The 55,705-nt window shown below is 73.2% G+C and carries 47 protein-coding genes; 24 read left to right on the top strand and 23 right to left on the bottom strand.

Annotated features, from left to right (window positions below; translation table 11 throughout):
- The coding region (locus tag ABID81_RS13985) for a glycosyltransferase (protein ID WP_354595392.1) at positions 1 to 920 on the top strand (920 nt) is incomplete at its 5' end.
- 177 nt (positions 921 to 1,097) lie between these two features.
- Here the strand turns inward: ABID81_RS13985 and ABID81_RS13980 are convergent.
- Positions 1,098 to 1,754, bottom strand: coding sequence for a hypothetical protein (locus tag ABID81_RS13980; protein WP_354595391.1), 657 nt, complete (start codon positions 1,752 to 1,754; stop codon positions 1,098 to 1,100).
- Positions 1,755 to 1,996: 242 nt separating this feature from the next.
- Positions 1,997 to 2,383, bottom strand: coding sequence for a PLDc N-terminal domain-containing protein (locus tag ABID81_RS13975; protein ID WP_354595390.1), 387 nt, complete (start codon positions 2,381 to 2,383; stop codon positions 1,997 to 1,999).
- Between the two features lie 296 nt (positions 2,384 to 2,679).
- Between ABID81_RS13975 and ABID81_RS13970 the strand changes: the two genes are divergently transcribed.
- Positions 2,680 to 4,059, top strand: coding sequence for a M23 family metallopeptidase (locus tag ABID81_RS13970; RefSeq protein ID WP_354595389.1), 1,380 nt, complete (start codon positions 2,680 to 2,682; stop codon positions 4,057 to 4,059).
- Between the two features lie 335 nt (positions 4,060 to 4,394).
- Here the strand turns inward: ABID81_RS13970 and ABID81_RS13965 are convergent, their stop codons facing one another.
- Positions 4,395 to 5,420, bottom strand: coding sequence for an adenosine deaminase (locus tag ABID81_RS13965; RefSeq protein WP_354595394.1), 1,026 nt, complete (start codon positions 5,418 to 5,420; stop codon positions 4,395 to 4,397).
- Between the two features lie 259 nt (positions 5,421 to 5,679).
- Positions 5,680 to 6,360, bottom strand: coding sequence for a CG0192-related protein (locus tag ABID81_RS13960; protein WP_354595388.1), 681 nt, complete (start codon positions 6,358 to 6,360; stop codon positions 5,680 to 5,682).
- 177 nt (positions 6,361 to 6,537) lie between these two features.
- On the opposite strand from ABID81_RS13960, the gene ABID81_RS13955 reads away from it, so the two are divergent.
- The 7 genes from ABID81_RS13955 (at position 6,538) to iolD (ending at position 16,106) form a co-directional block, all read left to right on the top strand.
- Positions 6,538 to 7,581, top strand: coding sequence for an NAD(P)-dependent alcohol dehydrogenase (locus ABID81_RS13955; protein WP_354595387.1), 1,044 nt, complete (start codon positions 6,538 to 6,540; stop codon positions 7,579 to 7,581).
- 127 nt (positions 7,582 to 7,708) lie between these two features.
- The gene (locus ABID81_RS13950; RefSeq protein ID WP_354595386.1) at positions 7,709 to 9,610 is read left to right on the top strand and encodes an ABC transporter ATP-binding protein; all 1,902 of its coding nucleotides are present in this window, start codon (positions 7,709 to 7,711) and stop codon (positions 9,608 to 9,610) included.
- Positions 9,611 to 9,733: 123 nt separating this feature from the next.
- Positions 9,734 to 10,717: a 5-dehydro-2-deoxygluconokinase gene (gene iolC, locus ABID81_RS13945; RefSeq protein ID WP_354595385.1), complete on the top strand. Its 984-nt coding sequence runs from the start codon at positions 9,734 to 9,736 to the stop codon at positions 10,715 to 10,717.
- Between the two features lie 79 nt (positions 10,718 to 10,796).
- Positions 10,797 to 11,651 (top strand): Cgl0159 family (beta/alpha)8-fold protein, encoded by an 855-nt coding sequence (locus ABID81_RS13940; RefSeq protein ID WP_354595393.1) that lies wholly within the window; start codon positions 10,797 to 10,799, stop codon positions 11,649 to 11,651.
- Complete coding sequence (locus ABID81_RS13935; RefSeq protein WP_354595384.1) at positions 11,644 to 13,167, top strand: CoA-acylating methylmalonate-semialdehyde dehydrogenase; 1,524 nt, start codon at positions 11,644 to 11,646, stop codon at positions 13,165 to 13,167. Before ABID81_RS13940 ends, ABID81_RS13935 begins: the two co-directional genes overlap by 8 nt.
- A 41-nt stretch (positions 13,168 to 13,208) precedes the next feature.
- Positions 13,209 to 14,111: a 5-deoxy-glucuronate isomerase gene (gene iolB, locus ABID81_RS13930; RefSeq protein ID WP_354595383.1), complete on the top strand. Its 903-nt coding sequence runs from the start codon at positions 13,209 to 13,211 to the stop codon at positions 14,109 to 14,111.
- A 117-nt stretch (positions 14,112 to 14,228) separates the two neighbouring features.
- Positions 14,229 to 16,106: a 3D-(3,5/4)-trihydroxycyclohexane-1,2-dione acylhydrolase (decyclizing) gene (gene iolD / locus ABID81_RS13925; RefSeq protein WP_354595382.1), complete on the top strand. Its 1,878-nt coding sequence runs from the start codon at positions 14,229 to 14,231 to the stop codon at positions 16,104 to 16,106.
- Between the two features lie 84 nt (positions 16,107 to 16,190).
- On the opposite strand, the gene ABID81_RS13920 is transcribed toward iolD, so the two are convergent.
- The 4 genes from ABID81_RS13920 to ABID81_RS13905 all read right to left on the bottom strand — a co-directional run bounded on the left by ABID81_RS13920 (position 16,191) and on the right by ABID81_RS13905 (position 20,007).
- Complete coding sequence (locus ABID81_RS13920) at positions 16,191 to 16,952, bottom strand: GntR family transcriptional regulator (RefSeq protein WP_354595381.1); 762 nt, start codon at positions 16,950 to 16,952, stop codon at positions 16,191 to 16,193.
- A gap of 64 nt (positions 16,953 to 17,016) precedes the next feature.
- Positions 17,017 to 17,934 carry an ATP-binding cassette domain-containing protein gene (locus tag ABID81_RS13915; RefSeq protein ID WP_354595380.1) on the bottom strand — a complete coding sequence of 306 codons (918 nt, stop codon included), beginning with the start codon at positions 17,932 to 17,934 and terminating at the stop codon, positions 17,017 to 17,019.
- The gene (locus ABID81_RS13910) at positions 17,931 to 18,974 is read right to left on the bottom strand and encodes an ABC transporter permease (protein WP_354595379.1); all 1,044 of its coding nucleotides are present in this window, start codon (positions 18,972 to 18,974) and stop codon (positions 17,931 to 17,933) included. Before ABID81_RS13910 ends, ABID81_RS13915 begins: the two co-directional genes overlap by 4 nt.
- Positions 18,975 to 19,038: 64 nt before the next feature.
- Entirely contained in the window at positions 19,039 to 20,007 is a 969-nt protein-coding gene (locus ABID81_RS13905) for a sugar ABC transporter substrate-binding protein (protein ID WP_354595378.1), read from the bottom strand.
- Between the two features lie 167 nt (positions 20,008 to 20,174).
- Between ABID81_RS13905 and ABID81_RS13900 the strand changes: the two genes are divergently transcribed.
- The gene (locus ABID81_RS13900) at positions 20,175 to 21,359 is read left to right on the top strand and encodes a Gfo/Idh/MocA family protein (RefSeq protein WP_354595377.1); all 1,185 of its coding nucleotides are present in this window, start codon (positions 20,175 to 20,177) and stop codon (positions 21,357 to 21,359) included.
- 105 nt (positions 21,360 to 21,464) lie between these two features.
- On the opposite strand, the gene ABID81_RS13895 is transcribed toward ABID81_RS13900, so the two are convergent.
- The 7 genes from ABID81_RS13895 to ABID81_RS13865 form a co-directional block, all read right to left on the bottom strand.
- Positions 21,465 to 22,238 carry a TIM barrel protein gene (locus tag ABID81_RS13895; protein ID WP_354595376.1) on the bottom strand — a complete coding sequence of 258 codons (774 nt, stop codon included), beginning with the start codon at positions 22,236 to 22,238 and terminating at the stop codon, positions 21,465 to 21,467.
- Positions 22,239 to 22,245: 7 nt separating this feature from the next.
- On the bottom strand, positions 22,246 to 23,250 hold the full coding sequence (gene iolG, locus ABID81_RS13890) for an inositol 2-dehydrogenase (protein WP_354595375.1): 1,005 nt from the start codon (positions 23,248 to 23,250) through the stop codon (positions 22,246 to 22,248).
- A 64-nt stretch (positions 23,251 to 23,314) separates the two neighbouring features.
- Positions 23,315 to 24,232, bottom strand: coding sequence for a sugar phosphate isomerase/epimerase family protein (locus ABID81_RS13885; protein WP_354595374.1), 918 nt, complete (start codon positions 24,230 to 24,232; stop codon positions 23,315 to 23,317).
- Positions 24,233 to 24,393: 161 nt separating this feature from the next.
- Positions 24,394 to 25,317 carry an SDR family oxidoreductase gene (locus ABID81_RS13880; protein WP_354595373.1) on the bottom strand — a complete coding sequence of 308 codons (924 nt, stop codon included), beginning with the start codon at positions 25,315 to 25,317 and terminating at the stop codon, positions 24,394 to 24,396.
- An 80-nt stretch (positions 25,318 to 25,397) separates the two neighbouring features.
- Positions 25,398 to 26,231 carry a helix-turn-helix transcriptional regulator gene (locus tag ABID81_RS13875; RefSeq protein ID WP_354595372.1) on the bottom strand — a complete coding sequence of 278 codons (834 nt, stop codon included), beginning with the start codon at positions 26,229 to 26,231 and terminating at the stop codon, positions 25,398 to 25,400.
- A 61-nt stretch (positions 26,232 to 26,292) separates the two neighbouring features.
- Positions 26,293 to 26,565 (bottom strand): hypothetical protein, encoded by a 273-nt coding sequence (locus ABID81_RS13870; RefSeq protein ID WP_354595371.1) that lies wholly within the window; start codon positions 26,563 to 26,565, stop codon positions 26,293 to 26,295.
- 75 nt (positions 26,566 to 26,640) lie between these two features.
- Entirely contained in the window at positions 26,641 to 27,438 is a 798-nt protein-coding gene (locus ABID81_RS13865; protein WP_354595370.1) for a GDSL-type esterase/lipase family protein, read from the bottom strand.
- A 346-nt stretch (positions 27,439 to 27,784) separates the two neighbouring features.
- On the opposite strand from ABID81_RS13865, the gene ABID81_RS13860 reads away from it, so the two are divergent.
- Complete coding sequence (locus ABID81_RS13860) at positions 27,785 to 27,955, top strand: hypothetical protein (RefSeq protein ID WP_354595369.1); 171 nt, start codon at positions 27,785 to 27,787, stop codon at positions 27,953 to 27,955.
- A 175-nt stretch (positions 27,956 to 28,130) separates the two neighbouring features.
- Positions 28,131 to 28,556, top strand: coding sequence for a DUF4307 domain-containing protein (locus tag ABID81_RS13855; RefSeq protein WP_354595368.1), 426 nt, complete (start codon positions 28,131 to 28,133; stop codon positions 28,554 to 28,556).
- An 88-nt stretch (positions 28,557 to 28,644) separates the two neighbouring features.
- Here the strand turns inward: ABID81_RS13855 and ABID81_RS13850 are convergent, their stop codons facing one another.
- Positions 28,645 to 29,358 (bottom strand): NADPH-dependent F420 reductase, encoded by a 714-nt coding sequence (locus ABID81_RS13850; RefSeq protein ID WP_502915232.1) that lies wholly within the window; start codon positions 29,356 to 29,358, stop codon positions 28,645 to 28,647.
- Between the two features lie 127 nt (positions 29,359 to 29,485).
- Here ABID81_RS13850 and ABID81_RS13845 point away from each other — a divergent pair, with 127 nt between their 5' ends.
- The 3 genes from ABID81_RS13845 to ABID81_RS13835 are packed head-to-tail and all read left to right on the top strand — an operon-like array spanning position 29,486 to position 32,937.
- The gene (locus ABID81_RS13845; RefSeq protein ID WP_354595366.1) at positions 29,486 to 30,937 is read left to right on the top strand and encodes a protein kinase domain-containing protein; all 1,452 of its coding nucleotides are present in this window, start codon (positions 29,486 to 29,488) and stop codon (positions 30,935 to 30,937) included.
- A 42-nt stretch (positions 30,938 to 30,979) separates the two neighbouring features.
- The gene (locus ABID81_RS13840) at positions 30,980 to 32,095 is read left to right on the top strand and encodes a DNA adenine methylase (RefSeq protein WP_354595365.1); all 1,116 of its coding nucleotides are present in this window, start codon (positions 30,980 to 30,982) and stop codon (positions 32,093 to 32,095) included.
- A 2-nt stretch (positions 32,096 to 32,097) separates the two neighbouring features.
- A complete protein-coding gene (locus ABID81_RS13835) occupies positions 32,098 to 32,937 on the top strand; it encodes a hypothetical protein (protein ID WP_354595364.1) in 840 nt (279 codons plus the stop codon).
- A gap of 115 nt (positions 32,938 to 33,052) precedes the next feature.
- Here the strand turns inward: ABID81_RS13835 and ABID81_RS13830 are convergent, their stop codons facing one another.
- Positions 33,053 to 33,550, bottom strand: a complete 498-nt coding sequence (locus ABID81_RS13830; protein ID WP_354595363.1) for a MarR family winged helix-turn-helix transcriptional regulator — start codon at positions 33,548 to 33,550, stop codon at positions 33,053 to 33,055.
- 287 nt (positions 33,551 to 33,837) lie between these two features.
- Here ABID81_RS13830 and ABID81_RS13825 point away from each other — a divergent pair, with 287 nt between their 5' ends.
- Together ABID81_RS13825 and ABID81_RS13820 are read left to right on the top strand one after the other, a co-directional pair.
- Positions 33,838 to 34,437, top strand: coding sequence for a hypothetical protein (locus ABID81_RS13825; protein ID WP_354595362.1), 600 nt, complete (start codon positions 33,838 to 33,840; stop codon positions 34,435 to 34,437).
- A 135-nt stretch (positions 34,438 to 34,572) separates the two neighbouring features.
- Complete coding sequence (locus tag ABID81_RS13820) at positions 34,573 to 36,051, top strand: signal peptidase I (RefSeq protein WP_354595361.1); 1,479 nt, start codon at positions 34,573 to 34,575, stop codon at positions 36,049 to 36,051.
- An 18-nt stretch (positions 36,052 to 36,069) separates the two neighbouring features.
- Here the strand turns inward: ABID81_RS13820 and ABID81_RS13815 are convergent, their stop codons facing one another.
- Positions 36,070 to 36,552, bottom strand: coding sequence for a glutathione peroxidase (locus ABID81_RS13815; protein WP_354595360.1), 483 nt, complete (start codon positions 36,550 to 36,552; stop codon positions 36,070 to 36,072).
- Positions 36,553 to 36,669: 117 nt separating this feature from the next.
- On the opposite strand from ABID81_RS13815, the gene ABID81_RS13810 reads away from it, so the two are divergent.
- Positions 36,670 to 37,629: an AraC family transcriptional regulator gene (locus ABID81_RS13810; RefSeq protein WP_354595359.1), complete on the top strand. Its 960-nt coding sequence runs from the start codon at positions 36,670 to 36,672 to the stop codon at positions 37,627 to 37,629.
- Between the two features lie 89 nt (positions 37,630 to 37,718).
- Here ABID81_RS13810 and ABID81_RS13805 read toward each other — a convergent pair whose 3' ends face one another.
- Positions 37,719 to 38,639, bottom strand: a complete 921-nt coding sequence (locus tag ABID81_RS13805) for a diacylglycerol kinase family protein (RefSeq protein WP_354595358.1) — start codon at positions 38,637 to 38,639, stop codon at positions 37,719 to 37,721.
- Positions 38,640 to 38,821: 182 nt separating this feature from the next.
- Between ABID81_RS13805 and ABID81_RS13800 the strand changes: the two genes are divergently transcribed.
- Complete coding sequence (locus ABID81_RS13800; RefSeq protein WP_354595357.1) at positions 38,822 to 39,274, top strand: DUF4383 domain-containing protein; 453 nt, start codon at positions 38,822 to 38,824, stop codon at positions 39,272 to 39,274.
- A gap of 527 nt (positions 39,275 to 39,801) precedes the next feature.
- Positions 39,802 to 40,446 carry a biliverdin-producing heme oxygenase gene (locus tag ABID81_RS13795; protein ID WP_354595356.1) on the top strand — a complete coding sequence of 215 codons (645 nt, stop codon included), beginning with the start codon at positions 39,802 to 39,804 and terminating at the stop codon, positions 40,444 to 40,446.
- A gap of 85 nt (positions 40,447 to 40,531) precedes the next feature.
- Here ABID81_RS13795 and ABID81_RS13790 read toward each other — a convergent pair whose 3' ends face one another.
- Positions 40,532 to 41,902, bottom strand: a complete 1,371-nt coding sequence (locus tag ABID81_RS13790; RefSeq protein WP_354595355.1) for an ATP-dependent DNA helicase — start codon at positions 41,900 to 41,902, stop codon at positions 40,532 to 40,534.
- A gap of 102 nt (positions 41,903 to 42,004) precedes the next feature.
- Here ABID81_RS13790 and ABID81_RS13785 point away from each other — a divergent pair, with 102 nt between their 5' ends.
- The gene (locus ABID81_RS13785; RefSeq protein WP_354595354.1) at positions 42,005 to 43,018 is read left to right on the top strand and encodes a hypothetical protein; all 1,014 of its coding nucleotides are present in this window, start codon (positions 42,005 to 42,007) and stop codon (positions 43,016 to 43,018) included.
- Between the two features lie 34 nt (positions 43,019 to 43,052).
- Here the strand turns inward: ABID81_RS13785 and ABID81_RS13780 are convergent, their stop codons facing one another.
- The gene (locus tag ABID81_RS13780; RefSeq protein ID WP_354595353.1) at positions 43,053 to 44,057 is read right to left on the bottom strand and encodes a GlxA family transcriptional regulator; all 1,005 of its coding nucleotides are present in this window, start codon (positions 44,055 to 44,057) and stop codon (positions 43,053 to 43,055) included.
- A 240-nt stretch (positions 44,058 to 44,297) separates the two neighbouring features.
- Here ABID81_RS13780 and ABID81_RS13775 point away from each other — a divergent pair, with 240 nt between their 5' ends.
- On the top strand, positions 44,298 to 44,924 hold the full coding sequence (locus ABID81_RS13775; protein WP_354595352.1) for an HD domain-containing protein: 627 nt from the start codon (positions 44,298 to 44,300) through the stop codon (positions 44,922 to 44,924).
- Between the two features lie 182 nt (positions 44,925 to 45,106).
- A complete protein-coding gene (locus ABID81_RS13770; protein WP_354595351.1) occupies positions 45,107 to 46,147 on the top strand; it encodes a LacI family DNA-binding transcriptional regulator in 1,041 nt (346 codons plus the stop codon).
- Between the two features lie 172 nt (positions 46,148 to 46,319).
- Here ABID81_RS13770 and ABID81_RS13765 read toward each other — a convergent pair whose 3' ends face one another.
- Positions 46,320 to 52,082, bottom strand: coding sequence for a GH92 family glycosyl hydrolase (locus ABID81_RS13765; RefSeq protein ID WP_354595350.1), 5,763 nt, complete (start codon positions 52,080 to 52,082; stop codon positions 46,320 to 46,322).
- A gap of 235 nt (positions 52,083 to 52,317) precedes the next feature.
- Between ABID81_RS13765 and ABID81_RS13760 the strand changes: the two genes are divergently transcribed.
- Positions 52,318 to 53,352 (top strand): LLM class flavin-dependent oxidoreductase, encoded by a 1,035-nt coding sequence (locus ABID81_RS13760; RefSeq protein ID WP_354595349.1) that lies wholly within the window; start codon positions 52,318 to 52,320, stop codon positions 53,350 to 53,352.
- A gap of 155 nt (positions 53,353 to 53,507) precedes the next feature.
- Here the strand turns inward: ABID81_RS13760 and ABID81_RS13755 are convergent, their stop codons facing one another.
- Positions 53,508 to 55,493 carry a bifunctional copper resistance protein CopD/cytochrome c oxidase assembly protein gene (locus ABID81_RS13755; RefSeq protein WP_354595348.1) on the bottom strand — a complete coding sequence of 662 codons (1,986 nt, stop codon included), beginning with the start codon at positions 55,491 to 55,493 and terminating at the stop codon, positions 53,508 to 53,510.
- Positions 55,494 to 55,705 lie beyond the last annotated feature (212 nt).

Below are 55,705 nucleotides of genomic sequence, written 5' to 3'. Positions count from 1 at the left end.
GGGGCCCCCCCCCCGGGGGGGCCCCCCCCCCGGCCGGGGCCCCCCCCCCCCGGCGGGGGGGGCCCCCCCCCGCCACGGGGGGCCCCCCTGCCGCCGGGTCTGCGCCCGGGCCCGGGCCCGCGTCCGGGCCGGCCCCGTCGGGCATCGCGGGCCTGCGCGAGCTCTGCGAGCAGGTCGACGCGTCGTTCACCGCCGAGTGGAACGCCGCGCTGGCCGAGCTCGCTCCGCACCTGCCCGCGTCGACGAGTGCGTTCGGCGAGCACGGCGACCTGCTCCTCTACAACTACCCCGGTGAGCTCGCCGACCCCGACCGCGAGGCCCTGCTGCCGCCGCGCGTCTGGCTCGGGTCGGCCGTCCGCGCCGAGCCGGTCGACGCCGAGGTCGCCGCCTGGCTGGCCGCACCCCACCCCGCCCCGTTCGTCTACGTCAGCTTCGGCAGCTTCCTGTCGGTGCGGTCCGACGTGCTCGGGCGCGTGGCCGAGGCGCTGCGGCGGGTCGGGGTGCGGGCGGCGATCGCGCTCGGTTCCGGGGCCCGCGCCGACCTGGGCGAGGTGCCGGCCGACTGGCTCGTCCGGGAGTTCCTGCCGCAGGTGACCCTGCTCGACGTGGCGGCCGCGGCCGTCACGCACGGAGGAAACAACAGCGTCACCGAAGCGATGACCGCGGGCGTGCCCGTCGTCGTCCTGCCGTTCTCGACGGATCAGTTCGCCGGGGCCGCGGCCCTCGAGCGCACCGGCGTCGGCGTGGCGCTCGCCCCGAACACGGCGACCGTGGACGAGCTGGTCGAGGCGCTGCGGCACGTGCTCGACCTGCCGACGCGCGACCCCGGTGCGGCCGCACGCCTGGCCGGGCTGGCGTCGTCGCTGCGCGAGACGCCCGGGAGGGCACGGGCCCACGCGGCACTCACCGGACGCGACTGACCTGACCGGCCCGCGCCTCCTCGGCTGCGGCTGCGGCTGCGGCTGCGGCGACCGGGGCGCCCGACGTCGGCCACCCGGACCGTCGAGTGGGCGGGAGGTGCGGGTCGGTGGCCGCCCGGCAGCACGTCCTGCCCACTCAGGCGCGGCGACCACCCGGCGGCGGTGCGGAGGACCGCCCTAGACCCCGAAGACGAACTCGCGCATGCTCTCGGCGCTGACCGACGCGTCGCGGTAGCGCTGCATCAGCGCGGCGTTGGCGTCGTACTGCGGCCCCTCGCGCACCTCGGCCTGGTGGTGCAGGGCGAAGACCATGCCCTCGTGGCGTCGCGGGGCCTCACCGAGCAGGGTGGTGTGGGCGAGGTACCAGGCGGCGTCCTCGAAGCCCCAGCCGCGGAAGCGCTCGTCCTGCCCGCCGTGGGCCCGCCACGAGGAGGCGCGGGTCACGTAGACCCCCGAGCAGGCCCCGCGGACGAGCTCGAAGTCGCACCGCTCGAGGGGCGTGCCCGCGGCCGCCTGCGCGGTGCCGTCGCGTCCCAGCCAGTGGTACTCGGTGTAGGGCAGGTGCACCCGGCCGCTCGTGCGGGCCGCCTCGATCGCCGCGAGCAGCGGTTCGCGTTGCGGCAGGGTGTCGGCGTCTCCGATGACGGCGACCTCGTCGTCGGCCAGGGCGGCGACCCCCAGGTTGCGGCACTGCGCCAGGTTGAACACCGGGTCGGGCGAGTCGATCGTGCGGACGTCGGCCTCGGGCAGCGCCTCGGCGTACCAGTCGCGGACGACCTCGAACGCGGCGATCCGACTCGGCTGCGGACGCCAGGGGAGCACGACGGTGACCATCCCGCGAGCCTAGCGGCGCGTGCCCGGCCGCCCCGCGCCTCCCGCCCTGACCTGTCCTGTCCGTCCCGTCCCGTCCCGTCCCGCCCGTCCCGACCCGAAGCGCGATGAACCCGCCTTCGAAAGGAGAACCCACGAGCGATCGGGTTCGTCGCTCGAAACCGGGTTCACGGCCGATGGCGCGCCTCACGCCGGACGCCCGCCGGTCGCGGTGCGGGACGCCGGCCGGGGAGGCGCGGTGCCGGTCAGGCGGGGACGTCGTCGCCGGTCGTCGCCCGGCGCTGCTCGACCTCGGCCTCGAGCCTCGCGAGGCGGGCGAGTCTCTCGTAGTGCTCGGCCTCGCGGTCGAGGTCGGCGAGCTGCTGCTCGGTCGTGCGCACGCGGTGGTCGAGCGTGCGGGCCGCGGCCTCGTGGTAGCGGCTCTGGTCGCGCGGACCGATCTGTTCGACCCGCCGACCGTACTCGCGGCCGGCGGCGAACCAGACGATGCTGCCGATCAGCGGCAGGAACAGCACGATCATGATCCACAACGCCTTGGGCAGGTGGCGCACGTCGCCCTCGGGGCGGGTGACGATGTCGACGAGCGCCCCCACGATCAGCAGGAGGGGCAGGGCAGCCAGCACGAAGGTCACGGCCCGAGGGTAGGGGGTGCCCCGCGACCGGCGGAACCCCCGCGAGGAGGGGTCGCGACCCTCCTGCCTGTGCCGCGTTCTGGGTGTGACCGCCGTGCCGATCGGTGCGTAGCGTCGCCCGCATCACGGCGAGCGGCCCCGGTCAGGAGGCGCGGTGCCGGACGACCACGAAGGGTGCAGTCCGTGAAAGATCACCTCCACCCCTGGTCAGCGGGCGGCTCGGATCGTAGACTCGCTCGGTCCGCCCCGTCGAGGAGAACCGTGAGTCGAAGCGCCATCCGCCCCTGGAAGCGCTCATGACCGACCCCTCGACCCCGCCCGGAGGCGCGACGCCCGCCGACGCGACGCCCGCCGACGCGACGCCCTCGGCTGCCGGGCCGTCGGCCCTGACGCCCCTGGCGACGACGTCCGAGGCGGCGATGCCTCCGGCGTCCGACCCGCCGCTCACCCGCCGCGAGGCCCTGGCCCGCGAGCGCGCCGCCGCCGCAGCGGCTCCCTCGCCGGCACCTGCTGCCGAGGCCGCGAAGAACCCGGCTCCGCACGACGAACCCACGAGCACCCGGGTCCGAGAGTCGTCGGCGACGGCGACGGCGACGGCTGCGCCCACGCCCACGTCCGCGACGCCGGGCGGTGAGGCGACCGTCGTGCGACGTCCTCGGACGGCCGTGCCGGCCCTGCTGCGCCGGGCCCGCGTCGCCGTCGACACTCGCCCGAGCCCGAGCCCGAGCCCGAGCCCGAGCCCGAGCCCGAGCCCGAGCAAGAGCGCGAGCGCGAGCGCGAGCGCGAGCGCGAGCAAGAGCCCGAGCAAGAGCCCGAGCAAGAGCCCGCGCGAGAGCAAGAGCCCGAGCACGAGCTCCCGCCCGAAGCCGCGTGGCGGGTCGAGCGGCACCCCGCGTCGATCGGGTCTGCGCACCGTCGCGTCCCGCGTGCGGGCGGCGACGCTGCCCGTGCTCGGAGCCTGCGCCGTGATGCTCTTCTTCACGTCCAACCTCACCCCCGCCTCGGCCAGCGATCTGGGCGGGTCGAACATCCCGACCGCCGGTGCCGCGCCGATGCCGACCCAGACGCTCGCGGCGTCGCTCGTCGTGCTGACCGTGTCCGAGCGCGACGCCTTCGGGGTGACCGACGCGCCCCCGCCGCCTCCGCCGCCCGAGCCCGAGCCCGTCGTCACCTCGCAGGCCCTCGCGGGAGGGTCGAACTCGCCCCGCGCCTCCTCGGGTGCCGGCACCATCGTGAACTCGGGCACCGGCGACATCCGGTGGCCCTTCGCGGGCACCGTCGTGCTGAGCTCGGGCTTCGGCCCCCGGACGGCTCCGTGCGCGGCCTGCTCGAGCATGCACATGGGCCTCGACATGACCCCGGGCGGAGGCACCCCGATCGGAGCCGTCGCCGCCGGCGTCGTGCGCACCTCGGGCATGCACGGCCAGTTCGGTCAGTACGCGGTCATCGACCACGTGATCGACGGGCAGCGCGTCAGCACCCTGTACGCGCACATGCAGGTCGGCTCGAGCCCGCTCGTCGCGGGCCAGACGGTCGCGGTCGGCGAACTGGTCGGCAAGGTCGGCCGCAGCGGGGTCGCGACCGGCGAACACCTGCACTTCGAGGTGCTGCTCGGCGGCTCGACCCAGGTCGACCCCAAGGCCTGGCTCGACGCGAACGCCGGCCGCACGCTCTAGTCGAGCCCGGACCCTCGCATCCGGCGCTGGGCGCCTTGCCTAGGCAGGGGTCGAGCGCCGCTTGGCGGGGTGGTGGGTGCCGCACGGGCGGTGGCCGGGCCGGGACCCTCGCGTTCGGCGCTGAGCGCCTTGCCTAGGCAGGGGTTGAGCGCCGCTTGGCGGGGTGGTGGGTGCCGCACGGGCGATGGCCGGGCCGGGACCCTCGCGTTCGGCGCTGAGCGATGTGCCTAGGCAGGGTTTCAGTGTCGCTTGGTGGGGTGCCCCGAACCGGCACGCGCGCGTCAGCCGGAGCCGGAGCCCGAGCCCGCACCCGCACCCGAGCCCGCACCCGCACCTCAGGCCGCGCGCCGCGCCTCGCGCCAGGCCCGCACCTCGGCGACGAGCTCGGCCTTGCGACCCGCGTCGGCGAACGACGCCTCGACCGAGTTCTCGGCCAGCAGGGCGAGCGCGTCGTCGTCGAGCCCGAGCACGTCGCGCAGCGCCTGGTAGTTGTCGCCGACGTAGCCGCCGAAGTACGCGGGGTCGTCGCTGTTGACCGTCACGAGCAGCCCGGCCTCGAGCATGCGGGGCAGCGGGTGCTCGGCCAGGTCGGACACCACCGCGAGCCGCAGGTTCGACAGCGGGCACACGGTCAGCGGCACCCGCTCGGCAACCAGGCGGGCGACGAGGGCGTCGTCCTCGAGGCTGCGCACGCCGTGGTCGACGCGTTCGACGTGCAGCAGGTCGAGGGCGTCGGTCACGTACGCGGGCGGCCCCTCTTCGCCGGCGTGGGCGACGACGTGCAGGCCGAGTGCCCGGGCGCGGTCGAAGACGCGGGCGAACGCCGCGGGCGGGAACCCCACCTCGGACGAGTCGAGCCCGACCCCGACCAGGTCGGAGGCGCGGTGCGCGACGGACTCGAGGGTCGCGGCCGCGTCGCCCACCGGCAGGTGCCGCAAGAAGCACAGGATCAGCCCGCCGGTGATGCCGAACCGCTCACGGGCCTCACCGAGCGCGCGCGTGAGGCCGTCGACCACCTCGTCGACGTCGACGTCGCGAGAGGTGTGCGCCTGCGGGTCGAAGAACATCTCGACGTGTCGCAACCCCTGCGCGTGGGCCCGCTCGAGGTAGGCCCAGGCGAGGTCGTGGAAGTCCTGCTCGGTCTGCAGCACGGCCGTGCAGGCGTAGTACAGGTCGAGGAACTCCTGCAGCGAGCCGAACGAGTACGCGGCACGCAGCTCGTCGACCGAGGCGAACGGCAGGTCGACGTCGTTGCGCTCGGCGAGGGCGAAGACCAGTTCGGGCTCGAGCGTGCCCTCGACGTGCAGGTGCAGCTCGGCGGTCGGCGGCGTCGCGAGCACGGAGCCCGTCGCGCTCGTCATCGGCGCCCGGACGGCCGGCGAGGCCGTGCCCGGGAGGGGCGTGCCGGGGGCGGTGGTCGCGGTCGTCGGGGTGGTGTCGGTCGCCGTCATCGGGCCACCGTAGCGGCACCGTGCCGCCGGGCGGGGCTCCGTGCACGATCGTTCACCGTCCCGTCACCCGGCGACCGCCTGGGGACGAGACGAGGAGGCGCGGGTCGCGTCCCGGCGCCCCTCACCACCCGGCCCTCCCGCACGCCGGCACCGCGCCCCAGCCGGGTCGTCAGGCCGTGAGGACGACCGCGAGGGTCTCGGGCTGGTCGTGACCCGTCCAGGTGCCGGTCAGCACCTCGACGCCGTGGTCGCCGGTGTGGCCACCGGTCGAGGCGAGGGCGCCGGCGCCGTGGCGGCCGAGCACGCGGGCGACGACGATGCGCAGCGCCGCGCCGGTGACGACCGTGCGGCCCTCGACCTGGTCGACCGTCACGCGGTCGACGTCGGGCACGGGGGCACCGGGGCTGCCGCTGCCGACGACGGTCGAGTTCGGCTCGCGCACCTCTCGGACGCCGTCGACCTCGAACCAGGCCTCGGCCTGCGTGCCGCCGGTCAGGACCGCCGTCGCGAGGGCCGCGGCCCAGACCGGGTCGGCCGTGCCGTCGTACACCCACCGCTCGCCGAGCACCGCGTGCTGCGTCGTGCCGACCAGGTGGGCGTCGGCGCCGGCCAGCGGGGCCGCGCGGTAGGTCAGGGGCACCTGCAGCTGCACGCCGTCGGGCGTGGCCACGATGATCGTCTCGACGCCGACCTCGCCCGCCGGGTCGTCGAACCGGAAGGCGGCGACGTTGCGCAGCCCCCCGTCGCCCGGGGACGGCGCCGGGCCCTCGAACCACGGCTGGGTCGGCACCCAGGCGTCGAGCAGTGCGATCTTGCTGGGGTCCATGCCGGCCCGGTGCAGGTGTGCCATGCCGACGATCGTAGGGCCGACCACCGTCGTCCCCGACGACGTCGATCGGTCCTCGTGGGCGCGCCGCGCCGTCCTCGTCGTCGCGCCGCCCCGTGCACGTCCGTCCGCCGCCCCGTCCGCGTCGGCTGGACGACACCTGTCGATCGCCTTCCAGCCGCCCGGCGTAGCCTGCGCGGCATGAAGGCACTCCAGTACACCACCGTCGGTCAGCACCCCGAAGTCGTCGAGATCGAGAAGCCGTCGCCCGGCCCCGGGCAGGTGCTGCTGAAGGTCACGGCGGCCGGCGTCTGCCACTCCGACGAGTACGTCATGGGCCTCAGCGAAGAGGACTACACAGCGCAGGGCTACCCGCTGCCGCTCACGCTCGGTCACGAGGGCGCCGGCGTCGTCGCCGAGCTCGGCGAGGGCGTCGAGCACCTGCAGGTCGGCGACGCGGTCGCCGTCTACGGCCCGTGGGGCTGCGGTCGGTGCCACCAGTGCGCCCAGGGCAAGGAGAACTACTGCGTCAACGCCGCCGCCGAGGGCATCAAGCCCCCCGGGCTCGGCGCGCCCGGCTCGATGGCCGAGTACATGATCGTCGACGACCCCCGCCACCTCGTGCCGCTCGGCGACCTCGACCCGGTCGAGAACGTCTCGCTCACCGACGCCGGCCTGACGCCGTACCACGCGATCAAGACGTCGCTGCCGAAGCTCGGGGCCGGCACGTACGCCGTCGTCATCGGCACCGGCGGCCTCGGGCACGTGGGCATCCAGATCCTGCGGGCGCTGTCGGGCGCGCAGATCATCGCCCTCGACGTGTCGGACGAGAAGCTCGAGCTGGCGAAGCACGTCGGCGCGCACCACACCGTGATCAGCGACGAGCACGCCGCCGACGCGATCCGCGAGATCACCGGCGGCCTCGGCGTCCAGGCCGTCTTCGACTTCGTCGGGGCGCAGCCGACGATGGCCACGGCCGTCGCGGTCGCGGCGCCGGACGCCGACGTGACGATCGTCGGCATCGGCGGCGGCACCGTCGAGGTCGGCTTCGGCACGGTGGCCTTCGACGTCGCCGTGCGCATCCCCTACTGGGGCAGCCGCAGCGAGCTGATCGAGGTCCTCGACCTCGCCCGGGCCGGCCAGGTCGAGGTCGCCACGCAGCGCTACTCGCTCGACGACGGCCCGAAGGCGTACGAGGCGCTCGCCGCCGGCACCGTCCGCGGCCGGGCCGTCATCGTCCCCTGACCGACCACCCGAGGAGGCGCGGTGTCGGACGTCCCGGCACCGCGCCTCCTGCGGTTCCTGCGGAGAACGGCGGGCCCGGGTCGTCCAGCCGTCTAGGTTGGGCCTGGTACCGACGGAAGGAACCGCCATGAGCATGGAAGGCGCGGCCTGGAGCTCGCTGTACAAGATCTCGTCCGCGAGGGACGGGAAGCACGGCATCTCGCGCGAGTCCGTGCGGCGGATCATGACGTTCGCCGTGCCCTACCGGTCGAAGCTGGTCGTCTTCATCGGCCTCTCGGTCGTGGGGGCGTTCCTCGCCGTCGCGACGCCGGTGCTCGCCGGTCGGGTCGTCGACGTCATCGTCGCGCGGGGCGAGGTCGGCGCGATCGTCCGGCTCGCCCTGCTCATCGCCGTCGTGGCCGTGGCCGACGCCGGCGTCTCGCTCGCCACGCGCTGGTACTCGGCGCGCATCGGCGAGGGCGTCATCCTCGACCTCCGCACGGCCGTGTTCGACCACGTGCAGAAGATGCCGATCGCGTTCTTCACGCGCACCCGGACGGGCGCCCTCGTGAGCCGCCTCAACAACGACGTGATCGGCGCCCAGCAGGCCTTCAGCGGCACGCTGTCGGGCGTGGTCACCAACGTCGTGGCCCTCGTCCTCACGCTGGTCGTCATGCTCAGCACGTCGTGGCTCGTGACGGTGCTCGCCGTGGTCATGCTGCCCGTCTTCCTGGTTCCGGCGCGGCGCATGGGCAGTCGTCTCGCCGCGTTGCGGCGCGAGGCCGCCGACCACAACTCGGCGATGAGCACGCAGATGACCGAGCGCTTCTCGGCACCCGGCGCCACCCTCGTCAAGCTGTTCGGCCGTCCCGACGAGGAGGCCGAGGAGTTCCGCGTCCGCGCCGCCCGCGTCCGCGACATCGGCGTCCGCAGCGCGCTCCTGCAGTTCGTCTTCGTCACCGCCCTGACGCTCGTCTCCGCCCTCGCCCTCGCGCTCGTCTACGGGCTCGGCGGTGCCCTCGCGCTCGCCGGCCAGCTCGACACCGGCGAGGTCGTCACGCTGGCCCTGCTCCTCACCCGCCTCTACGTGCCGCTGACCGGTCTCGCGAGCGCCCGCGTCGAGATCATGAGCGCGGTGGTCAGCTTCGAGCGCGTCTTCGAGGTGCTCGACCTCGAACCCCTCATCCAGGAGAAGCCCGACGCCACCCTCGTCCCCGGCGGCCCGGTGAGCGTCGAGTTCGACGACGTCCGCTTCGCCTACCCGTCCGCCGACAAGGTGTCCCTCGCCTCGCTCGAGGAGGTCTCCACCCTCGACACCCGCGGCGGCGAGGAGGTCCTGCACGGCGTGTCGTTCCGGATCGAGCCGGGGCAGACCGTCGCCCTGGTGGGCACGTCCGGTGCGGGCAAGTCCACCATCGCGCAGCTGCTCTCGCGCCTGTACGACGTCGACGGCGGCGCCGTCCGCCTCGCCGGGGCGGACGTCCGTGACGTGACCTTCGCGTCGATGCGCGACACCCTGGGCATGGTGACGCAGGACGGCCACCTGTTCCACGAGACCATCCTGAGCAACCTCCGCCTCGCCCGGCCGGAGGCGTCGGAGGACGAGGTGTGGGACGCCGTCCGCCGCGCGCGGCTCGAGCCGTTGATCCGGTCGCTGCCGGACCAGCTCGACACGATGGTGGGCGAACGCGGCTACCGGCTCTCGGGAGGCGAGCGCCAGCGGATGACCATCGCGCGCCTCCTGCTCGCCCAGCCGCGCGTCGTGATCCTCGACGAGGCGACGGCGGCGCTGGACTCGACCTCCGAGGCCGCCGTGCAGGCGGCGCTCAGCGAGGCGCTCGACGGGCGGACGGCGATGGTGATCGCCCACCGCCTCTCGACCATCCGCAGCGCGGACCTGATCCTGGTCGTCGAGGACGGCTCGATCGTCGAGCGGGGCACGCACGACGAGCTGCTGGCCGCGGCCGGCCGGTACGAAGAGCTGCACCGGACGCAGTTCGCCGTGCAGAAGGACGTCGCGGCCGACGAGGAGGCGCCGGTCGCGCCCTGACGCCGGTCGTCCGACCACCGGCCGTGACTTCTCGTCACCCGTGCGCTATGTTCATATGTAAGCACATGGGCGTCGCGACAGGGCGGGCCCGATCGACACGACCAGAGAGTTGTACAGCGACGTATGACCGACACCACTGCCTCCGCGACGGCGGCTCCCCTCGACCTCGTCACCATCGGGCGTTCGGGCGTCGACCTCTACCCGCTGCAGGACGGCGTCGGCCTCGAGGCCGTCGAGACGTTCGGCAAGTACCTCGGCGGCAGCGCGGCGAACGTCACCGTCGCCGCCGCACGCCACGGCCTCCGCACCGCGATCGTCACCCGCACCGGCGACGACCCCTTCGGCCGCTTCGTGACGGGCGAGCTCGAGCGCCTCGGCGTCTCGACCCGGTTCGTCCGCACGGTGCCCGACCTGAACACCCCGGTCACGTTCTGCGAGATCTTCCCGCCCGACGACTTCCCCCTCTACTTCTACCGGGCGCCCAAGGCCCCCGACATGGTCGTCCACGCCGACGAGCTCGACCTCGACGCGATCACCGACGCCCGCATCTTCTGGGCCACCGTCACGGGCCTGTCCGAGGACCCGAGCCGGACGGCCCACCACGCGGCGTGGCAGGCGCGGGGGCGGAGGCCGCTCACCGTGCTCGACCTCGACTACCGACCGATGTTCTGGTCGTCGCCCGACGACGCCCGGCGCGAGGTGTCGCTCGCGCTCGAGCACGTCAGCGTGGCCGTCGGCAACCGCGAGGAGTGCGAGGTCGCCGTCGGCGAGACCGACCCCCACCGCGCCGCCGACGCCCTGCTCGACCGCGGTCTCGACCTGGCGGTCGTGAAGCAGGGACCGCGCGGCGTGCTCGCCAAGACCCGCGACGAGACCGTCGAGGTGCCGCCCCACGCCGTCGAGGTCGTCAACGGCCTCGGTGCGGGCGACGGCTTCGGCGGCGCCCTCTGCCACGGCCTGCTGCAGGACTGGTCGCTCCGGGACGTCCTCCGCTTCGCCAACGTCGCCGGGGCGATCGTCGCCGGCCGACGCGAGTGCTCGACCGCCATGCCCACGACCGACGAGGTCGACCAGATCGTGAGGAGCATCGCCCGTGTCGACGCCTGACGTCCCCGTGGTCGCCACGGCACCCCGCCCGCTCGACTTCGAGACGCTGCGGCACGTGCGCACCTTCGCCCCGCAGACCGTGCTGCCCCGCGTGCGCGACCGGGCGCGTCGGCCGCTCCTCGCCGACGACGGCCGCCTCTTCGTCGTCGCGGCCGACCACCCGGCCCGCGGGGCGCTCGGCGTCCGCGGCGACCCCGCGGCGATGGCCGACCGCTACGAGATGCTCACCCGCCTCGTCACCGCCCTCTCGCGACCGGGGGTGGACGGCGTGCTCGGCACGCCCGACGTCATCGAGGACCTCGCCCTGCTGGGCGCCCTCGAGGGCAAGGTCGTGGTGGGGTCGATGAACCGCGGCGGCCTCAAGGGCGCCTCGTTCGAGATGGACGACCGGTTCACCGGCTACGACGTGCCGAGCATCGTGGCGTCGGGCATCGACTTCGCCAAGCTGTTGATCCGGGTCAACCTCGGCGACGCCGCGACCGCGGCCACCCTCGAGGCGACGGCCCGGGCGGTCGACGCCGCCGCGGCGGCCCGGGTGCCGATCATGCTCGAGCCGTTCCTCAGCCGCTGGGTCGACGGCGTCGTCGAGAACGACCTCACCCCGGAGGCGGTGGTCACCTCGGTCGCCATCGCCGCGGGCCTCGGCGCCACGTCCGCCTGGTCGTGGCTGAAGCTCCCCGTCGTGCCCGAGATGGAGCGGGTGATGGCGTCGACGACGCTGCCGACCCTCCTGCTCGGCGGCGATCCGTCGGGCCGTCCCGACGAGACGTACGCGTCGTGGGAGGCCGCGCTCGCGCTCCCGGGCGTCCGCGGCCTGGTCGTGGGCCGCACGCTGCTCTACCCGCCCGACGGCGACGTGGTCGCCGCGGTCGACACCGCCGCCGCGCTCGTGCACGGCCGATCCCTCGAAGGAGAGAAGCAGGACCATGTCTGACACCTCGACGAAACCCCCCGCCGCCGACCTGCCCGTCGTGCCGCACTGGATCGACGGTCGCGAGTCGCCCTCGAGCTCGGGCCGCACGGCCCCCGTCTACGACCCGGCGCTCGGGGTCGTGACGAAGCACGTCGCCCTCGCCGACGACGCCGAGATCGAGGCGGCGATCGCCTCGGCCCAGGCCGCCTTCCCCGCCTGGCGCGACCTCTCGCTGGCGAAGCGCCAGCAGATCCTCTTCAAGTTCCGCGAGCTGCTCGAGGCGAAGAAGGACGAACTCGCCGAGATCATCACTTCCGAGCACGGCAAGGTCGTCTCCGACGCACTCGGCGAGATCACCCGCGGCCAAGAGGTGGTCGAGTTCGCGACCGGCCTCGCGCACCACCTCAAGGGCGAGTACTCCGAGCAGGTGTCGACGGGCGTCGACGTCTACTCGACCAAGCAGCCGCTCGGCGTCGTCGGCATCGTCTCGCCGTTCAACTTCCCCGCGATGGTGCCGATGTGGTTCTTCCCCATCGCCATCGCGGCCGGCAACACGGTCGTCCTCAAGCCGTCGGAGAAAGACCCCTCCGCCGCGCTCTGGCTCGCCGCCCTCTGGGCCGAGGCCGGGCTGCCCGACGGCGTCTTCACGGTGCTCAACGGTGACAAGCAGGCCGTCGACGGGCTGCTCACGCACCCGGCCGTCCGCGCCGTCTCGTTCGTCGGCTCCACCCCGATCGCCCGGTACGTCTCCGAGACGGGCACCGCGAACCACAAGCGCGTGCAGGCCCTCGGCGGCGCCAAGAACCACATGCTCGTGCTGCCCGACGCCGACCTCGACCTCGTCGCCGACTCCGCGATCAACGCCGGGTTCGGCTCGGCGGGCGAACGCTGCATGGCGATCTCCGTCGTCGTCGCCGTCGAACCCGTGGCGGACGCGCTGATCGGCAAGATCCAGGACCGCGCGTCGACGCTGCGCATCGGCGACGGCCGTCGCGGCTGCGACATGGGCCCGCTCGTCACCGAGCAGCACCGCGACAAGGTCGCCTCGTACATCGCGATCGCCGAGGAGGACGGCGCCGAGGTCGTCATCGACGGCCGCGGCATCGAGGTCGACGGCGACGCCGCGGGCTTCTGGCTCGGGCCGACCCTGCTCGACAGGGTGCCGACCACCTCGCGGGCCTACACGGACGAGATCTTCGGGCCCGTCCTCTCGATCGTCCGCGTCGCCTCGTACGACGAGGGCGTCGCCCTGATCAACGACGGCGCGTTCGGCAACGGCACGGCGATCTTCACGAACGACGGAGGCGCGGCGCGGCGGTTCCAGAACGAGGTCCAGGTCGGGATGATCGGCATCAACGTGCCGATCCCGGTGCCGGTCGCCACGTTCTCGTTCGGCGGCTGGAAGGACTCGCTGTTCGGCGACACCAAGGCCCACGGGGCCGAGGGCGTCCGCTTCTTCACCCAGCAGAAGGCGATCACCTCACGGTGGCTCGACCCGTCGCACGGCGGCGTCGACCTCGGGTTCCCGCAGAACTGAGGCCGCCGGAGCCCACCGGTCCCACGACGAGCAGGAGAGACATGACCACGCACGACGAGCGGGTGTTCCCGAAGGGCACGCTGACGCGCGGCGACTGGGAGACCGTCGTCGACGACGAGCTCGAGGGCTGGCGGCACACCGGGCTGCGGGTCGCCGAGCTCGGGCCGGGGGACGAGCTCTCGCTGCCCGCGGCCGGCGTCGAACGCCTCGTCGTCCCGTTGTCGGGGTCGTTCACGGTCGCGCACCGGGTCTCGGGTCCCCTCGAGACCACGCACCTGGCCGGACGGGCCTCGGTCTTCGACGGCCCCAGCGACGTCCTCTACCTGTCGACCGGCGCCTCCGCGACGATCGAGGGCGGGGGGCGGGTGGCGGTGGCCGAGGCGCCCACCGACGAGGTGCACCCCAGCCGCCACGTGCGGCGCGACGAGGTGCCCGTCGAGCTGCGCGGGGCGGGTCGCTCCAGCCGCCAGGTGCACAACTTCGGCACGCCCCAGGCGCTCGACGCCGGCCGGTTCATCGTCTGCGAGGTCGTGACCCCGGCCGAGAACTGGTCGAGCTGGCCGCCGCACAAGCACGACGAACGGCACGAGGGGCAGGAGTCGCGACTCGAGGAGGTCTACTACTTCGAGACGGCGGTCACGAGGGGCGTCGACGCCCCACCGCAGGCGGACCCGTTCGGCCTCGTCCGTGCCTACTCGTCGCCGGCGGGCGAGATCGACGTGCTCGCCGAGGTGCGCACCGGCGACGTCGTGCTGCTGCCCCACGGCTGGCACGGCCCGTGCGTCGCGGCCCCCGGCTACGACCTGTACTACCTCAACGTCATGGCCGGGCCCGACCCCGAGCGGGTCTGGCACATCTCGGACGACCCGGCCCACGGGTGGATCCGCGCGACGTGGGAGGCGCAGGACGTCGACCCGCGCCTCCCCTACGAGCGCCGATCCTGACGACCACCGCACGACGACCACCGCACGACGAGCTCCGAGCGACGACCACCGCACGACGAGCCCCCCACGACGACCACCCGCGGCGACGGAGCCGCACCGACGACAGGACACGACGACATGGGCACCACCAGGCGGATGACGGTCGCGCAGGCGCTGATCGAGTTCCTCGCGAACCAGTGGACGGTCGACGGCGACCACCGCGAGCGGACCGTCGCCGGCACGTTCGGCATCTTCGGCCACGGCAACGTGGCCGGGATCGGCCAGGCGCTGCAGCAGCTCGAGGTCGAGCAGCCGGGCCTCATGCCGTACCACCAGGCCCGGAACGAGCAGGCGATGGTGCACCAGGCCGTCGGCTACGCGCGCACGAGGCGACGCCGCGGCACCTTCGCGAGCACCGCCTCCGTGGGTCCCGGGGCGGCCAACATGCTCACCGGTGCCGCGCTGGCGACCGCGAACCGCCTGCCCGCCCTGCTGCTGCCGAGCGACACCTTCGCGACCCGCGTCGCCGACCCGGTGCTGCAGCAGATCGAGCTGCCGCACGACCCGAGCGTGCAGGTCACCGACGCGTTCCGGCCCCTGTCGCGGTTCTTCGACCGGGTCGACCGCCCCGAGAAGCTGTTCTCGATCGCACTCGCCGCGATGCGCGTGCTGACCGACCCCGCCGAGACGGGCGCCGTGACGATCGCCCTGCCCGAGGACGTGCAGGCCGAGGCGCTCGACGTGCCCGCCGAGTTCCTCGCGCCGCGTGAGTGGCACGTGCGCCGACCCGTGCCCGAGCGCGGTCCGCTCGAGCGCGCGGTCGCCGCGATCCGGGCGGCGAAGGCGCCGATCGTCGTGGCCGGAGGCGGCGTCCTGTACTCGGGGGCCGAGGAGTCGTTGCGCGCGCTCGTCGAGCTGACCGGCATCCCGGTCGGCACCACGCAGGCCGGCGGCGGCTCGCTGGTCTGGGACCAGCCCGGCTACCTCGGTGCCGTCGGCGCGACCGGCAGCACCGCGGCGAACCGCCTCGCGGCCGAGGCCGACGTGGTCGTCGGCGTCGGCACGCGCTGGTCGGACTTCACCACGGCGAGCCGGACCGCCTTCCAGGCCGAGGGCGTGCAGTTCGTGAACGTCAACGTCGCCTCGGTCGACGCGTACAAGCACGGCACGCAGCTGCCCCTCGTCGCGGACGCCCGCGAGGCCCTCGACGCCCTGCGCGCCGAGCTCGCCGACTGGCGTGCACCGGCCGCGTGGGTCGAGCGGGCCTCGGCCGAGAAGGCCGGATGGGACGCCGTCGTCGACCGCGCCTTCGAGCCCTCGGGGCTCGCCCTGCCGGGTCAGGCCGAGATCATCGGCGCCGTGCAGGCCGCCTCCGACCCCCGCGACGTCGTCGTCCAGGCCGCGGGTTCGCTGCCGGGCGACCTGCACAAGCTCTGGCGTGTGCGCGACGCCCTCGGCTACCACGTCGAGTACGCCTTCTCGTGCATGGGCTACGAGATCGCCGGCGGCCTCGGCGTCCGGCGCGCGGCCCCCGACCGCGACGTCATCGTCATGGTCGGCGACGGCTCGTACCTCATGCTGCACACCGAGCTCGTGACCGCGGTCGCAGAGGGCCTCAAGATCGTCGTCGTGCTGATCCAGAACCACGGCTACGCGTCGATCGGGCACCTCTCCGAGACGGTCGGCTCCGAGCGCTTCGGCACGCGGTACCGCGATGCCGGCGGGGCGACCCTGCCCGTCGACCTGGCCGCCAACGCCCGCAGCTACGGCGTCGAGACCATCGAGGTCGCCGCGGGTCCGGAGGCGGTGGCCGACCTGCGCAGGGCCGTGGCGGCCGCGAAGGCGTCCGAGACCACCACGCTCATCCACGTGCAGAGCGACCCGTTGCTCTACGCGCCCGACGGCGAGGGCTGGTGGGACGTGCCGGTCGCCGAGGTGTCGACGCTGCCCGGAACGCGTCAGGCTCGCGACGGCTACGTCGCGCGGTCGGCCTCGCGCCGCCCGCTGCTGGGCTGACGCGCCGGGGCCGCCGGGGCCGCGCCGGCGGCACGGCCCGCGGCCCGCGGCCCGCGCCCGTGCCCGCGCCCGCGAGTCAGCGCGTCAGCGCTCGACGAGCGTGATCTCGAACGAGTACAGGTCGGGCCGGTAGCAGTGCTGCCCGTGCTCGACGGCACGCCCGGAGTTGTCGAAGGCCGTGCGGCCCATGGTGAGGACGGCCGCGCTCTTGGGCAGGTCGAGCAGGCGGGCCTCGGAGGCCGTGGCCGAACGCGCCCCGATGCGTTGCTTCGCGACCCTCATCGTCACCCCGCGCCCACGCAGCAGCTGGTACAGCCCGTGCGTGTCGAGCGACGCCATGTCGAGGTCGACGAACGGCTCGGGCAGCACGTTGTCGAGGATGGCCAGGGGCACGCCGTCGGCCGAGCGCAGGCGCACGAGGTGCAGCGTGGGGCTGTCGACCTCGACGCCGAGGGCCTCGGCCGTCTTGTCGTCGGCACCCTCGACCGACGACGAGAGCAGCAACGTCTCGGGCTTCTGCCCGGTGCGTTCGAGGTCTTCGTAGAGGCTCGTCAGCTCGACGTTGCGGGTGACGCGACCGTGGACGACCTGGGTGCCGATGCCCCGTCGACGCACGAGCAGGCCCTTGTCGACGAGCTCCTGGATGGCCCGCCGGATGGTCGGGCGAGAGAGCCCGAGCCGGGCGCTGAGGGCCACCTCGTTCTCGAGGCGCGCCCCGGCGGGGAGCGTCTCGTCGTGGATGGCCTCCTCGAGCAGGTTGGACACCTGGTAGTAGAGCGGCACCGGGCCGGAGCGATCGAGCCCGAGGAAGAAGTCCGGGGGCAGCAGCTGCTCGTCCTGAGGCATCGTGTCCGCTCTCGATCGGTGGTCCTCCATCCTTCCACAGCGGGGGATCGGCAGGCGTCGGGCCTCACCCCTCGCGGGGCCGCACGGCCTCGGGCACGGTCTCGGAGGCCTCGGCCGCCATCTCGCGAGCCACGGGCGAACCGGGCATCTCGCGTTCGAGCTCGTGGGCGAGGGAGTCCAGCTCGGCGCCGCCGGCCATCAGCGCGGTCAGCTCGGGCAGGGTGATCTCGCTCTTCTCGAAGTTGCCGAGGCTCGTGCCGCGGTTCAGCAGCAGGAACCGGTCGCCCACCGGGTACGCGTGGTGGGGGTTGTGCGTGATGAAGACGACGCCGAGGCCCTCGTCTCGCGAGCGCGCGATGTACTTGAGCACGACGCCGGACTGCTTCACGCCGAGGGCGGCCGTCGGCTCGTCGAGGATGAGCACGCGGGCCCCGAAGTAGACGGCGCGGGCGATGGCGACGCACTGGCGCTCGCCTCCCGACAGGGTGCCGATCGGTTGGTCGACGTCGCGGAGGTCGATGCCCATGCGGGCGAGCTCCTCGAAGGTGATCTGCTTCATCGCCTTGACGTCGAGGCGACGGAACGGACCGGCCCCGGTCGTCATCTCGGAGCCGAGGAAGAAGTTGCGCCAGACGGGCATGAGCGGCACGACGGCCAGGTCCTGGTAGACCGTCGCGATCCCGGCGCTCAGGGCGGCCCTCGGCGAGGCGAAGGTGACGGGCTCGCCGTCGAGCAGCAGCTCGCCCTCGCTCGGGGTGTGGGCACCGGCGAGCATCTTGATGAAGGTGGACTTGCCGGCGCCGTTGTCGCCGAGCACGCAGGTGACCTGGCCGGCGGCGACCGTCGTCGAGACCCCGGAGAGGGCGTTGACGGCCCCGTAGCTCTTGCCGATGTCGCGGACCTCGACGATCGTCGTGCCGATGGCGGCACGCGGCGGCACGGGACGCGCGTCCGTGCGGTCGGTGGTGGTCTCGGTGCTCATCGCGCGCCTCCTGCTCGTGTCCTGACGAAGTTGTTCAGCAGCACCGCGGCGAGCAGCATGGCGCCGAGGACCGTCCGCAGCCAGTTGGTGTCCCACTGGGCGAAGGTGATGCCCTGGAAGACCATGCCGTAGATCAGCGCGCCGAGGGCGGCGCCGATCGCCGAGCCGTACCCGCCCGTCATGAGGCAACCGCCGACGACGGCGCAGATGATGTAGATGAACTCCTGGCCCACCCCGGTGTTGGCCTGCACCGTCGAGGTGCGGAAGAGCGAGATCATGCCGACCAGCCAGGCGGCGCCGGCCGTGCCCATGAAGAGGCCGACCTTGGTCTTGAAGACGGGGACGCCGACCTGGCGGGACGAGTTCAGGGCCCCGCCGACGGCGAAGATCCAGTTGCCGGCACGGGTGCGCAGCAGGATCCAGGTGGCCACCGCGGCGACGACGAACCACCAGAGGACCGAGACGTAGAAGGTGCCTCCGCCGATCTGCACCGACGCGCCGAACAGCGGCTGGATCGAGTCGTAGGACGGGACCTTCGTCATGCCCTGGATGGCGACCTGGCCGGTGATGATCTTGGTGACGGCGAGGTCGATGCCCGCGAGGGCGAAGAACGTGCCGAGGGTCACGATGAAGCTCGGCAGGCCCGTCTTCATGACGAGGACCCCGTTGACGGCGCCGACGCCGAGGCAGACCACGAGCGACACGACGACCGCGACCCAGATGTTGAGGCCGTAGTGCGTCGTGAGGATGCCCACGATCAACGCCGAGAAGCCGGTCATGACGCCGGCGGAGAGGTCGAACTCGCCGCCGATCATGAGCACGGCCACCGCGACGGCCATGATGCCGAACGTCGAGGCCGACTCGAGCCAGACGCCGGCCCCGGCGAAGCTCAGGAACTGCGGGGTGTACAGCGAGAAGAAGAGGAGCACCGCGAGCGCGGCGACGAAGGCGCCCGTCTCGGGGCGGGCGAGGATCTTGCGGAGGGGACGCCGCTCGAGGCGTGGCCTCGTCGCGATCGTCACGATGTCTGTGGTCGTCAACGGTGACTCCTGGGTCGGGGGAGGAAGGGGGCCGGCTGCGCGTCGCGCCGGCCCCCGGGGATGCCTAGCGCGTGCCGTTGGCGGCGAACTCGGCGACCTGGGCCGCGTTGTCCTTGGTGACGAAGGCCGGGCCGGAGTAGACCGGCTGGCCGCCGCCGATGACGTTGCCGTTGGTGACGTACAGCTCGAGCGCCGTGACGCCCAGGAACCCCTGGACGTAGGGCTGCTGGTCGACGGCGAAGAGGATGGAGCCGTTCTCGACGTCGGACACGACGTCCTCGGACAGGTCGAAGGTGCCGACCTTCGCCGAGCTGCCGGACTCCTCGACCGCCCCGACCGCGTCGATGGCGTACTGGCCGCCGAGGGTCAGGACGCCGTCGATGGACGGGTCGGCCTGCAGCTTCGACTTGATGGTCGCCTTCACGTCGGCGTCGTTCGTGCCGTCGACCTGGAGGTTCGTCATCGTCCCCCCGAACGTCTTGGCGGCGGCGGAGCAGCGGTCCTCGAGCCCGACGTTGCCGGCCTCCTGGATGACGCAGAGCGCGTTGGTCAGGCCGGCGTCGGCGAGCTCGGTGCCGACGGCCTCGCCGGCGACGGTCTCGCTCTGGCCGATGTGGGTCAGCGCACCGAACTCGGCGGAGCGCTCGATGCCCGAGTTGATGGTGACGACGGGGATGCCCGCGGCGACGGCCTTCTTGACGCTGTCCTCGACGCCGTCGGGGTTGGCCATCGAGACGACGATGCCGTCGACCTTCTGCGCCACCGCGTTGTCGATGAGCTGCGACTGCTTCGCGGGGTCGGCGTCGGAGTTGTAGGTGACGGTGGCGTCGTAGTCCGACCCGGCCGTCTCGGCCCCCGACTTCACGCGGTCCCAGAAGGCGTCGCCGGGGCCGGAGTGGGTGACGACGGCGAACGTGAGGTCGCCGCCTCCGGTGTCCGGGCTGGCCGTCTCCTGGCCCGTTCCCGAGCAGCCGGCGAGGAGGAACCCGGTCGCCGCAGCGAGGCCGAGGCCGGCGAGGAATCGCTTCTTCATTGAAAGTCCCTTCGATGCGGATCTCGTCGCGGAGGACGGTCCGGGGTGACGTCGATGTCGGCTCCGAGTATGTGCGAGGGGTGCATGATTGTCAATACATTCTGTCATTGGGCTAGGCTCGTTCCGACCCCGCTCGACCGGGGCCCGCCGACGACGTCAGGAGAACCATGTCGACACCGGATCGCGTAGGAGTGGGTCTCGTCTCGCTCGGATGGATGGGGCGGCTCCACTCGCGGGCGTACCGCGCGGTCGCGGAGCACTATCCCGAGCTGCCGGTCCGCGTGGACCTGGTGTCCGCCGCCGACACGGATGCCGATGCGCGACGGAGCGCCGAGACGGTGCTCGGCTACCGCCGCACCACCGGAGATTACCGCGAGGTGGTCGCCGACCCCGAGGTCGACGTCGTGTCGATCTGCGCGCCGAACTTCCTGCACCACGAGGTGGCCCTCGCCGCGGCCGCCGCGGGCAAGCCCTTCTGGATCGAGAAACCGATGGGCCGGTCGGCCGCCGAGTCGTCCGAGATCGCCCGCGCCGCCGCCGACGCCGGCGTCGTCACCTCGGTCGGCTTCAACTACCGCCACGCGCCCGCCGTCGCCCGGGCCCGGGAGCTCGTCCGCTCGGGCGCCCTCGGCACCGTGACCAACGTGCGGGTGAGCCTGCTGGCCGACTACTCGGCCGATCCGCTCGGAGCCCTGACCTGGCGGTTCCGTCGTGACCGGGCCGGGTCGGGCGTGCTGGGCGACCTGCTGTCGCACGGGGCGGACCTGGCCCAGTTCGTGGTCGGGCGCATCGAGTCCGTGACCGGCCTCACCGAGACGTTCATCCGCGAGCGTCCGCTGCCGGGCTCGGGCTCGGCGGGCCACTTCAGCAAGGGCGCCGAGGGCGGGGCGACCGGAGAGGTCGAGAACGAGGACTACGCCGCCGTGCTCGGCCGGTTCGACACGGGCGCGGTCGTCGTGCTCGAGTCGAGCCGTGTCGCGATCGGGCCGCGCGCGGAGTACGCGCTCGAGGTCTACGGGACGAAGGGTTCGCTGCGCTGGGACTTCCAGCGGCTGAACGAGCTGCAGGTCGCCGACGACACGAGCGGCTACCGCACCGTCATGGCCCAGCCCGGCTTCGGCGACTTCGCCCGGTTCCAGCCGGGCGCCGGCACGAGCATGGGCTTCGACGACCTCAAGACGATCGAGGCACAGCTGTTCCTCCGGTCCGTGCTCGAGGGTCGGCAGCTCGCGCCCTCCGCCGCCGACGCCTGGTCGGCGGCCGAGATCGTCGAGGCGGCCGTCCGCAGCGACCGGGCCCGCGCATGGGAGGCCGTCGGCCGCGTCGAAGGGCCCACCACGTACGACCTCTGACCCGGACGACCTCGGACCCGGGGTGCCTGCCCTGCTGGGCCGGGGGCGGGCCGGCCCGCACGGCCGGACCCGCGCCTCCCGGGTCCGGTCCGCCGCGGGGCGGCGTCAGGCGAAGGAGGCGCGGAAGCGTTCGAGCGCCGTGTCGGAGTCGACGGAGGGCCAGGCCTCGAGGCCCACGACGCCCTCGTACCCGAGCGTCCGCAGCTCGGCCGCGATCGCGGGGTACCGGATCTCGCCCGTGCCCGGCTCGAAGCGCCCCGGCACGTCCGCGACCTGGATCTCGCCGACCCAGGGCAGCGCCCGCCGCAGCAGCTCGACGAGGTTCCCCTCGCCGATCTGTGCGTGGTACAGGTCGAGGTTGAGGCGCAGGCCCGGGCTGTCGACGGCGCTCACGAGCGCGAGGGTGTCGTCGGCCCGGGCGAAGGGCGTGCCCGGGTGGTCGACCGCCGTGTTCAGGTTCTCGAGCGTGAAGACGCGGCCGTGGCGCTCGCCGAGCCGTGCCAGGTGGGCGAGGGTCTCGAGCGCCCGCTCGCGGTCGTCCGGCGTCACGGCCTCGCCCGGTCGCACCGGGAGCCCGTCCGGGTCGAGGCCGGTGCCGTGCAGGTTGAGCCGCGGCGAGTCGACGACCTCGGCCGCGGCGAGGGAGAGCTCGGCCGTGCGGAGCAGGTCGGCGATGCCGTCGGTCGTCGTCAGGTCGCCCGCGAGGTAGCCGGTCATCGACGAGAACGTCGCGCCGGTGGCCGCGAGCGCGGGGAGGTCCTTCGTGGACCAGTCCCAGATCTCGACCTCGAAGCCGAGCTCGTGCAGGCGCCGGACGCGGTCGACGACGGGCAGCTCGCGGAACAGCATCTCGGCGCAGGCCGCCAGCCGGTAGGTCATGGCCTGCTCAGAGTTCGACGGCGACGGAGACGCGCTCGACCGCCGAGCGGGCGGCGGCGTCGGCGAGGACGAGCGCCGCCCGACCGTCGGCGAAGGTCGGGCTCGCGGACTCCTCGCCCCGGGCCAGCCGGACGAACGCGCGCAGCTCGGCGACGTAGGCCGCGGCGTACCGCTCGAGGAAGAAGTCCTGGTACGGCGGCTTGGCCTCGACCTGGGAGGCCGTGGAGACGCTCACGAGGCTGGTGAGCGCGTTCGACACCTGCAGGGAGCCCTCGGCGCCGAAGGCCTCGAGCCGCTGGTCGTAGCCCACGGCGCTGTGCCGCGAGTTCGTGATCGAGACCAGGGCCCCCGAGGCCGAGCGGAGCGTCACCATCGCGGTGTCGTGGTCGCCGTGTTCGCGGGCGCCCGGGTCGAAGAGGGTCGTGCCGGTGGCCGTCACCTCGACGATGTCCGGCAGGAAGAACCGGGCCATGTCGAAGTCGTGGATGGTCATGTCGCGGAAAATGCCGCCCGAGACCCCCACGTACGCGGCCGGCGGGGCCGCCGGGTCACGACTGACGATCGACAGCTGCTCGAGCGCGCCGATCTCGCCGGCCGCCACGCGGGCCTGCGCGGCGGCGAACGCGGGGTCGAAGCGGCGGTTGAAGCCCAGGGCGACGGGGACGCCCGACGACTCGACGCGCGGCAGCAGGGCGTCGACCCGCGCGATGTCGAGGTCGATCGGCTTCTCGCACAGCGCGGGGACGCCGGCGTCGAGTGCCGCCCCGAGCAGGTCCACGTGGGTCGCGGTGGGCGAGGCGATGAGGACGGCGTCGATCTCGCCCGACGAGAACATCGCGGCGGCGTCGGTCGTCACGGTGCCGCCGTGGCGTGCCGAGACGGCCTCGGCGCCCTCGACGAACGGGTCGCAGACCCAGGCGAGGGTGGCCTCGGGGTCGGCCGCGATGTTCGCGGCGTGCACCTGGCCGATGCGGCCGGTGCCGATGAGTCCGAAGCGGAGCGGAGTGGTCACGTCGTCGTCCTTGCTGCCCGTGGGCGTCGTGGGGCCCCGAGGGGCAGGAGGGTGGGGAGGCGCGTCAGGCCCACTCGCGGAGGGCGTCGCGGTTGACGAGCTGGTCGGCGCCCCGTTCGGTGCGGAACGCCGAGAGGTCGGCGTCCGGGGCGTTCAGGACGTCCTGCTCGACGACGATCCAGCCGTCGTAGCCCAGGCGGTCGAGGGCGGTCATGACCGCGTCGAGGTCGACGTCGCCGTGCCCGAAGGCGACGAACGACCCGGAGGACCAGACCTCGCGCATCCCGCCTCCGGCGGCCAGCACCCGTCGGAGTCCGGCGACGTCGACGTCCTTCAGGTGCAGGTGGTTGATCCGGTCGCCCCAGCGCTCGATCGCGAGCACGGGGTCGCCGCCCCCGATGACGAGGTGCCCGGTGTCGAGGGTCAGGCCGACGTCGACCGCGGCGAGGAACCGGTCGATCTCGTCCGGCGACTCGACGAACGTGCCCGCGTGGTGGTGGAAGGTCGGTTCGAAGCCTGCTGCCCGCGTCCTGTCGACGGCGCGCTCGACGTTGGCGGCGAGGGTGGACCACCGTCGGTCGTCGAGCGGGTCGGTGGCGGCGCCGCGACCCGGTCCGGCGCGACGGGCGTCGGAGCCGTCGTCGGCGAGGGTCGGCAGCGGCAGGCGTGCCGGGCCGCCGTCCGACGCCTCGGCGAAGAGGCGCAGGGTCGCGTCCAGCTGCGGGAGAGCGGCCGCGAAGGCGTCGTCGTCGGAGAAGGGCAGCTGGATCCACCCCCCGGCGAGTTCGAGGCCCGAGCGGGCGAGTCGGGCGCGGAGCTCGTCGCCGCGGCCGAGGTAGCCGACGGGTCCGAGGTCGACGCCGGCGTAGCCGCTCTCGGCCAGGACGTCGACGAACTCGTCGGGAGCGACGACGTCCGCGCCCTCGGGGGTCAGCTCGAAGACGCCGAAGCTCACCGGGGCGCCGGCGACAGACGCCTTCATCGGAGCGCCGGACGCAGGGTGCGGGCGAAGGACTGGTTCATACGTCTCTGTACTACTTCCAGGTGGTGGGCAATTGTCCTAACAATGGCACAAACCCGGAGGTGCGGCAACGGCGGGTGGGACGGCGACGGCTCGAGGGGGCGCGCCGCCGGACCGGCTCGTCAGGCCTGCACGAGGGTGAGGCGTGCCGACAGGTCCCAGAGCGCCCGCGCCGTGTCGAGGTCGGTCAGGGGCCGCCAGAGCGGGCGAGGGGCGGGCGGGCCGCCGACGGTCCGGCGCGGTCCGAAGAACTCGTCGCCCGGCGACCCGGCCCGGGTGGCCGCCATCAGCGCGGGGAGGGCGGCGCTCTCGACGGTGCCCAGCACCCCGACGCGGGACAGCGCGCCGATGACCCGTCGTTCCGCGCCGGCCCGTTCGCGCCCCATGCCGGGCTGGGCGGCGAGGAGGTTCGTCGGCGAGACGCCGGGGTGGGCCAGGTTGCTGGTGATGCCCCACCCGGCGGCGCGGCTCCTGGCGTCGAGCTCGCGCGAGAACAGGCCCACGGCCGTCTTGGACGCGCCGTACGCGCGCATCACGTCGTAGCGTCGCTGCTCGGCGAAGTCGTCGAGGTCGAGGGTGGCGCTGCGGGCGGCCACGCTCGTCTGGTTCGTCACGCGCGCGTGCCCCGCCTGCAACAGCGGGAGCAGCCCGAGGGTGAGGGCGAAGTGCCCGAGGTGGTTGGTGCCGACCTGCAGCTCGAACCCGTCGGCGGTCTCCTGCCGGGTCGGCGGTCGCATCACCCCGGCGTTGTTCACCAGCAGGTGGACGGGTCGCCCCTCGTCCCGCAGCCGGGCGGCCAGCGCGGCGACGGACTCGAGGCGGGACAGGTCGAGCGAGGCGACGGTGACCTTCGCGCCGGGCACCCGCGAGCGGATGTCGGCGGCGACCCGTTCGCCCTTGGCGGCCGAACGGACCGGCATGACGACCTCGGCGCCGGCCGCGGCCAGGCGACGGGCGATGACGGCGCCGAGGCCGTCGCTCGCGCCCGTGACGAGGGCGAGCTTGCCGGTCTGGTCGGGGATGTCGAGGTGCGGGGTGGTGGGCATGGAGGTCCTCCGGGGTTCTCGGTGGCGGGTGCGTCCCCCCATGCTCGGGTCTGGTCACCGGTGCATCCAGGGCCCGCCGATCAGTGGCTGAGCGATCCGACGACGGCCAGGAGCCGGAGGCGCTCCTGGCTGGGGCTGCCGGGTTCCGCCGTGTAGACCAGCAGCCGGTGCGACTGGTCGGGGTCGACGAGCGTCTGGCAGGCGAGTTCGAGCGCCCCGACCTCCGGGTGGACGAACCGCTTCACCTCGGGAGGCGCGAGGCCGACCTCGTGACGGTCCCACGCCGCACGGAACCCGGCGTCGTCCCACAGCTCGTGCACCAGCTCGGCGGCCCGCGACCCGGGTCCGCGCAGCGCGACGAGTTCGCGAAGGCCCGCGGCGTACACGCGCGACAGCACGTCGCGCTCGTCCGGCGGGTAGGCGGCCTGCGCCTCTGGGTCCGTGAACCAGCGGTAGCCGAGGCTCCGGCGGCTGCCCGAGCGCTCGGTGGCGTCACCGGTGAGCGCACGGGCGAGCGGCGTCTGGCGGAGCGTCTCGCCGAGCTCGGTGACGATCTCGGCGGGGGTGTCCTCGAGTCGGTCGAGGATGCGCAGCACGCCCGGTGCGACGTGCCCGCCCACGAGCCCCGGCACGGGTGGGTGGTGGCCCGCCAGTCGGAACAGGTGGTCGCGTTCGGCGACCGTGAGGTGCAGGCCCTGGGCGATCGCGGCCACCATCTGCTCGGAGGGGTGCGGCCCCGTCCCGCGTTCGAGCCGGGCGTAGTAGTCGGTCGACATGGCACAGAGCACCGCGACCTCCTCGCGTCGCAGACCCTCGGTCCGTCGCCGCGGACCTCGCGGCAGGCCGACGTCCTCGGGCTGCAGGGCCGTCCGTCGACGGCGGAGGAAGTCGGCGAGGGCCGGGCGATCGATCACGGACCGTTCTTACCGCATCGGCCGCCCGGCATCCACGACCCGGCGGTCCACCCCTCGGGGGTCAGTCGTAGACGCGGCCCAGCACCCAGCCGCCGTCCGCGCCGAGGACGACCTCGAACATGTGGGTCGTGCCGTCGTCGTCGGTGGCCTGGAACCGCCAGCCGACGAACCGGCGCGGCGGGTGGGTGATGAAGTCGGGCGTGACCGCCGGCTCGACCCGCAGCTCGGTCGGGCTGTCGGTCACGCGCCACCGCCGGCACGACCACACCAGCCGCGCGGGCAGGTCGCGCTCGAACCAGAGCGCCACGGGCTCATGGGTGGTCTGCGTGCTCATGTCGTCCTCCTGCTCGTTCGAACGTGTGTTCGAACGGATCGAGTGTAGGTCAGGCCGACGGGACGGGCAACCGGATCACGAGCGTCTGCCCGGACGCGGGTCGATCGTGGCGGCGTCGGCCTGCTCGACGGGATCGAGCGACGACACGACCGCCGGCGCGATCGCCTGGCCCCAGCGTCGGTGCATGGTCGCCCACGAGAGCAGCTCCTGGTGGTAGAGCCCTTCGGAGCGCCACTCGGGGAACGGCACCCAGGACGCCCCGGGCAGGGTGAGCGCGACCCGGGCCGTCAAGGCGTTGAGCCGCTCGATCTGCTTCGTCAGCAGCCGCTTCGCGACGGGTGGGATCGGCCGGAACTCGGCCATCGGCGGGATGCCGACGTAGACGATCCGGCAGTCGGGGCCGGCGGTCTCGCGCACGCGGTCGGCGAGGCGGAGCAGGTCGGCCTCCCACGAGGCGCCCTCGGTCGCCAACAACACGTCGCAGATGCCGAGCAGCACCACGGCGACGTCCGCCGGCTCGTCGGGCAGGTCGATCCGGGCGGCCTCGGCGGCCGTCAGCACGGGCGCCGAGACCTCGCGCCAGGTGACGCCGCGACCTCGGGTCGAGCCGACCAGGCGGGCGGTCTGGCTGGCGCAGGTGAGGTCGTGGTCGAGCACGCCGAAGCCCTCGACGGCGATGCTGCCGACGAAGAGCAGCCGGTCGGGGTCGGGGCCCTCGATGAGCGTGCGTCGGGTGTCGCGGGGGAAGGGGGCCCGCGCCAGCTCTCGCTCGTAGAGCGCGAGGTGGAGGCGGAAGAGGGGCTTCGTGACCCGCACGAGCGCCGCGACCAGGCGGCCGTGTCGGCGGGGGGTCGGGGGTTCGACCAGGGGCATGTTCGTTCGCAATCCGTGCGGTGCAGGAGGCGCGGCCTCCGACGGTCTCGTCCTGAGACCGTAGCCAGTCTGGTGGTCCCCCGAAAAGAGGACAGGCCCCCATCCTGGGGCATGCGTCGGAAATCGGCTAACCGGCGGCCCTCCGGCGCCCTCGACGCCGGTCGGCACGCGCACGTTGTCCGCAATGCGAACTGCGTCACGAGGTAGCTAGATGGCCTAGCTACCTCGTGATTTCATTCGTGGGTACCGACTTCACGGGCGGTGCGGACCGCGGCTCCCGAGCCGCGGTCCCCTGAGACCAGCATCACCGGCAGACAGCCCAGGGCTGCCGAGAAACGGACCGACCATGACCCTCCTCACCCCGTCGCGTCGCCGCGCCGACGACACCCGCAGCCCGTTCTCCGAGGTCCGCGAGACCGAGCGCCAGGCGACGCTGTTCGTCATCGCCACGGCGGCCGTGGGAGCGAGCGCCAGCCTCGTCGCCGCCCTCTTCCTCAGCAACGGCCTCTTCCTGTGAACGACGACCTGCTCCACGTCGAGCTGGCTCCGACCGAACCCCTCGACCTGTCCGTGCTGTTCGAGGCCGACGCCGCCTAGGCGCGCTCGTCCCGCCCGGGCATCGGGGCGGTGCCGGGTGCGCCGGGAGTCCGCGTCCATGCGGTTCCGAGCTCGCGCCTCCTACCCTTGACGCCATGCAGACCACCGACCCGGCCCGCGTCGGCCCGGCCGCCCGACTCGACGACCGGTACGGCCGACGGCCCGGCCGGGCCCGGTGGTCACGACTGGTCGCCCTCGTCGCGGGCTCGGCCGTCGCCCTCGTGGTCACGGCCTGGGTCGTGCTCGTCGCGTTCGACGGCGACTCGGCCGAGCTCGAGGTGAGCCACTACGGGTTCACCGTCGCCGGCGACGACTCGGTCGACGTGCAGTACACGGTCAACGTGGCGGGCGGCACCGAGGTCGGGTGCGCGGTGCAGGCGCTCAACGAGAACCGGGCCGTCGTCGGTTGGAAGGTCGTCGAGCTGCCCGCCGTCGACTCCCACACCCAGACCTACACGACCTCGCTCGTCACGAGCGAGCGGGCCGTGACCGGATCGGCCTACCGCTGCTGGGTGCTCTGACCACGACGCCGGACGGACGACGCGACCCGCGCCTCCTGAGCAGGAGGCGCGGGTCGCGTCCGTCGGTGGGCGTCGCCGCCCGGCCGGGTCACGAGGCCTGCGGCACCCGGTTCGCCTTCGCGAGGTTGGCGACGAGCTCGTCCTTCGTCTGGCGCACGACGTAGGCCGGGCGGTCGCGCTCGACGCGCCAGCTCTCGGACAGCGGGCTGACGTCGACGGTGTCGAAGCCCAGGTCGTCGTAGAGGTCGGTCACCAGGGCGACGGCCTCGGGGGAGTCGCTCGACGTGGCGAGGGCGCGGCGGTCGGGGGTGCCGGCGGGGGCGACGTCGGTCGTGATGTCCTTCGCCTCGATGTGGTTGAAGCCCTTGACCACGCGGCTGGTGGGCAGGTGGCGCTGCAGCATCTCGGCGGTCGTGTCGGTGCCCGCGTCGAGCGCCGGGATGTGCCCGTCGCGCTCGAAGTAGTAGTTGTTCGTGTCGATCACGGTCTTGCCCGCGAGCGGCTCGACCGGCACCTGGTCGAGGTTCTTGAGGGGGACGGTGACGACGACCACGTCGCCTGCCTCACCGGCCTCGGCGGCGGTGGCCGCCCGGGCCTTCGGGCCGAGGTCGGCCACGAGGTCGGCGAGGGTCTCGGGCCCGCGCGAGTTGCTGATCACGACGTCGTGGCCGTGGGCGATGACCGCCCGGGCGACCTGGCTGCCGATGTTGCCTGCTCCGATGATTCCGTACGTTGTCATGTGCAACCCAACCGACGGGCGGGCGGCTCCCTTCCCGACGGCGGCGTTCTCCCAGGGCTTCACAAGGTGCGGGTCGGCCGTCGCGGCCTCGGCGGGCGCCGGTCGTGATCCGATCGTCACCGGTCCGATCGTCACGCGGACGCCCCGCATGCGACAGGATGGACCCCACACCAGTCACGAGGGGGAGGCGATGGCCGCGCCACAGCAGGACGACGCGCTCGATCGCGTGCTCGCCGAGCGCTACCGGCTGCAGTCCGTCGTGGGTCGAGGTGGCATGGCCACCGTCTACAAGGCCGTCGACGAGAGCCTCAACCGAACGGTCGCGATCAAGGTCTTCCACAGCGCGATGGTCGATCCGGCGCGGCAGGAGGCCGAGCTCGGCGTCCTCTCGAGCCTCGAGCACCACGGCCTGGTCGGCCTGTTCGACGCCGGCGTCGAGCACGGGCCGAACGGCCCGCAGCGCTTCCTGGTGATGCCGCTGATCGCCGGTCTCAACCTCGAGGACCGCCTGAACCACGGCGCCCTCGCCGCCCGCCACATCGCCGAGATCGGCTACGACATGGCCGAGGCGCTCGACTACATCCACGGCCACTCCGTGGTGCACCGCGACATCAAGCCGTCGAACATCCTGCTCGTCGACTACGGCGACCACGGTGCCGCGCGGGCCAGGGCCAAGCTGGCCGACTTCGGCATCGCCCTCACCGACGACGTCGAACGCCTGACCGCCGAGGGCGTCACGACCGGCACCGCCGCCTACCTCAGCCCCGAGCAGGCGGTCGGCGGCGAGGTCGGTCCGGCGAGCGACGTCTACAGCCTCGGCCTCGTGCTGCTGCAGTGCTTCACCCGCCGCCGTGAGTTCCCGGGGTCGCTCGTCGAGTCCGCCGTCGCGCGCCTGTCGCGCGACCCGGTGCTGCCCGAGCCGCTGCCCGACCACTGGCGTCAGGCCCTGCGGGCGATGACCCGGCGCGACCCGGCCGAGCGCCCGACGCGGGCCGAGCTGGTCGCGTTGATGCGCGACGTCGTGATCACCGAGACCACCGACCACCGCGACGGCGGGGGCGACTTCCCTGCCGGCGACGGCGCGACGCGGGGTGGCGACACCGAGCCGTTCGACCACAGCGAGGTGCTCGACACCCTGCCAAACGAGGCGCTGGACCGGGTGACCGCCATGGCGGCGCGCCTCTTCTCGGCCCCGATCGCCCTCGCGACCGTGATCGACGACGACCGCACCTGGTTCACCACGCACTACGACCCGGCCGTGGGCGACGTCGCCCGTCAGATCGACCTGTCGCAGGGGGCGGTGCACTCGTCCGAACCCCTGGTCATCGAGGACGCCGCGACCGACCGACGCGTCGCCTCCAGCCCCCTCGTCACCGGGCCGCTCGGCATGCGGTTCTACGTCAGCGTCCCGCTCACCCGACGCGACGGCCACACCATCGGCACCCTCTCGGTCATCGACCGCCAGCCGGGCACCGCGAGCGACGAGCAGGTCGCGAACCTGACCGACCTCGCGGCCCTCGTGGTCGCCCAGCTCGAGCTGCGCCAGGAGAGCCTGCGCATCGCCGGCACCACGACCGGCAACGTGCCGCACGCGTCGCGGGCCGACCTCGACACCCAGGCCTGGAGCCCGACCGACGACTGACGCGGGCGCCTGCCCGGTTCCGGAGTGCGGCAGACTTGCCCGGTGACCGTCGAACTCGTTCCCCCCGAGGTCGGCGGTGCCGTCACGGATGTGCCCGCCCGCGTCGCGGCCTTCCCCCGCCTGCGGTACATGGGCTCGAAGTACGCGCTGCTGCCCGTGCTGCACGACGTCTTCTCGAGCGTCGCGCCCGTGCCGGCGGACGACCGAGGGGGCCGAGGAGGCGCGGCCCGGCCCTCGAGCGCGATCGACGCCTTCAGCGGGTCGGGCGTCGTCTCGTACCTCATGAAGGCGCAGGGTCGCCGGGTCGTGAGCAACGACTTCCTGGCGTTCCCCGCGGTCATCGCCCGCGCCTCCGTCGTCAACGGGTCGACCACGCTGTCGGACGAGCTCGTCGACGAGATCTGCGGGCCGGCCGCCGACGACCGCGACCTCGTCCGACGCACCTTCGACGGGGTCTTCTTCTCGGCCGACGACCGGGCGTTCCTCGACTCGGCCTGGTCGCACGTCGACCGCCTGGTCGGCGCCGAGCGCGACCTGGCGATCGCCGGCCTCGTGCTCGCCGCGGCCCGCAAGCAGCCGCGCGGCGTCTTCAGCTTCACGGGCGCGCGCTACGACGACGGTCGTCGCGACCTGCGGCTGACCATGGCCGAGCAGTTCCGGGCGGCCGTCCGGGCCTACGGCGGGGCCGTCTTCGACGACGGCCGGGACCACGAGGCCGTCGAGGGCGACGTGGCCGCACTGAGGCGACCGCCCGCCGACCTGGTGTACCTCGACCCGCCCTACGCGCCTCCTCGGGACGACGCGGACTACATGAAGCGCTACCACTTCCTGCAGGGGTTGGCCGTCTACTGGCGGGGCCAGACGATCATGACCGAGACCAGGACGAAGAAGATCGCCAAGCTGTTCACGCCGTTCGCCTACCCGCGAACGGTCGACGACGCGCTCGTGCGCACCTTCGAGCAGTTCGCCGACGCGGGCGCGCTCGTGCTGTCGTACTCGTCGAACGCCGTGCCGGACCGCGGGCGCATCGAGCAGCTGCTGCGCACGGTGAAGCCGCACGTCGAGGTGCACGTCGTCGACCACACCTACAGCTTCGGAACCCACCGGGCGGCGACCCGCACGGCGGCCACCGAGTACGTCTTCGTCGGGAGGGACTGACCGTGGCGATCCCCACCTTCGACGAGTACGTCGCCTCGCTCGGCCGCATGACCGCCCACGTCGACCCGACCGCGCCCTCGGCCGCGGCGAGCGACCTCGCCCGCGCCGCGGCCAGCCTCGGCGAGCTGCCCGTCGTCGACCGCGACCACCTCGCCGAGTGGGCCCGTCAGCACCCGGCGTGGGTGCCGGCGCTCGGCCTCGCCGTGGGGTTGTCGCAGGAGAAGCTGCGCAACTCGCTCCGGCACGCCTTCGACACCCCGAGCTGGCTGACGCTCGCCCGCGGACGGGCCGACGACCTGGTGGCCCACCTCGACGACGAGTTCGAGCTCGTGCGCCTCGTCGCGGCGCAGCGGCACCGCACGTACGACTTCGGCGACGTGCTGGCGGCCCGGGCCGGCACGCGGGCCTCGGCGATCAGGGCGGGCGTGTCGGGCCGACGGCTCGAGGACGAGATCGAGGCGATCGCCCGCGACCTCGGGCTCGCCTGCGGCACGCGCACGCGGTTCACCGGGCGGGCGAACCGCACGGCGCCGTGCGACCTGGTGATCCCGTCGGCCGACGAGCCCGCGATCGTGGTCGCGGCGAAGGGCTTCGACTCGACCGGGTCGAAGCTGACCGACGCCGTCCGCGAGATCGAGGAGATGGCCGACGTCCGCCTGCCCCGCCAGACCGTCATGGCCGTCATCGACGGCATCGGGTGGAAGAGCCGTCAGGCCGACCTCAAGCGCATCCACCAGCTCTGGGTCGACCAGCAGATCGACGGGCTCTACACGCTGTCGACGCTCGACCGGTTCCGGGCCGACCTGGCCGACGCCGCACGCCTGCGCCGCCTGATCCCGTAGGTCGCGGGCCGCGACGCGCGGCCTGCGCGGGCCAGTTCGTCGTCGACGGGCCGTCGCACTCGCCCGTCCGCCACGGACTCGCCCGTCCCGGCGCCCGGTCCGCGGCCGAGGCCGGTCAGGCGGCGGCGGGGGCGGCCGGGCAGGAGCCGACCCCGTGGCGGTCGAACGCCCGGCCGAGGTCGAGCAGCGTGTCGGCGAGGACGCGGTGCTGCGAGGCGGGGACGACCTCGGCGAACGCCGCGCCGTAGACGGAGGCGATGGCGCCGGTGACCTCGACGCCGCGCGGGGTGCGGCTGACGATGACGCTGCGACGGTCGTAGGGGTTGCGCCGACGGTCGAGGTAGCCGGCGTCGACGAGGTTCGTCATGGCGCCCGACGAGAGGTCGAGGTGGTCGGCGGCGCGCTTCGGGGTGACGGAGTCACCGGTCGCCGACACGTAGAAGAGGAACCGGATGTCGGTGTCGCCCAGCCCGAACAGGTCGCCCTGGTGGTCGAGCACGCGCGAGTGGTTGAGCATCAGCAACCGGAACGAGTCGAGCAGGCGGGTGAGGTCGTCGAGGTCGAGTCCGCCGTCGGCGACGGCGGGGTCGAGCAGGGGTGGGGCGATCGGCAAGGGGTCCTCCATGACGCGTGGGCGTGCCGTCCGTGGCACCACCTCAGTCAACAAGAATCTCGATCGTCGTGACACCCCCACCACTGGGGACATGGTTCGGCTTGCAAGCCTCTTGCAGCGCAAGTAATTTGATTGTCGTACCACTTGAGAACAACGATCACTCGAAACCAGAACGGCTCGGGTGGCGAGCTTCTCACCGGCGAAGCCCCTGAACCTCGTCGCCGGAGTGGCCCCCGACATCCCGCACGACACCCCCTCTTCCACCCCTTCGCCCCCTGGAGCACGCCATGTCCCGTCCCACCCCCCGCATCGCCCGCATCGCCGCCTGGATCGCCATCCCCGCCGCCCTCGTGGCCTCGGGCATCGTCGTCTCGACCGCGTCGTACTCGGCCTTCTCGTCCACCACGGTCAACCCGACCAGCAACTGGACCGCCGGCACCGTCGCCCTGACCGACGACGACAGCAACACCGCGCTCTTCACGGCCACCAACCTCAAGCCCGGCTCGACCGGCACCAACTGCATCGCCGTCACCAGCACCGGCTCGCTCGCCTCGGCCGTCAAGCTCTACGGCACGAACGCCGCCACGACCAACAACCTGGCCTCGAACATCACGCTGAGCGTCGTGCAGGGCACCGGCGGCGGCTTCGGCTCGTGCACCGGCTTCACCCCCCTGGCCTCGGGCTCGAGCCTCTACAGCGGCACCCTGGCCGCCTTCGGGACGAGCTACACCAACTACTCGAACGGCGTCGGCACCTGGGCCCCCACCGGCACCGCGTCCGAGACCCGCACCTACCAGGTGACCTACACCGTCTCGAACTCGGCTCCCAACACGACCCAGGGCGGCACCGCCAGCCTCGGCCTCACCTGGGAGGCCCAGAACAGCTGAGCCCGGACGGCCGCCTGACGCCGCCGCACGCCGGCGACGCCGCACCACAGCGACACAGCACCACAGCACCACAGCACCACAGCACCAGGCGGCCCGACACCGCACCACCCGCACCACACCCGAGCAGAGGCACCCATGAGCACGATCGACCTGAAGCTGCGGCCCGCCCCCGCGGCCACGGCCTCGATCACGCTGCCCGTGGGTGCCTCTCGTGCGTGGCTCGACTGGACGCGCCTGGCACTCGGCACCGCGTCGCGGGTCGTGCTGTACTCGCTGCTCGGCCTCATGGTCTACGCCGCCGCCCCGGCCGCGCTCGGCTGGAGCCCCACCACCGTGATGACCGGCTCGATGGAGCCCCGCATCCACCCCGGCGACGTCGTCGTCGCCAAGCCCGTCGCGGCGTCCGAGGTCCACCGCGGACAGGTGCTGCTCTTCGACGACCCCGACCAGGCCGGACACCTGCGCCTGCACCGCTACCACGACAACGGTCGGGCCGGGCAGATCGTCACCAAGGGCGACGCCAACCCGAGTGCCGACTCGACGCCCATCGACCGCAGCGCCGTGATCGGCGTGGGCTTCCTCCGCGTGCCCTACGTCGGGACCCCCTTCGTCTGGGCGGCCGACCACCGGTACGGCCACCTGCTCGTCACCGGGGGCCTGCTCGTCCTCGTCGTCCTGCTCAGCCGGGGCGACCGCTACCTGCTGCGCGACGAGCGCACCGCGTCGCCGGCGGCGACCGTCTCGGCCGGCCGCCGCGTGCAGCGTCGACGCGAGCGGCGCCTCCGTCGCCTCCGGACCGCAGGAGGCGCGCTCGGCCTGGCAGCGATCGGCGGCGGTCTCGCGCTCACCCTCGTCGTCTCGGGCGGCTCGCACGCCGCGTTCGCCGCGAACGTCACGAACCCCACGTCCAAGCTGACCGCCGGCAGCTACGACTGCCTGACCGAGACCTACGCAGACGCCCCGAGCTTCGCGTTCGCCTACAACGAGACGTCCGGCACGACGGCCGCCGACAGTTCGGGCAACGCTCGACCGGGCACCCTGGTCGGCGGGGCCGCCTTCACGGCCGGCTCGTGTGCCGCCGACGACAGCCCGTACCTGACGCTCGACGGCGCCAGCGGGCAGGTCACCACCCCCACGTCGTTCACCGGCTCCAACAACGTCACGATCGAGACCTGGGTCAGGACGAAGACCACCTCCGGCGGCGAGCTCGTCGGCTTCTCGAACTCGCAGGCGGGTGCCCCCGGCAACTACGACCGGCACCTCTACATGACGAACGCGGGCAAGCTCGTCTTCGGCGTCTACCCCAACTCGGTCAAGACGATCGCGTCGCCGCTGTCGTACAACGACGGTGCCTGGCACCACGTCGTCGCGACGCTGTCGAGCACGAACGGCATGGCGCTGTACGTCGACGGCAAGAGCGTCGCCACCGACACGGCCACCAAGAGTGCGCAGGCCTACAACGGCTGGTGGCGCGTCGGCCAGCTGCCGCTCTCGGGCTGGACCTCGGCCCCCACCAGCAACTACCTCGCCGGTTCGCTCGACAGCACCCAGGTCTGGAACACCGTCGCCCTCTCCGCCACCCAGGTGGCCGCCCACTACCGCGCGGGCCGGTGACCGGGGTGGCCGGTCCGCTCAGCCGACCAGCGCCTCCTCGATGACCGCGACGACCTCCGGGGCGTCGGGCTCGGTCGTGGGACGGAAGCGGTGCACGGCGCCGCCGGGCGTGACGACGAACTTCTCGAAGTTCCACTTGACGCGGCCGGCCTTGCCGTCGGCGTCGGACGCCTTCTTCAGCTCGGTGTACAGCGGGTGCTCGCCGCGGCCGTTGACCTTGACCTTCTCCATCATCGGGAAGGTCACGCCCCAGGTGGCCGAGCAGTACTCCTCGATGGCCTCGCCGCTCGAGAGCTCCTGGAAGAACTGGTTGCTGGGGAAGCCCAGCACCGTGAAGCCCTGGTCGGCGTACCGCTTCTGCAGCGCCTCGAGCTTCTCGTACTGCGGCGCGAGGCCGCAGCGCGACGCCACGTTGACGACCATCACGACCTTGTCGGCGTAGGCGCCGAACGTGGTGGACTCGCCGCGGATCGTTGTCAGGGTGATGTCGTCGAGGCTCATGCGCCCGACGGTAGGCCGATCCGCTGCGAGCCCGCTCGTAGACATGTCATCGAGATGCTGTCAACCCCCGCCGGCCGAGTGGTGCCGGGTTTGGAGTGCGTGCAACAATTCGTCGAGATGGCTTCCCGGGACGACAAGATGCGCTTCGACGCGCGCGGACGCGACCTCGACGAAGCCGTCGAGATCCTCTCGGCCGGCTACAACGGGCGCGGCTTCCAGGTCGCCCCGACCGAGGCGCCCTTCTCGTTCCGGCACACGATCGTCGGTGACGGCGCGATGACGTTGCGCTCGACCATGTTCATGGGTCGCGTCGACGGTCAGGCCTCGGCCGGCGACGAGCACGTGGTGCACTGGCTGCTCGCCGGCCGGTCCACCGTCGACAACGGCCGCGACGAGGTCGCGGGCGCCGTCGGCCGACCGGTGCTCTTCCCGCAGGGGCGGGAGTTCGAGTTCACCACCGAGGACGTCAACCAGAGCCTGCTGCACCTGTCCAAGGCCGTCGTCGACGAGGTCGCGGCCGAGCGGCACGGCATCATGCCCGGCACGATCCGCTTCGACCACGCCGCCCCCGTCTCGTCGGTGGCCGTGCAGGCCTGGCACGCCACCGTCCGCCTGATCGGACGCGCGTACCTCGGCTCGGGCGAACCGAGCGACCTCATGCGCACCGAGATGGCGCGCCTCGCGGCCGGGGCGATGCTCGACACCTTCGCCCACACCTCGACCCGCATGCCCGACGCCCTGCTCGCGCCCCGCAACGCGAGCCTCCGCCTCGCCGTCGAGTACATGCACGCGGCCGCGCACCTGCCGATCACGGCCGCCGACATCGCCCAGGAGGCGGGACTCACCCCGCGGGGCCTGCAACAGGCCTTCAGTCGCCACCTCGACACCACGCCCACGGCCTACCTGCGCGAGATCCGGCTCGAACGCGTGCACGAGGCCCTCCGCGCGGCAACCCCGGACTCCACGACGGTCGCCGACGTGGCCCGGCACTGGGCCTTCGCCCACCTGGGCCGGTTCTCGGCCGCGTACCAGCAACGGTTCGGCGAGTACCCGCGCGAGACGCTGCACCGCGGCTGAGGTCGGTCGTGCCGGCGGCGTGAGGCGCGCGTGCCGCCCGACGCGCCTCCCCGGCTCGGGTCTCCCGCCGGTCGGGCGTCGACGGCCGGTCAGGCGTCGAGCGCGGCGTAGACGCGCAGGGCGCCGGGCACGACCTCGACCGTGACCGGCAGGGGGCCCACGCGCTCGCCGTCGGCGTAGGCCGCGACGCCGTCGGCCTCGATGACGGCGCGGCGCACCCGGTGCACCGTGACGGCCGGGTGGCTCAGGTGCGTGCCGCGGAAGACGCTCGGGAACAGCCGGACGAACTGCCACCTCGTCAGGCGCTCGACCACGAGCACGTCGAGCAGGCCGTCGTCGAGCACGGCGTCGGGCGTGACCTTCATGCCGCCCCCGAGCGACTGGCCGTTGCCGACGGAGATCAGGGTGCCCTCGACGGTCGAGGCGACGCCGTCGAGCTCGAGTCGGTACGAGATCCTCGGCAGGCGCACCAGCTCGATCGCGAGTGCGACGTCGTAGCGACGACGTCCCTTCGGCCAGCTCAGGCGGTTGGCCCGCTCGTTGACGACCGCGTCGAAACCGGCCGAGACCATGCAGGCGAACCAGGTCGCCCGACCGTCGGCCTGCAGCACGCGCCCGGCGTCGATGGTCGTCGGCTCGCCCTCGAGCAGGCGGAGCAGGAGGCGCGTGGCCGCCTCGGAGTCGTCGTGGGGCAGCCCGAAGGACCGGGCCGTGTCGTTGCCGGTGCCCGTCGGCACGAGCCCCAGCGGCACGTCCGTCCCGGCGACGAGGTTCGCCCCGAGGTTGACCATGCCGTCGCCGCCGACCACGACGAGTGCGTCGGGCCGTTCGCGGTCGAGCTCGCGACGGGCGGCCGCGACCAGGTCGTCGTAGGTCGTCTCGGTGAGCGGGACCACCGTGTGGCCGGCGGCCCTCAGGTCGTCGAGCACCTTGCCCCCTCGGCCGGATCGGCCACCGGCGGAGGCACCGGGGTTGACCGCCACGACCAGGCGGAGGGGCGTCGGGGTCATGGGGACGATCATGCCAGCCGGGCGGTCGCGGGGCGCGGGCGGCGGGCCGGGCGCGGGCGGCTGGACGGGTGCGGGTGCGGGTGCCTGGCCGGGTGCGGGCGCCGGTGGGCGGCGGGCCGGGCGGGCCGCCGGGCGCGGCGGGCATACTGGATGCCGACGACCTGACGAGAGGCACCCTCACCATGAGCAGCACCCACGGCACCACGACCACCGCGACCCCGGCCCCCTACGAGCCGACGATCCGCGAGTCGCCCAACCGCGGGGTCGGACTCTTCGTCGGCACGGTCTTCCTGCTGCTCGGTGCCATCGGGTTCCTGGTCGAGGACATGGGCACGTTCTTCTCGACGCGGGGCGCGTCGCTCTGGTTCGTCTGGAACCTCAACCCGGCGCTGGTCGTCGTCTGGGTGCTGGCGGGTGCCGCCCTGATCATCGCGGGGGCGTCGTCGCGGGCGAGCGCCCGCTACATCAACACGTGGGTCGGCCTGATCTTCGTCGTGTTCGGCGTCGCGGGGTTCTTCCTCGAGGGCACCGACGTGAACTTCCTGGCCTTCAACCTCGGCGACAACGTCACGCACCTCGTCGGTGGCCTGCTGCTGCTCGCGACGGCCGCGGGCGCCGAGCGCCGCCGCCGCTGAGGCCGCACCCCGCACCCCGCACCCCGCGCCCCGCACCCCGCGCCCCGCACCCCGCACCCCGCGCCCCGCACCCCGCGCCCCGCACCCCGCACCCCGCGCCCCGCACCCCGCACCCCGCGCCCCGCACCCCGCGCCCCGCACCCCGCGCCCCGCACCCGCACCCCGCGAAGCGGCGCTGAGCGATTTGCCTAGGCAGGGTGTTTGCGCCGGTCGTGGGGGTGGGGCGACGTGCGCACGTGCTGCACCCCGCGAAGCGGCGACGAGCGATTTGACTAGGCAGGGTGTTTGCGCCGGTCGTGGGGGTGGGGCGACGTGCACCCGTGCCACACCCCGCGGAGCGGCGCTGAGCGATCCGCCTAGGCAGGGTGTTTGCGCCGGATGACGGGGTGACTCGCAGTCGGCATGCCGTCCGGGGCGTGCGGGTCACCTGCAGGTCCGCCGGGATCGTCGCCGGGGGGCTACCGGCACCGCGCCTCCGTGACTATGGTTAGGGTCACCTAACCGAGGTCACCCAGGAGGTGCGCACCATGACCGTCGTCATCCCCTTCTCCGAGGCGGTACGCGAGCGCACGGCCGAGCGCGTGCCGGCCGACGTCGGCTGCTCGTTCATGACCGACCTGCTGATCGGCCGCGGCACGCGCGACGACTACGTGCAGCTGTTGGCCCAGCACTTCTTCGTCTACTCCGCACTCGAGGACGCCGCCGAGCGGTGGTCGGGCGACCCGGTCGTGGCACCGTTCCTCGCTCCGGGCTTGACCCGGCTGCCGGCCATCGAGGCCGACCTGGCGTTCTTGCTCGGCGACGACTGGCGGGCACTCGTGTCGCCGCTGCCGACGACCCGCGCCTACGTCGACCGCATCGAGCGGGCGTCGAGCTGGGCCGGCGGCTTCATCGCCCACCACTACACGCGGTGCCTCGGCGACCTGTCGGGTGGGCACCTCATCCGCAGCATCCTGCAGCGTCGGTTCGGGTTCGACACCAACGGCGTCGGGTTCTTCCTGTTCGCCGAGATCGCCGAGCCGAAGTCGTTCAAGACGACCTACCGCCGTCAGCTCGACGCCGTCGCGTGGTCCGCCGCCGAGCGCGAGCGCGTGCTCGACGAGGTCTGCGCCGCCTACCGGTTCAGCACCGAGCTGTTCGCCGACCTCGCCGCCGCGAAGGCCGCCGCCTGACCCGAGGCGCGGGCCCGGCGCTCAGCCCACGGCGGCCGTGCGGCCCTTCGCGCCGACAGGACGGTCGCCCGCGCCGGTCGTGCGCTCAGCCCGCGGCGGCCGTGCGGTCGTTCGCGCTCGCGCTCTGCTCGCTCGCGTGGGCTGCGTCGCCGCCACCGCGGGCGTCCGCGGCGGCCCGGATCGCGGGCACGCGCGACGCCTCGCTCATGAACCGGCGGACGTCGAGGTCGACGATGATGTCGGCGGGGCGCAGCGGGCGCGAGAGGTAGAGGCCGTCGAGCGAGGTGATGCGACTCAGGGCGACGTAGGTCTGCCCGGCGCTGAACACCCGCGAGCCGAGGTCGACGACGGCCCGGTCGTAGGTCTTGCCCTGCGACTTGTGGATCGTCACGGCCCAGGCGAGGCGCAGCGGGAACTGCGTGAACTCGGCCACGACGTCTTTCTTGAGCTGCTTGGTGGTCGCCGAGTACGAGTACTTGTGCTTCTCCCACACGACGGGTTGCACCTCGTGCACCTCGCCGTCGACCTCGACGAAGACGGTGTCGCGCACCCGGGTGACCACGCCCGTGGTGCCGTTCACCCAGCGCTGCTCGGAGTCGTTGCGCAGGAACATCACCCGCGCCCCGACCTTGAGCTCGAGCGCCTCGTCGGCCGGGTAGGCCCGACCGCCGAACTCGCCGCTGACCTCGGCCTTGGCCGTCATCACCTTGCCCGACAGGCGGTCGAGCTCGACCTTGTTGATGCGGTTGACGGTGTCGTTGCGGGTGGCGAGCGTGATGGCCCCGCCGTCGGTCGGCACCGGTCGAGCACCCGCGGCGTTCAGCGCACCCGCGATCTCGGCCGTGACGCGGCCGTGCCGCACGGCGTTGAGCATCTCTTTGAAGTCGCCCTCGGTCTGCCGGTGGATGAACGCCAGCTCGTAGATGCGCAGGCTCGCCTCGGCCCACACCTTGGCGTCGAAGAACCACATCGACCGGTAGTTGTCGCGGAAGTACTCGCGTTCTTCGGCGTCGCCCGGCACCGGCGGCAGCTGGTACGGGTCGCCGAACAGCACCACCTGCACGCCGCCGAACGGCTCGTGCTTGCGCTGCCGGGCCTGGCGGAGCGAGCGGTCGATCGCGTCCATCAGGTCGGCGTTGACCATCGAGACCTCGTCGATGACCAGGGTGTCGATGGTGTTGAGCAGCTTGCGCAGCTCGGCGTTCTGCTCGATGTCGTGGTCGGCGATCAACCCGACCGAGAGGCGGAACAGCGAGTGGATCGTCTGGCCGCCGACGTTGAGCGCCGCGACGCCGGTGGGGGCGCAGATGACGATCTGCTTCGAGGTGTTCCACGACAGGTGGTTCAGCAGCGTCGACTTGCCCGTCCCCGCCCGACCCGTGACGAAGATGTGCTCGCGGGTGTTCTCGATCGCGTCGTACAGTGCCTGCTGTTCGGCGGAGAGGGCCACGCTCACGACGACGAGCACCTTTCGACAGGGGGTGGGGAGGGCACCAATCTACCCGCGACCGAGGCGACGCTCGGCTCCCCGTGACCCGCGCCTCCTATTGTTGTCGTCATGTCGTCGTCTGTGGGGGAGGGGACGCGCCCGTCGCTCGGCTGGCCGTTCGTCGCCATCTGGGGCGGGGCGCTGCTCTTCGTGCTGATCGGTTTCTGGGTCACGGTCGTGGCCCTGAACGCGACCGTCTACAGCGCCGCCGGGTTCGCCCGCGGCTACGTGGCGGCGGTCGACCGGGGCGACACGTCGAGCGCGTTGACCCTCGCGGGCGTCACGCCGACCGACCAGCTGGCCGACTCGTTGCTCGAGGTGCCCTCGCTCGGCGGCGTCGACGACGTGACCGAGGTGGGCGACGTCGACCTCGGTGACGACGTCCACGCGATCACGCTGTCGTACTCGATGCGGGGCACGTCGGCCACCGCCGAGGCGCCGGCGCAGTCCCAGTTCGTCGTGCAGCGGGCGGGCACCCGGTTCGGGCTGTTCCACGCGTGGCGCTTCGTGCAGGCGCCGACCGCCTCGCTCGACGTGACGCCGCAGCACGACGCCCGCTTCACGGTCGACGGCCGCGAGGTCACGACCGACGCCCCCGACGTCGCGACCCGCTTCACGGTGCTCGCCCCGTCGCGGTTCGAGCTGGGCCACTCGTCCGAGTACCTCGAGGCGCCGACCGTCGAGGCCGACGTCGTCTCCGTCGGGGCCACCTCGGGCGTCGCGGTCGAGGTCCAGCCACGGGCCGCGTTCGTCGAGGCCGTGCAAGACATGGTCGACCGCCAGCTCGACGAGCAGTGCGTGACGCAGCAGGTGCTGTTGCCCGCCGGCTGTCCGTTCGGCCGGCAGGTCGACGACCGGGTCACCGACGACCCGACGTGGACGGTTCCCGTGCACCCCGTCGTCTCGATCGTGCCCGGTCCGTCCGGGCAGTGGCAGGTGCCCGGCGCGGCCGGCACCGCCCACCTCGTCGTGGGCGCCCAGTCCCTCTTCGACGGCAAGCGGTACACGATCGACGAGGACGTCCCGTTCACCGTCACGTACCTCATGCGCATCAGCACGGCCGACGAGCTGACGTTCGAGTAGGAGGCGCGGGTCGGCCCGTCGGGGACGGTCCCGTTCACGCCGTGGCGGCACCCGTCCGCTCGAGGTCGAGCACGTCGACGCCACCGAAGGTCGCGCGGTAGGCGCGCGGCGTCGTGCCGAGCACGCGGGCGAAGTGGTGCCGCAGGACGGCCGCCGAGCCGAAGCCGGCCTCGTCGGCGATCGCGTCGATGCCGAGGCCCGTCGCCTCGAGCAGCTCCTGCGACCGCAGGAGGCGCTGGCGGGTGAGCCACGCCCCGGGCGTCGCCCCCAGCTCGGCCTTGAACCGCCGGGCGAACGTGCGCGGCGACATGTGCGCCCTCGCGGCCAACCCCTCGATGCTCAGGTCGTCGCGGAGGTGTCCGAGCATCCAGTCCGTCAGCGGCGCGAGCGAGTCGTCGACCTCGACCGGCAGGGGCGTCTTGACGAACTGGCTCTGGCCGCCGTCGCGGTGCGGCGGCACGACCATCCGTCGGGCGATCACGTTCGCCGCGGCGGCTCCGTGCTCGCGTCGGACCAGGTGCAGGCAGGCGTCGATGCCGGCCGCGGTGCCCGCGCTCGTGATGACGCGACGGTCCTCGACGAAGAGCACGTCGGGGTCGACGTCGACGGCGGGGTGGGCCCGCCGCAGCGCGTCCGAGTACCGCCAGTGCGTCGTCGCCCGTCGGCCGTCGAGCAGCCCGGCCTCGGCCAGCACGAAGGCGCCGCTGCAGACGCTGAGCAGCCAGGCCCCGCGCGCCTCGGCCGCGACGAGCAGCTCGCGGACGGCCGGCGAGACCACGTCGGCCTGGTCGGTCCGGTTCCACAGGGCGGGCACGCAGACGACGTCGGCGTCGGTCGCCGCGTCCAAGCCGAGGTCGACCGTGATCGAGAAGCCCTGGTTCGTCCGCACGAGCCCGGGTCGCTCGGTCACGATGCGGTGCTCGAACGGAGGCGCGCCCTCGTCGGTCCGGTCGAGGCCGAACACCTCGCAGAGCACCCCGAACTCGAAGGGGGCGACGCCGTCGGCGACGATCGTGGCGACGGTGCGGAACGGGGGCATGGTGGCTCCTGAGGGGGGACGAGCCGCACGACGCCACGGAGTGGACACGGCGCCACGTCTTCTCGTGGCGTCGTGTCCACTTCGTGGCGGTGTGGCGGTGTGGCGGCGGGGCGGTGCGGGCGAGGGTGGCTGGGTGGCGGGACGGGCGAGCGAGGCGGCATCCGAGCGTGGCGGGATGTCGACGAGTGGTGGCCAGACTGCCACTCGTGGCAGGACCTGTCCACTCGTAGGGTTCCTGCCATGACGACCGAGCCCCGACCGACCGCCGCCCTCCTCGACGAGGTGCTCGCGCCTCCTTCGTCCGTCGCCGCCCGGGCGCTCGAGGCCGCCGCGGTGGTGTCGAGCCCGGCCCTGCTCGCGCACAGCCGGCGGTCGGCGGCGCTCGCCGTCGACCTCGGCCGTCGGGAGGGGCTGCAGTTCGACCACGAGTTGCTGTTCGTGGCTGCGGCGCTGCACGACGTGGGACTCGCCGCCCCGTTCGACAGCCACGCCGAGCCGTTCGAGCGGGCCGGGGCGGAGGTCGCGCGCGTGTTCGCGTCGGGGGCGGGCTGGTCGGCCGAGCGGGCGCAGAGGCTCGTCGACGTGATCGTGCGGCACATGTGGCCCGCGGTGTCGGCCGACCTCGACGTCGAGGGGCACCTGCTCGAGCGGGCGACGAGCCTCGACGTGTCGGGGGTGGGCGGCGACGACTGGCCGGTCGAGCTGCTCGGAGCCCTGGTCGGACGCCTGCCGCGTGACGGCTTCGGCGTCGAGTTCGGCGGGCTGGTCTCGGCGCAGGCGCACCGCAAGCCCGGGTCCGAGGCCGCAAGGACCATCCGCGCGGGCATGCGCGTCCGGATCGCGGCGAACCCGCTCGACCGGCTCTGACCCGCGACGGCCCTCGGGTCGCGAGCCGGGTGCGTGCCTCGGGTCGCACCACGCTCGCGTCGTGGAACCACCCTCGTGCGTGGTTCGACGACGCGACGGTGGTGCGAGCCGCCCCGGGCGGCGGGCCCCGCGGCACGCGCGGTGCACCGCGGCCCCCGAGGCGCCGCTGCCATACTGTGCCCGTGACGGGCGAGGACGTGGTCGACGGGGCGCGGCCTCCGGCGACCCTCGTCGACGTCGCCGCGCGGGCCGGGGTCAGCCTCAAGACGGCGTCCCGCGCCCTGAACGGCGAGCCGCACGTCGCGGACGAGACCCGCCGCCGCGTGGTGCGCGCGGCCGAAGGGCTCGCCTTCCGCCTCAACGGGCCGGCGAGCATGCTGCGACGGGGCATCCGCTCGACGGTCGTCGGCTTCGTCACGGGCGACCTCGCCAACCCGTTCTACGCCGCGATCGCGTCCGGTCTCGAGCAGGAGCTCCGCGGGCACGGCATGCAGCTGGTGGTCGCCAGCACCGACGAGGACGGCGCACGCGAGCGCGAGCTCGTCGACGAGCTAGTGTCGCGGCAGGTGCGGGCGCTCGTCGTGGCGTCGACCCGCGCCTCCCACGTCGACATGGCGGTGCTCCAGGAGCGCGGCGTGCGCGTCGTGTTCGTCGACCGCCCGCCCGTCGGCCTGCAGGCGGACGCCGTGCTGCTCGACAGCGCCGCGGGCGCCCGGGTCGCGGTCGAGCACCTCCTGGCCCACGGCCACCGTCGGATCGGCTTCGTGGGCGACTACTCGCGGCTGTCGACGCACCTCGAACGGTTGACCGGGTACGGCGAGGCGCTCGACGCCGCGGGCGTCACCGGCTGGCGCGAGTGGGTGCGCGAGGACCGCCACGACGCCGCGTCGGCCCGCAGCGGCATGCGCGACCTGCTCTCGTCGCCCGAGCCGCCGACCGCCGTCTTCACGAGCAACAACCGGGTGACGATCGGGGCGCTCTCGGCGTTGCGGGGCCTCGCCGCGCCTCCTGCCCTCGTCGGGTTCGACGACTTCGAGCTCGCCGACCTGCTGGGCGTCACCGTCGTGTCGCACGAACCCTGCGAGATGGGACGCGAGGCCGCGCGCCTCGCGCTCGAACCCACCGGGCCCGGGCGTGAGCGGGCGGCCCGGCGGGTCGTCATCCCCACGACGCTCGTGCCGCGCGGCTCGGGCGAGGTCGGCCCGGGGGTCGGCTGGCGCTGAGCCGTCGACCGACGGCCACCCCCGACCGACACCGAACACGGCGACGCCCCACGCACGGCGACGCCCCACGCACGACGGCGCCCCACGCATGGCGACGCCCCCGACCGGCGGCGACCCCCGGCCGGAGGGCCGAGGGTCGTCGTCGTGGGCCGGGCGGCGGGCCGCCCGGCCGCTACAGGGTGTCCGCCCCGAGCAGCGAGCGGCGGCGGCGACGGGCCGCCTCGATGCCGAGCGCGAGGGCGCCCGCGGCCAGCAGGATGCCGGCCAGCACGCCCGCGTCCAGCGGCCGTCCGACGGTGCCGCCCGTGTAGGCGAGGTCGCCGTCGTACGAGCCGGGTCGCACCGGCGCCGCACCCGTGTCGGCCGGCGCCACGTCGACGACGCCGAACGCGACGCGCACGGCCACCTGCGACGTGCCTCCCAGGGCCTCGACCTCGTGGGCGCCCGTGGTGGCGTCGGCCGGGACGGTGAACGAGCCGCGGACGATGCCGTCCGCGTCGGCGGTCACCGTGCCGAGCGCGATCGGGTCGCTGAACAGGGTCAGCGCGACCGTCTCGTTCGGCGCGAACCCGTCGCCGTCGACCGGCACGACCGTGCCGCGCGTCGCGGACCCGGCCAGCACCCGCAGCGAGGGCGCGTAGACGACCGGATCACCGGGCTCGCCGGGCGTGCCGGGCTCGCCCGTCCCGGGCCCCGGGTCGACCGGAGCCGCCGCGACCGCGACGGTCGTCGTGCCCGCCGCGCTCGAGCGTCCGTCGTCGGCCGTGACCGTGACGGCGTAGCTGCCCGGCAGCGCGTAGGCGTGTGTCCCCGAGACGACGCCGCCCGAGACCGTGCCCGGGGTGACGGCCGTGCCGTCGCCCCAGTTGACGGTCGCGGTCACGGTGCCGTCGGCCGGCACGGCGTCGACGCCGTCCGCCCCGCCGGTCACCGTGGCCAGCGCACCCGAGACCTCGGTGCCCGCGGTGCCCGAGAGTCCCGCCGAGCTGCCGGTCACCGCGAGGTCGGCCGGAGGCGCGAGGCGCGTCCCGTCCGTCGCCAGCGCGAACACGTGGATGCGTCCGGCGGCCCGGGGGTCGCCCGTCTGCACCGGCAGCGTCAGCGACACGGCCGTCTTGCCCACGGGCAGGGTGACCGGTGCCGTGGCGTAGACCCCGGCGACGGCGCCGTCCGAGCCGTTCGCCCCGTTCGTCCGCCCCTGCGAGGTCGCGACGACCACGTTGCCGAAGGCCGGCGTGGTGACGCCCGCCGTCCAGTCGCCGAACTCGATCGGGAACGGCTGGGTGCTGCCGTCGTCGAAGGTGAGCGTGCCGACCGTCTGTTGCGCCCGCTCGTTCGCGGTGCCGATCACCGACAGCTGCGTCACGTCGTCGCCGAGGTGCAGGGGCAGCACCTGGCCGGCGCCGGTCGCGTTGTCGGGCTCGCCCGCCGGGATCGCCGGCAGGTCGAAGTCGAGCGCGGTGCCGGGCACGGCGACCGTGGTCCCCTGCACGAAGCCGGCGTCGGCCAGCGACGGACGGGAGAACCCGTTCTGCAGGTAGTCGCAGTTCGCGGCCTGGCCCGGTTCGCCGAGGCAGACGCTGTCGAACGCGCCCACGAGGGTGGGGGCGGTCCGGGTGACCGCGAGGTCGACCGTCGTGCTGGCCGAGTCGGTGCCGTCGGTCGCGGTGACGATGGCCGTGTAGGTGCCCGGTGCGTCGAAGGTCGTCGCGGGTGCCTCGACGTCCCAGCCGCCGAGCGCCGTCGCGGTGAGCGTCGCCGCCTGCGGCCCCCGGCCGTCGAGCCAGTCGACCGTCGCCACGAGCCCCTCGGGCACGGTCGTCCCGGACGAGGAGGCGCTGGTCACCGTCGCCACGGAGCCCGCGAACGCGGTCCCCGCCTCGATGCTCAGCCCCGGCTTGCCGTTGAGGGTGAACTCCCCGCCGGTCGCCGTGGTGTCGGCCATCAGCTCGAGCTCGGACAGCGTCGCCGCCCGGCCGTCGGTGGTGCCGGTCGTCGAGATCCGGTACCAACTGAACGGACGCGGGTCGGTGACGGTGAACGGCCGGGTCTGCAGCGCCGACGGGAAGGTCTGCCCGGTGCGCTCGTCGAGCGGCAGCCAGGTGGTGCCGTCCGTCGAGCCCTCGAGCGTCCACCCGGTGGGTGCCGCCGAGCCGGTCGGCCCGTTCGTCAGCGTGTAGCGCGAGACCGTGACCGGCCCCGAGGCCGACCGCCAGGTGACGGCGGCGTCCGGCAGGTCGAACGTCACGGGCGTGACCGCCGAGTCGTCGACCAGGCGGTCGAGCGTGGTGCCGTCGCTCGAGGTCAGCACGCCCTGGCCGGGCGTCGTGGCGTCGACCAGCGGCGTGGGCACGTCGACCGGCTCGGGGGCGTGCGCCGCCCACGTGCTCGGCGTCGTGCCCATGGTGAGGTCGAGCGTCCCGCCGGCGGCGACGGCCGCCTGCGACAGCGAGGCGGTGTCGATCGCCTCACCGTTCAGGCGGGCCGACTGCACGTAGACGGCGTCGTTCGAGTTGCCCTCGGCACGCACCGTGAACGTCCCGCCCGACGCGAGGTGCAACGTCGCCTCGTCGAAGAGCGGCGAACCGATCGTGTACGAGTCGGTGCCCATGGCGAGCGGGTAGAAACCGAGCGCCGAGAACACGAACCACGACGACATCTCGCCGTTGTCCTCGTCGCCGGGGTAGCCCTGGCCGATGTCGCTGCCGACGAACAGGCGCTGCGTGATCTCGCGCACCACCCGCTGGGTCGTCGCCGGGTCGCCGTTGGCGGCCGAGATGTAGGGGATGTGGTGCGACACCTGGTTGCTCATGCCGAGCTGACCGATGCGCACGTCGCGCGCCTCCACCATCTCGTGGATCACGCCGCCGTAGCCGCCGGGCTTGTCCGCCTCCTCGGGGGTGCCGTAGAACTCGGCGAGCTTGGCGTCGAGGCCGTCCGAGCCGCCGTACAGCGCGGCGAGCCCGGCGACGTCGAACGGCGCGTGGAAGGCGAAGTTCCAGCCGTTCGTCTCGGTGTAGGCGCCGCCCCACGACTCGGGGTCGTAGGCGTCCGCGGCCTGCTGGAACGTGCCGTCGGCGTTGCGGGCCTGGAAGAAGCCGATCGACGGGTCGAACAGCGACCCGTACTCGCGGGCGCGGTCGAGCAGCCAGGCCGACTCCTCCTTCAGCTGCGCACGCCGCGTCTCCGGGGTGGCGGGGTCGTCGGCGAGCTTCGCCGCCATCTGCCCGAGCCCGAAGTCGTTGATGTGGCCCTCGAGCCCCCACGAGACGCTCTCGCCCGTCGTGGCCGGCGTGTAGCCGAGGAAGAGCGACTGGTCGAGGCCCTTGCGCCCCACGCCGCTCTCGGTCGGCTGGACCGACGCGTTCTTCAACGCGGCGTCGTAGGCCTCGAGCGCGAGAGGGCCGTCGACCGCGCCCTTGACGTAGGCGTCGGCGAACGCGACGTCCGAGCTCGTGCCCGTCATCAGGTCGGCGTAGCCGGGGCTCGACCAGCGGGCGATCCAGCCCGAGTCGCGGTACATCTGCACGAAGCCGTCCATGAGGTCGCTCGCGACGTCGGGGTAGAGCATCGAGTAGGCGGGCCACACGGTGCGGTAGGTGTCCCAGAAGCCGTTGTTGACGTAGACCTTGCCGCTCTTCACCTGCGCGTTCGTGGTCGTGTCGGTCGCGGTGCCCTGCACCGGTGCCACGGGGCTGGCGTAGCGGTAGTCGGGCGCCGCGGCCGTGCCGGTGTTCTCGAACTGCGAGTTCGGGTACATGTTCAGCCGGTAGAGGCTGCCGTACAGGGTCGCGAGCTGGTCGTCGCGGGCCCCCTTCACGGTGACGACGCCGAGCCGGTCGTCCCACTGGCGGGCGGCGTCGGCCTGCACCTCGTCGAAGCTGCGCCCGGTGACCTCGAGGTCGAGGTTGCGGGTCGCCTGCTCGAGCGAGATGAACGACGTCGCGAGCCGCAGCTCGACGACGCCGGCGGGGCTTCCGGAGGCGCTGGTCGCCGAGGCGTCGAACGACGCGTACTGCGCGCCGTCGCGGTCACCGGCCGGCAGGCCCACCGAGGTGGGCGTGCGGTCGAACGTGCCGCTGACGAACATGCGCGTCGCGCCCGTCGACAGGCCAGAGCCGCCCTCGACCCACCCGCTGACCGTGCCGTCGGCCGAGACGACCAGGCCGGACGTTCCGGCCACGCGGTCGACGATGACGCTGCCCGTGCGGGCGGCGCTCGCCGGGTCGGTGCCGGCGGTCTCGGGGAACGCGAAGCGCATCACGGCGCCGTGGTCGGTCGGGGTGACGGCGGCCTCGAGCCCGCTGGTGGTCTGCACGGCGTAGAGGTCGGGTCGGGCGATCTCGTCGCCGTGGTCGAACGACAGGGCACGGGTGGTGAGCGTCGCGTCCGGCGCGCCCGCGCCTCCGGCCCCGGCGGCCGTCGTCGAGGGCAGGATCGCGAGCTGGTTGCGGTCGCCCATCCACGGGCTCGGCTCGTGCGAGACGCCGATGCCCTGCAGGGTGGGCAGGTTCGACGCGTCGTTGCCGCGGGCGTAGTCGTAGAGCCAGGTCTGGCTCGACGCGTTCGTCATCGGCGTCCAGAAGTTGAAGCCGTTCGGCACCGTCGCCGCCGGGATGTTATTGCCCCTGCTGAAGCTGCCCGTCGAGTTCGTGCCGCGGCGCGTGTCGACGTGGTCCACCAGGCTCGACCCGTCCACCCGGGCGGGTGCCGGGTCGAGGTCGAGGTCGTCGATCCAGCCCTGGAAGCGCGTGTCGGCGGTGCCTCCGGCGTTGTCGTAGGTGAAGACGACCGACTCGACGGTCTTCCCGGCGAGGTCGCCGAGGGGGATGCGCACCGAGTTCCACTGGTCGGCGTAGAGGATCTTCGACGACCCCTGGGCGGCGGCCGAGACGCCCTCGCCGTGGGCGTCGACGACGCCGTCGGCGGCGCTGACGCGCGAGCCGTCCGAGAGCACGAGGTCGACGGCCGCGTAGGTCGCCGGGTACTGCAGGTCTCCGCCCAGCTCGGGGAAGACCTTGTACGAGAACTCGCTGCTCTCGCCGATGGCCAGGTCGAGGCCGTCGTAGAGCACGTTGCTGGCCGAGGCGGGCCCGGCGGCGGTGTGCTCGCCCGCGTAGCGCAGCGACTTCGTGCCGCTGAAGCCGGCGCCCGGCTTCATGTTCGGGCCGCTGACCGGGCCCGAGCCCACGACGGTCACCATCGGACCGGCAGGAGGCGCGGCGTCGGTCCCGTCGTTCAGCGTCCAGTCGGCGAGCTGGGTCAGGCCGGCCCCGCCGTTGGCCGTGATGTCGAGCCGGTACGCGTCGTAGGCGGCCGGCGCGGGGACGGCGAAGTCGACGGTCGTGCCGCGTCCGGCGAAGGCGGTGCCGGCCCGCTGGTCGACCGTCGTCCAGGTCGCGCCGCCGTCGGTCGAGCCGAGCAGGGTCACGTCGCGGGGGTCGCGGGTGGGGGCGTCGTTCGCGCTCGTCAGCGACCAGGTCGCCGCGGTCTGCGGCGAGTCGAGCAGGTACGTGATGCGGGCGGTGGGCTCGAAGGCCAGCCACTTGCTCGCCGGGTTGCCGTCCGACAGGTTGACCGCGACCTCGCCCGGGCCGTTCTCGGCGCTGGCCGAGACGTCGGTGACGTGACCGAGCAGGCTGCCGGGCGCGAAGCCGGTCGAACCGGTGACGTTGACCGGCTCGCCGAAGGGCGTGCTGGCCAGCGGCTGCGCGTCGGCGGCCTCGAAGCTCGTGCGCCAGTCGCTGCCGGCGGCCACGGCCCGGCGGGTGTCGGCGTCGCCGCCGCCGTCGGCCGCGTTCGTGGGGCCCGCCGCCACGAGCGTGCCCGTCAGGGCCAGTGCCGTCGCCGTCGTCATCACCCCCGCCCGTCTCGCTCGTGCGACCCAGCGTGCGCCCCCGCGCTGCCGGATGACCTGGACACGACCTGACGCCATCGTCACTCTCCTGGGGTTCGATCCCGTGATCTCGGGTGCGGTCGCCCGGTCGGGGCGACTCGCGATGCACGACGAGCGACGCGTGTCGTCGATGACAGCGTTGTCATGCGAGTCCTGTCTATCCGACCCGACACCCCCCGGTCAAGGGGGTCGACCCGCGACCCCGTCGCCCCCTCCCGCTGCCGCTCTCGACCGGCTAGAATGATGCAAACGTATGAATCAGGAGATCACCCGCATGGCACACCCCCTCGAGTTCGGCCTCGACACCTTCGGCGACATCACCGACCGCCTCGACGGCAGCCCGGTCACGCACGCCGAGGCCATCCGCAACCTGGTCGAGCAGGCCGTCCTCGCCGACCGGGTCGGCCTCGACTTCATCGGCGTCGGCGAGCACCACCGCAAGGACTTCGCCGTCTCGGCCCCCGAGGTCGTCCTCGCCGCGATCGCCGCCCGCACCGAGACCATCCGCATGGGTTCGGCCGTCACGGTGCTCAGCTCGGACGACCCCGTGCGTGTCTTCCAGCGCTTCGCCACGGTCGACGCCGTCTCGAACGGCCGCGCCGAGGTCATCCTGGGCCGCGGCTCGTTCACCGAGTCGTTCCCGCTCTTCGGCCTCGACCTGCAGGACTACGAGGTGCTCTTCGAGGAGAAGATCCAGCTCTTCGCCGAGCTGCTGAAGGAAGGCCCGACCACCTGGTCGGGCACCGTGCGCGCCGGCCTCGACGCGCAAGAGGTGTACCCGAAGACCGAGGGCGGCTCGATCCGCACCTGGGTCGGCGTGGGCGGGTCGCCGCAGTCGGTCATCCGCGCGGCGCACTACGGGTTCCCGCTCTTCCTCGCGATCATCGGCGGGCAGCCCGCCCAGTTCGCGCCCTACGCCGACCTCTACCGCCGCGCGCTCGGCGAGTTCGGCCACGAGTCGCAGCCGATCGCGATGCACTCGCCCGGTTTCGTGGCCGAGACCGACGCGGAAGCCAAGGAGGCGCTGTTCCCGTACCAAGAGGAGCAGACGAACCAGCTCGGTCGCGAACGCGGCTGGCCCCCCTACAGCCGCGCGCAGTACGAGGCCAGCGCCAGCTCGACCGGGGCGCTCTACGTGGGCTCGCCCGAGACCGTCGCGACGAAGATCGCGCAGAACATGCGCCTGCTCGGCGCGACGCGCTTCGACATGCGGTACAGCATGGGGCGCCTGCCGCACGAGCTCATGATGCGCAGCATCGAGCTGTACGGCACGAAGGTCGTGCCGCTGGTGCGCGAGATGCTTGCGTAGCCCGACCCGCGCCTCCTCGGCCCCGCACCCACCCCGCACCCACCCGGCTCGCACCACGCCGCGTTTCGTGCACGGCACCCCGACTAGTCGCGGTGCCGTGCACGGAACGCGGTGCGCTGCGCCCCGCACCCCGGGCGCGGGCCGGGGTCAGCGCGTCAGCGGGTGCGCTCGCGCTGGTGCGACAGCGCCTCGAGCTGCTCGTTGTACGCCCTGAGCTCGGCGTCGTCGTCGCGGTCGGCCTGGCGGTCCTTGCGCACCGCCTCGCGGCCGTCGCTGCGCTGCCACATGATCGCGACCGCGATCGCCATGATGATCGTGGGGATCTCGCCCACGCTCCAGGCGATGCCGCCGGCGACGTACTGGTCCTGCATCGGCGTCGCGCCCCAGGTGCGACCCATGGCGCCGTACCAGTCGGCCAGGAAGAGGCCGGACGCGCTCATGATGCCCAGGCCGAAGAACGCGTGGAACGCCATGGTCGCGAGCAGCACGACGAGCCGTGCGGGGTAGGGCAGCCGACCCTTGACCGGGTCGATGCCGATCATCGACTGCACGAAGAGGTAGCCGGTGATGACGAAGTGCACGATCATCCAGTAGTGGCCGACGTGGGTGGTCGTCGCCCAGCTGAACAGGGGCGTGTAGTAGAACGCCCAGAGCGAGCCGGCGAACAGCACGGCCGAGACGATCGGGTTGCTGACCACGGTCGCCGCCCGCGAGTGCACCAGGATCATGATCCACTCGCGGCCGCCGCGCGTGCCGTCGGTGCGCTTCTTGATGGTGCGCAGTGCGAGCGTCACCGGCGCACCCGGCACGAGCAGCACGGGGACCAGCATGCCGAGCGCCATGTGCGCGAGCATGTGGGTGCTGAACAGGTACTCCTCGTAGACGTTCGGGGCGCCGCAGGTGATGTAGAACAGCACGGCGAGGCCGGCCACCCACGAGACCGTGCGCCCGATCGGCCACCGGTCGCCGCGGCGGTGCAGGCGCACGACGCCGGCCAGGTAGAAGAAGACGCCGAAGGCGCAGAGCAGGCCCCAGAGCAGGTCGACGTTCCACTCGGTGAGGTAGCGCAGCGGCGTCAGCTCGGGCGGGAGCGCCTCTTCGGTGAGGATCACCGCGGGCGTCGGGTCGGCCAGGTCGGTGGCGGCGACCTGCTCGACCGGCGTGGCCGTGCGGGCCAGCGCGGCCGCGACGCCCGACGCCAGGCCCATGAACGCGAGCTCGGCGGTGACGAACCACCAGAACGGCTTCGCGGTGGCCTTGGGGTGGGTCGCGAGGCGACCGACGAGCCAGCGTCGCTGCACCACGCCGAACAGACCCAGGGCGACGAGCGCGAACGTCTTGACCAGCACGAGCACGCCGTAGCCCGACGTGAGGGCCGACCAGTCGCCGATGCGGATCGCGGCGCTGCCGATGCCCGAGACCGCGACGACCACGAAGCAGACGATCGCCACGCTCGAGTAGCGCGCGAGCACGATCGCCAGGCGCCCGCTCGAGAGGTGGCCGCGCAGCAGCACGATGGCGAGCAGGCCGCCCAGCCAGACCGAGGCGCCGACGAGGTGCAGGGCGAGGTCGGTGACGGCGGCGTCGTGGCCGCTCGTGCCGGCCGCGTGGCCCTGCTCGGCGATGGGGATCAGCCCGCCGGCGGCGAGCACGGTCACGGCGACGACCAGCCAGATGTTGCGGACGACGAAGCAGAGCACGGTCACGGTCGCCGCGACGAGCGTGGTGACGAGCCAGGCGGTGCCGAGCTCGGTGTTCGTCAGGAAGAACGCGAGCGTGCGCCCGAACTGGTCGTCGAAGGTGACCGGCACGTTGGCGACGCTGAGGAACGTGAAGAACGTGGTGACCGCCGAGGCGACCGCCCAGAAGCCGGCGGCGGCGGCCGCGACGTCCATGGCGCGGTCGTACTCGCTCTCGCGCTTGCTCAGGGCGAAGCAGGTCAGGAAGAGCGTGCCGATGGTCAGCGCCGCTCCGACGTTGCCCAGCATCTTGGCCATCGGCAGGCCGTAGCGGACGACCTCGCCGGGGTCGACGACGAGGGGCGCGTCGGCCGCCCCGCCGAACTTCAGGGCGGCGAGGAGGGACGCGAACGCCACGAGCACGAGCAGTGCGGGGGCCGTGGTGCGGGCGAGTCTGGGCATCGTCTACCAGGGTAAGTCGGATCACCTGGTGAACAGGCGGGGGTCTGGGCCGTCGCTCGACGTCGAGTGATCGGGGCGAGGCCCGGGCCGAGGTGCGGGCCGCGCGACACGGGAGAAGGGGCGTGACGACCGAGGGTCGTCACCGCCCCAAACAGCGGGGCGGTGGTTACAAAAAAAAAATAACACCCCCGTGGCGGTGGGAAAGGAGCTGC

This window comes from Frigoribacterium sp. PvP054 (assembly GCF_040547465.1).
Classification (GTDB): domain Bacteria; phylum Actinomycetota; class Actinomycetes; order Actinomycetales; family Microbacteriaceae; genus Frigoribacterium.
This window is presented reverse-complemented; position numbering and strand designations above follow the sequence as displayed.

Coding starts and splice junctions, on each gene's coding strand:
- ABID81_RS13860 (WP_354595369.1), top strand. CDS start 27,785: ATGACCCTCCTCACCCCGTCGCGTCGCCGCGCCGACGACACCCGCAGC.
- ABID81_RS13960 (WP_354595388.1), bottom strand. CDS start 6,360: ATGGCACACCTGCACCGGGCCGGCATGGACCCCAGCAAGATCGCACTG.
- ABID81_RS13880 (WP_354595373.1), bottom strand. CDS start 25,317: ATGCCCACCACCCCGCACCTCGACATCCCCGACCAGACCGGCAAGCTC.
- ABID81_RS13785 (WP_354595354.1), top strand. CDS start 42,005: ATGTCGTCGTCTGTGGGGGAGGGGACGCGCCCGTCGCTCGGCTGGCCG.
- ABID81_RS13895 (WP_354595376.1), bottom strand. CDS start 22,238: ATGACCTACCGGCTGGCGGCCTGCGCCGAGATGCTGTTCCGCGAGCTG.
- ABID81_RS13795 (WP_354595356.1), top strand. CDS start 39,802: ATGACCGTCGTCATCCCCTTCTCCGAGGCGGTACGCGAGCGCACGGCC.
- ABID81_RS13805 (WP_354595358.1), bottom strand. CDS start 38,639: ATGACCCCGACGCCCCTCCGCCTGGTCGTGGCGGTCAACCCCGGTGCC.
- ABID81_RS13965 (WP_354595394.1), bottom strand. CDS start 5,420: ATGACGAGCGCGACGGGCTCCGTGCTCGCGACGCCGCCGACCGCCGAG.
- ABID81_RS13935 (WP_354595384.1), top strand. CDS start 11,644: ATGTCTGACACCTCGACGAAACCCCCCGCCGCCGACCTGCCCGTCGTG.
- ABID81_RS13755 (WP_354595348.1), bottom strand. CDS start 55,493: ATGCCCAGACTCGCCCGCACCACGGCCCCCGCACTGCTCGTGCTCGTG.
- ABID81_RS13810 (WP_354595359.1), top strand. CDS start 36,670: ATGGCTTCCCGGGACGACAAGATGCGCTTCGACGCGCGCGGACGCGAC.
- ABID81_RS13955 (WP_354595387.1), top strand. CDS start 6,538: ATGAAGGCACTCCAGTACACCACCGTCGGTCAGCACCCCGAAGTCGTC.
- ABID81_RS13900 (WP_354595377.1), top strand. CDS start 20,175: ATGTCGACACCGGATCGCGTAGGAGTGGGTCTCGTCTCGCTCGGATGG.
- ABID81_RS13845 (WP_354595366.1), top strand. CDS start 29,486: ATGGCCGCGCCACAGCAGGACGACGCGCTCGATCGCGTGCTCGCCGAG.
- iolB (WP_354595383.1), top strand. CDS start 13,209: ATGACCACGCACGACGAGCGGGTGTTCCCGAAGGGCACGCTGACGCGC.
- iolD (WP_354595382.1), top strand. CDS start 14,229: ATGGGCACCACCAGGCGGATGACGGTCGCGCAGGCGCTGATCGAGTTC.
- ABID81_RS13765 (WP_354595350.1), bottom strand. CDS start 52,082: ATGGCGTCAGGTCGTGTCCAGGTCATCCGGCAGCGCGGGGGCGCACGC.
- ABID81_RS13865 (WP_354595370.1), bottom strand. CDS start 27,438: ATGCCCCTGGTCGAACCCCCGACCCCCCGCCGACACGGCCGCCTGGTC.
- ABID81_RS13920 (WP_354595381.1), bottom strand. CDS start 16,952: ATGCCTCAGGACGAGCAGCTGCTGCCCCCGGACTTCTTCCTCGGGCTC.
- ABID81_RS13775 (WP_354595352.1), top strand. CDS start 44,298: ATGACGACCGAGCCCCGACCGACCGCCGCCCTCCTCGACGAGGTGCTC.
- ABID81_RS13950 (WP_354595386.1), top strand. CDS start 7,709: ATGAGCATGGAAGGCGCGGCCTGGAGCTCGCTGTACAAGATCTCGTCC.
- ABID81_RS13820 (WP_354595361.1), top strand. CDS start 34,573: ATGAGCACGATCGACCTGAAGCTGCGGCCCGCCCCCGCGGCCACGGCC.
- ABID81_RS13760 (WP_354595349.1), top strand. CDS start 52,318: ATGGCACACCCCCTCGAGTTCGGCCTCGACACCTTCGGCGACATCACC.
- ABID81_RS13885 (WP_354595374.1), bottom strand. CDS start 24,232: ATGAAGGCGTCTGTCGCCGGCGCCCCGGTGAGCTTCGGCGTCTTCGAG.
- ABID81_RS13855 (WP_354595368.1), top strand. CDS start 28,131: ATGCAGACCACCGACCCGGCCCGCGTCGGCCCGGCCGCCCGACTCGAC.
- ABID81_RS13915 (WP_354595380.1), bottom strand. CDS start 17,934: ATGAGCACCGAGACCACCACCGACCGCACGGACGCGCGTCCCGTGCCG.
- ABID81_RS13780 (WP_354595353.1), bottom strand. CDS start 44,057: ATGCCCCCGTTCCGCACCGTCGCCACGATCGTCGCCGACGGCGTCGCC.
- ABID81_RS13905 (WP_354595378.1), bottom strand. CDS start 20,007: ATGAAGAAGCGATTCCTCGCCGGCCTCGGCCTCGCTGCGGCGACCGGG.
- ABID81_RS13815 (WP_354595360.1), bottom strand. CDS start 36,552: ATGAGCCTCGACGACATCACCCTGACAACGATCCGCGGCGAGTCCACC.
- ABID81_RS13800 (WP_354595357.1), top strand. CDS start 38,822: ATGAGCAGCACCCACGGCACCACGACCACCGCGACCCCGGCCCCCTAC.
- ABID81_RS13970 (WP_354595389.1), top strand. CDS start 2,680: ATGACCGACCCCTCGACCCCGCCCGGAGGCGCGACGCCCGCCGACGCG.
- iolC (WP_354595385.1), top strand. CDS start 9,734: ATGACCGACACCACTGCCTCCGCGACGGCGGCTCCCCTCGACCTCGTC.
- ABID81_RS13980 (WP_354595391.1), bottom strand. CDS start 1,754: ATGGTCACCGTCGTGCTCCCCTGGCGTCCGCAGCCGAGTCGGATCGCC.
- ABID81_RS13825 (WP_354595362.1), top strand. CDS start 33,838: ATGTCCCGTCCCACCCCCCGCATCGCCCGCATCGCCGCCTGGATCGCC.
- ABID81_RS13870 (WP_354595371.1), bottom strand. CDS start 26,565: ATGAGCACGCAGACCACCCATGAGCCCGTGGCGCTCTGGTTCGAGCGC.